Annotated in this window: 47 protein-coding genes (2 of these 47 only partly in view); 19 read left to right on the forward strand and 28 right to left on the reverse strand. The window is 30.4% G+C overall.

Translation table 11 applies throughout. The features are described from left to right. Both L2Z92_RS03140 and L2Z92_RS03145 read right to left on the reverse strand, forming a co-directional pair. Positions 1-89: the 5' portion of a hypothetical protein gene (locus L2Z92_RS03140; RefSeq protein ID WP_236457396.1), read on the reverse strand. It extends 154 nt beyond the left edge of the window; only the first 89 of its 243 coding nucleotides appear in the window; the start codon lies at positions 87-89; its stop codon lies off the left edge, out of view. 19 nt (positions 90-108) lie between these two features. Then, on the reverse strand, positions 109-339 hold the full coding sequence (locus tag L2Z92_RS03145) for a hypothetical protein (RefSeq protein ID WP_236457397.1): 231 nt from the start codon (positions 337-339) through the stop codon (positions 109-111). Between the two features lie 751 nt (positions 340-1,090). Between L2Z92_RS03145 and L2Z92_RS03150 the strand changes: the two genes are divergently transcribed. The 3 genes from L2Z92_RS03150 (at position 1,091) to L2Z92_RS03160 (ending at position 4,823) form a co-directional block, all read left to right on the forward strand. Further along, positions 1,091-2,779 (forward strand): AraC family transcriptional regulator, encoded by a 1,689-nt coding sequence (locus L2Z92_RS03150; protein ID WP_236457398.1) that lies wholly within the window; start codon positions 1,091-1,093, stop codon positions 2,777-2,779. A gap of 135 nt (positions 2,780-2,914) precedes the next feature. Then, positions 2,915-3,145 carry a hypothetical protein gene (locus L2Z92_RS03155; RefSeq protein WP_236457399.1) on the forward strand — a complete coding sequence of 77 codons (231 nt, stop codon included), beginning with the start codon at positions 2,915-2,917 and terminating at the stop codon, positions 3,143-3,145. A gap of 19 nt (positions 3,146-3,164) precedes the next feature. Next, positions 3,165-4,823, forward strand: a complete 1,659-nt coding sequence (locus tag L2Z92_RS03160) for a S8 family serine peptidase (RefSeq protein WP_236457400.1) — start codon at positions 3,165-3,167, stop codon at positions 4,821-4,823. Between the two features lie 433 nt (positions 4,824-5,256). On the opposite strand, the gene L2Z92_RS03165 is transcribed toward L2Z92_RS03160, so the two are convergent. The 6 genes from L2Z92_RS03165 to L2Z92_RS03190 all read right to left on the reverse strand — a co-directional run bounded on the left by L2Z92_RS03165 (position 5,257) and on the right by L2Z92_RS03190 (position 15,877). Next, on the reverse strand, positions 5,257-5,706 hold the full coding sequence (locus L2Z92_RS03165; RefSeq protein WP_236457401.1) for a hypothetical protein: 450 nt from the start codon (positions 5,704-5,706) through the stop codon (positions 5,257-5,259). Between the two features lie 94 nt (positions 5,707-5,800). Beyond that, positions 5,801-8,668, reverse strand: coding sequence for an alpha-amylase family glycosyl hydrolase (locus L2Z92_RS03170; RefSeq protein WP_236457402.1), 2,868 nt, complete (start codon positions 8,666-8,668; stop codon positions 5,801-5,803). A gap of 70 nt (positions 8,669-8,738) precedes the next feature. Continuing rightward, on the reverse strand, positions 8,739-10,205 hold the full coding sequence (locus L2Z92_RS03175; RefSeq protein ID WP_236457403.1) for a SusE domain-containing protein: 1,467 nt from the start codon (positions 10,203-10,205) through the stop codon (positions 8,739-8,741). 20 nt (positions 10,206-10,225) lie between these two features. Further along, positions 10,226-11,311 carry a SusE domain-containing protein gene (locus L2Z92_RS03180; protein WP_236457404.1) on the reverse strand — a complete coding sequence of 362 codons (1,086 nt, stop codon included), beginning with the start codon at positions 11,309-11,311 and terminating at the stop codon, positions 10,226-10,228. A gap of 16 nt (positions 11,312-11,327) precedes the next feature. Then, the gene (locus L2Z92_RS03185) at positions 11,328-12,923 is read right to left on the reverse strand and encodes a RagB/SusD family nutrient uptake outer membrane protein (RefSeq protein ID WP_236457405.1); all 1,596 of its coding nucleotides are present in this window, start codon (positions 12,921-12,923) and stop codon (positions 11,328-11,330) included. An 11-nt stretch (positions 12,924-12,934) separates the two neighbouring features. Beyond that, positions 12,935-15,877 (reverse strand): SusC/RagA family TonB-linked outer membrane protein, encoded by a 2,943-nt coding sequence (locus L2Z92_RS03190; protein WP_236457406.1) that lies wholly within the window; start codon positions 15,875-15,877, stop codon positions 12,935-12,937. 226 nt (positions 15,878-16,103) lie between these two features. Between L2Z92_RS03190 and L2Z92_RS03195 the strand changes: the two genes are divergently transcribed. From L2Z92_RS03195 to L2Z92_RS03245, 11 genes are all read left to right on the forward strand, one after another. Further along, positions 16,104-17,126 (forward strand): LacI family DNA-binding transcriptional regulator, encoded by a 1,023-nt coding sequence (locus tag L2Z92_RS03195; RefSeq protein ID WP_236457407.1) that lies wholly within the window; start codon positions 16,104-16,106, stop codon positions 17,124-17,126. Between the two features lie 205 nt (positions 17,127-17,331). Next, positions 17,332-18,699, forward strand: coding sequence for an MFS transporter (locus tag L2Z92_RS03200; RefSeq protein ID WP_236457408.1), 1,368 nt, complete (start codon positions 17,332-17,334; stop codon positions 18,697-18,699). 2 nt (positions 18,700-18,701) lie between these two features. Next, on the forward strand, positions 18,702-19,358 hold the full coding sequence (gene pgmB, locus L2Z92_RS03205; protein WP_236457409.1) for a beta-phosphoglucomutase: 657 nt from the start codon (positions 18,702-18,704) through the stop codon (positions 19,356-19,358). 3 nt (positions 19,359-19,361) lie between these two features. Further along, positions 19,362-21,671, forward strand: a complete 2,310-nt coding sequence (locus tag L2Z92_RS03210; RefSeq protein WP_236457410.1) for a glycoside hydrolase family 65 protein — start codon at positions 19,362-19,364, stop codon at positions 21,669-21,671. A 283-nt stretch (positions 21,672-21,954) separates the two neighbouring features. Then, complete coding sequence (locus tag L2Z92_RS03215) at positions 21,955-22,887, forward strand: alpha/beta hydrolase (protein ID WP_236457411.1); 933 nt, start codon at positions 21,955-21,957, stop codon at positions 22,885-22,887. A gap of 1 nt (position 22,888) precedes the next feature. After that, on the forward strand, positions 22,889-25,264 hold the full coding sequence (locus L2Z92_RS03220) for a TIM-barrel domain-containing protein (protein WP_236457412.1): 2,376 nt from the start codon (positions 22,889-22,891) through the stop codon (positions 25,262-25,264). 2 nt (positions 25,265-25,266) lie between these two features. After that, on the forward strand, positions 25,267-26,928 hold the full coding sequence (locus tag L2Z92_RS03225) for an alpha-amylase family glycosyl hydrolase (protein WP_236457413.1): 1,662 nt from the start codon (positions 25,267-25,269) through the stop codon (positions 26,926-26,928). 7 nt (positions 26,929-26,935) lie between these two features. Then, positions 26,936-28,363 (forward strand): alpha-amylase family glycosyl hydrolase, encoded by a 1,428-nt coding sequence (locus tag L2Z92_RS03230; RefSeq protein WP_236457414.1) that lies wholly within the window; start codon positions 26,936-26,938, stop codon positions 28,361-28,363. A gap of 177 nt (positions 28,364-28,540) precedes the next feature. Further along, complete coding sequence (locus tag L2Z92_RS03235; RefSeq protein WP_236457415.1) at positions 28,541-30,949, forward strand: TonB-dependent receptor domain-containing protein; 2,409 nt, start codon at positions 28,541-28,543, stop codon at positions 30,947-30,949. 32 nt (positions 30,950-30,981) lie between these two features. After that, the gene (locus L2Z92_RS03240; RefSeq protein ID WP_236457416.1) at positions 30,982-31,659 is read left to right on the forward strand and encodes a glycerophosphodiester phosphodiesterase; all 678 of its coding nucleotides are present in this window, start codon (positions 30,982-30,984) and stop codon (positions 31,657-31,659) included. Between the two features lie 59 nt (positions 31,660-31,718). After that, on the forward strand, positions 31,719-32,930 hold the full coding sequence (locus L2Z92_RS03245; RefSeq protein ID WP_236457417.1) for a BaiN/RdsA family NAD(P)/FAD-dependent oxidoreductase: 1,212 nt from the start codon (positions 31,719-31,721) through the stop codon (positions 32,928-32,930). A 31-nt stretch (positions 32,931-32,961) separates the two neighbouring features. On the opposite strand, the gene L2Z92_RS03250 is transcribed toward L2Z92_RS03245, so the two are convergent. From L2Z92_RS03250 to L2Z92_RS03260, 3 genes are all read right to left on the reverse strand, one after another. Further along, positions 32,962-33,516 (reverse strand): hypothetical protein, encoded by a 555-nt coding sequence (locus L2Z92_RS03250; protein WP_236457418.1) that lies wholly within the window; start codon positions 33,514-33,516, stop codon positions 32,962-32,964. A gap of 30 nt (positions 33,517-33,546) precedes the next feature. Further along, on the reverse strand, positions 33,547-34,482 hold the full coding sequence (locus L2Z92_RS03255) for an OmpA family protein (RefSeq protein WP_236457419.1): 936 nt from the start codon (positions 34,480-34,482) through the stop codon (positions 33,547-33,549). A gap of 93 nt (positions 34,483-34,575) precedes the next feature. After that, positions 34,576-35,052 (reverse strand): TspO/MBR family protein, encoded by a 477-nt coding sequence (locus L2Z92_RS03260; RefSeq protein ID WP_236457420.1) that lies wholly within the window; start codon positions 35,050-35,052, stop codon positions 34,576-34,578. 81 nt (positions 35,053-35,133) lie between these two features. Between L2Z92_RS03260 and mvaD the strand changes: the two genes are divergently transcribed. The 5 genes from mvaD to L2Z92_RS03285 are packed head-to-tail and all read left to right on the forward strand — an operon-like array spanning position 35,134 to position 39,497. After that, on the forward strand, positions 35,134-36,210 hold the full coding sequence (mvaD, locus tag L2Z92_RS03265) for a diphosphomevalonate decarboxylase (RefSeq protein WP_236458899.1): 1,077 nt from the start codon (positions 35,134-35,136) through the stop codon (positions 36,208-36,210). 36 nt (positions 36,211-36,246) lie between these two features. Continuing rightward, complete coding sequence (locus L2Z92_RS03270; RefSeq protein ID WP_236457421.1) at positions 36,247-37,185, forward strand: mevalonate kinase family protein; 939 nt, start codon at positions 36,247-36,249, stop codon at positions 37,183-37,185. Positions 37,186-37,230: 45 nt separating this feature from the next. Further along, entirely contained in the window at positions 37,231-38,151 is a 921-nt protein-coding gene (locus L2Z92_RS03275) for a geranylgeranylglycerol-phosphate geranylgeranyltransferase (RefSeq protein WP_236457422.1), read from the forward strand. 28 nt (positions 38,152-38,179) lie between these two features. Next, entirely contained in the window at positions 38,180-39,079 is a 900-nt protein-coding gene (locus tag L2Z92_RS03280; protein ID WP_236457423.1) for a pseudouridine synthase, read from the forward strand. 58 nt (positions 39,080-39,137) lie between these two features. Next, on the forward strand, positions 39,138-39,497 hold the full coding sequence (locus tag L2Z92_RS03285; RefSeq protein ID WP_236457424.1) for a nuclear transport factor 2 family protein: 360 nt from the start codon (positions 39,138-39,140) through the stop codon (positions 39,495-39,497). A 58-nt stretch (positions 39,498-39,555) separates the two neighbouring features. On the opposite strand, the gene dusB is transcribed toward L2Z92_RS03285, so the two are convergent. The 17 genes from dusB to L2Z92_RS03370 all read right to left on the reverse strand — a co-directional run. Next, the gene (dusB, locus tag L2Z92_RS03290; RefSeq protein ID WP_236457425.1) at positions 39,556-40,554 is read right to left on the reverse strand and encodes a tRNA dihydrouridine synthase DusB; all 999 of its coding nucleotides are present in this window, start codon (positions 40,552-40,554) and stop codon (positions 39,556-39,558) included. Positions 40,555-40,665: 111 nt separating this feature from the next. After that, the gene (locus tag L2Z92_RS03295; RefSeq protein WP_236457426.1) at positions 40,666-41,964 is read right to left on the reverse strand and encodes an AMP-binding protein; all 1,299 of its coding nucleotides are present in this window, start codon (positions 41,962-41,964) and stop codon (positions 40,666-40,668) included. Beyond that, positions 41,961-43,646 (reverse strand): C45 family autoproteolytic acyltransferase/hydolase, encoded by a 1,686-nt coding sequence (locus L2Z92_RS03300; RefSeq protein WP_236458900.1) that lies wholly within the window; start codon positions 43,644-43,646, stop codon positions 41,961-41,963. Before L2Z92_RS03300 ends, L2Z92_RS03295 begins: the two co-directional genes overlap by 4 nt. Continuing rightward, positions 43,642-45,162, reverse strand: a complete 1,521-nt coding sequence (locus tag L2Z92_RS03305) for a phytoene desaturase family protein (RefSeq protein ID WP_236457427.1) — start codon at positions 45,160-45,162, stop codon at positions 43,642-43,644. The genes L2Z92_RS03300 and L2Z92_RS03305 overlap by 5 nt, the downstream gene beginning before the upstream one ends. A 1-nt stretch (position 45,163) precedes the next feature. After that, positions 45,164-48,865, reverse strand: a complete 3,702-nt coding sequence (locus L2Z92_RS03310; protein ID WP_236457428.1) for a 1-acyl-sn-glycerol-3-phosphate acyltransferase — start codon at positions 48,863-48,865, stop codon at positions 45,164-45,166. 2 nt (positions 48,866-48,867) lie between these two features. Beyond that, on the reverse strand, positions 48,868-50,046 hold the full coding sequence (locus L2Z92_RS03315; RefSeq protein WP_236457429.1) for a DUF2062 domain-containing protein: 1,179 nt from the start codon (positions 50,044-50,046) through the stop codon (positions 48,868-48,870). Between the two features lie 2 nt (positions 50,047-50,048). Beyond that, positions 50,049-50,534, reverse strand: a complete 486-nt coding sequence (locus tag L2Z92_RS03320; RefSeq protein ID WP_236457430.1) for a hypothetical protein — start codon at positions 50,532-50,534, stop codon at positions 50,049-50,051. 2 nt (positions 50,535-50,536) lie between these two features. After that, positions 50,537-50,908: a hotdog family protein gene (locus tag L2Z92_RS03325; protein WP_236457431.1), complete on the reverse strand. Its 372-nt coding sequence runs from the start codon at positions 50,906-50,908 to the stop codon at positions 50,537-50,539. A 5-nt stretch (positions 50,909-50,913) separates the two neighbouring features. Further along, positions 50,914-51,531, reverse strand: coding sequence for an outer membrane beta-barrel protein (locus tag L2Z92_RS03330; RefSeq protein ID WP_236457432.1), 618 nt, complete (start codon positions 51,529-51,531; stop codon positions 50,914-50,916). Between the two features lie 14 nt (positions 51,532-51,545). Further along, on the reverse strand, positions 51,546-52,181 hold the full coding sequence (locus L2Z92_RS03335) for a hypothetical protein (protein WP_236457433.1): 636 nt from the start codon (positions 52,179-52,181) through the stop codon (positions 51,546-51,548). Then, on the reverse strand, positions 52,147-52,779 hold the full coding sequence (locus tag L2Z92_RS03340) for a LolA family protein (protein WP_236457434.1): 633 nt from the start codon (positions 52,777-52,779) through the stop codon (positions 52,147-52,149). The genes L2Z92_RS03335 and L2Z92_RS03340 overlap by 35 nt, the downstream gene beginning before the upstream one ends. After that, positions 52,769-53,392: a polysaccharide deacetylase family protein gene (locus L2Z92_RS03345; RefSeq protein ID WP_236457435.1), complete on the reverse strand. Its 624-nt coding sequence runs from the start codon at positions 53,390-53,392 to the stop codon at positions 52,769-52,771. The genes L2Z92_RS03340 and L2Z92_RS03345 overlap by 11 nt, the downstream gene beginning before the upstream one ends. Positions 53,393-53,538: 146 nt before the next feature. Then, positions 53,539-54,603 carry a beta-ketoacyl synthase N-terminal-like domain-containing protein gene (locus L2Z92_RS03350; protein WP_236457436.1) on the reverse strand — a complete coding sequence of 355 codons (1,065 nt, stop codon included), beginning with the start codon at positions 54,601-54,603 and terminating at the stop codon, positions 53,539-53,541. Next, positions 54,603-55,799, reverse strand: a complete 1,197-nt coding sequence (locus L2Z92_RS03355; RefSeq protein ID WP_236457437.1) for a beta-ketoacyl-[acyl-carrier-protein] synthase family protein — start codon at positions 55,797-55,799, stop codon at positions 54,603-54,605. The genes L2Z92_RS03350 and L2Z92_RS03355 overlap by 1 nt, the downstream gene beginning before the upstream one ends. Before the next feature lie 263 nt (positions 55,800-56,062). After that, a complete protein-coding gene (locus tag L2Z92_RS03360) occupies positions 56,063-56,320 on the reverse strand; it encodes a phosphopantetheine-binding protein (protein ID WP_236457438.1) in 258 nt (85 codons plus the stop codon). Between the two features lie 2 nt (positions 56,321-56,322). Next, positions 56,323-56,940: a 3-oxoacyl-ACP synthase gene (locus tag L2Z92_RS03365; RefSeq protein WP_236458901.1), complete on the reverse strand. Its 618-nt coding sequence runs from the start codon at positions 56,938-56,940 to the stop codon at positions 56,323-56,325. After that, positions 56,940-57,671 carry the 3' portion of a beta-ketoacyl synthase N-terminal-like domain-containing protein gene (locus L2Z92_RS03370; protein WP_236457439.1) on the reverse strand. Its footprint extends 402 nt past the window's final position, so 732 of the gene's 1,134 nt are visible here — the last part of the coding sequence; the start codon falls outside the window, past its right edge; its stop codon occupies positions 56,940-56,942. Before L2Z92_RS03370 ends, L2Z92_RS03365 begins: the two co-directional genes overlap by 1 nt.

Here is a 57,671-nt window from a genome sequence, read left to right on the forward strand (position 1 = left end):
CTCCCAGTAACTGTAGAAGCTTTTTCTTCTTCATTAGAAAAGCAAATTATAGAAGAAGAAACGAAAATAATTAAAAAAAGATTTCTCATTTTGTTATAAATTTAGTTGTTAAAAAGAAGGATTTGATTCTGAGTTTTGTCGTAACCAACAATTTGCATAAGCCCAATTTCCCATGTTACTTACTGTTTGGTCATCAAAGCCTTCTTCCATAGCCCAATCCATTACGTTAAACATCTCGTCATCACAACTTGGGTCGATACTTTTTATTTCTACACTTTTTGCAATTGAAATAAATGAAAAAGCGACTACAGCAATAATGCTAAACCCTAATTTTTTCATAATATTGTACTTTTAAATTAATTACAGTCATACTTTGTGTTCGTCAAAACATTTATTAAGGTAGGACTGTTTTTTTAAAGGTTGATTTTTTCAAGCAAACAAAAGCAAAGTCAACCGTTTCTTTGTTTTTGTTGGTAGTGTTGTTTTAGAAAGCTACCCAATTCCTAGTAATGCTCGTTTTTTTGTGCGGGTTACAAACAGCTGAAACAATCCCGAATAGTGGCCGACTATATGTTTAGAAAAATAAATAGCAGTAGTATTTTTCTTTTCTCATTCTTTATTATGTTTGTCTATCAAATGTAAAACTTTTCTAAATAGTTTCACTAAAAAATAGAGAATCACTAGTAATGTTATTATTAAGACAATTTGTAATACTTGTGTTGTAATCATTTTTTTCTTAATTATTTAAAACCATATAGAAACATAGTCTACTTTTTATTTTATCTTTTTTCAAAGCAATTCCATTTTTTTTCGTCTATGTTTCTATTATGGAAAAACCAAACCAATGAACCCAATCTATATTTTTAGAAATTGTATAAAGAAATTGCTTGTTATTGTTTCGTTTGCCGTTAAATAGGAATCGAAAGCTTTCTTATTTCTGAAATCAAAACTACAGGGGTTTTTAGTTTTGTGCAAACAAAGTATGTCGGAATTCATGAATTCCGACAAGTTTTTCATGAATTCCGAGGAGTAAATTGCTAGAATAACAGCTGAATATCCTATTTTTGAAACAAACAATATACAAACAAACATGAATCGTCTTTTTATCTTTCTATTTGTCTTTTTATCTTTTTTAACCACTGCACAAACAAGTAAAAATGAATTAAATAGTAAAACATACAAAGAATTACTTACGGCTTTTGCAGAAGCTGAAAATAATTTTGATTTACAAAAAAAATATGCTGATGCCTATTTATTAAAGGCAAGAAAAGAAAAAAAAGACTTAAGAATAGCAAAAGGATATTATATGATGTCAAATATCCATAATTTTTATGATGCTATTAAATATTTAGATAGCGTTACTATTTATGCTGAAAAAGAAAGCAATGATAAATTTCCAATGGTTGCTTATTATGAAAGAGCAAGAAAATTAGATGCACTAAGAGATTTTAAGCTGGCTATAGAGAATTATATTAAGGCAGAAAATTGGGCAAAAAAGAATAATGATCTAGATTATATTTTTAGAGCTAGATTAGCAATTGCAATTATTAAGTCTGAAGATATAGGAGAAATTGAAGAAGCATTAGAGTTATATAAGCAATGTTATAGTTTTTATAAAAAAAATAAGGAGAAAGAAGTTAGGTATTTTAATAGTTATGTGAGTACAATTTTTGCAATTGCAGATGCACATAGAGCGTTACATCAGTTGGATTCGGCATCTTACTATAATAGATTAGGATATAGAGCATCAATTGAATTTAAAAATGAAAGATTAAAAGGTTTTTTTGTTTTAAATGAAGGAGCAACCCAATGTTTAAAGAGTAATTACAAAACGGCAATAGACAGCCTTGATAAAGCGCTTCCTGTAATGATAGAGTATGATGAAAAGATGAATCAAATTGCGTCTTACTATTACTATGCAAAATCGTATACAGGTTTAAAGAAGATAGACAAAGTTGTTAAATATTATGAAAAAGTGGATAGCGTTTATAAAGAATTAGAATATATAACCCCTGAGTTTGTTCATGGGTATCATTATTTGATTAAATATTATAGGGAGAATGGTAATAAAGAAAAGCAATTATATTATCTCAACACCTTAATGAGTATAGATAGTATTTTTCAGATTAATTATAAAGAATTAACTAAGAAATTTAAAAAAGAGTATGATATTCCAAATTTAATGCGAGAAAAGGAGGAAATTATTGAAGGATTACATGAAGATAAAAAAAGTAATTATGGTATAATGACTGTTTTAGGAGTAATTGTCATAATTAGTTTGTTTTTGGTTATACAACAAATCCAGCAAAAAAAAGTCTATAAAAAACGCTTTGAGTCTTTAATGCAAACAAAAGAAGAAGGTGATAATATTGGTAACGAGATTGAAGTAATAAGTAAAATAAAAGACAATAATTTAAATATTGTTGAAGAAACAGCTAACAGCATATTAAAACAACTTGCAGCTTTTGAAAAGAAGAAACAGTTTTTGAAACCTAATATTTCCCTAAACAATATAGCTCAAGATTTTGGGACAAATCCAAAATATTTATCCACAATAATTAATACTAAAAAGGAAAAAAGCTTTGTGCATTATATTAATGATTTACGAATTGACTATATTGTTTCGGAATTAAAAAACAATGTGCAAATACGAAAATATACTATTAAAGCCATTGCAGAAGAAGTGGGTTTCAACAATGCAGAAGCTTTTTCAAACGCTTTTTTTAAGAGAACGGGAATTAAACCTTCCTATTTTGTTAAAAAATTACAAGAAGGTTAATTAGTTTGTTTTTAGTTGTTTATGCTGGTTTTGAAACACGGAATTCATGAATTCCGTGTGCTACTTTACATTTTATGATATGTTTTTTATAATTCAAAACTATATTTGTTAAACAACAATTCAAAATATAATATTATGAAAAAAGAAACAAAAAAAAAGTTTAATTTAGAAAAATTTGAAATCGCTAAACTTAGAAATCAGAGAGTAATAATTGGAGGAACTGGAGCTGGAGATGGTACTCAAACTGATTCAACAAGACCAAAAATCCCAAAAAAACCAAACGATCCAAATAATCCAAATAACCCAAACGATCCAAACAATCCAAATGATCCAGATTCTAGTATACCTTGTCAGACAGATTTTTAGCATAATAAATAGTAAAGTAATGAAAGTATCTCTTTTTTTGTTTTTCTTAGTCTTAACTGTATCCTGTAAGTCTTATTTTAATAATTCTTCTGATACTTATAAAAAGACAGATACTTTGGTAAATCTCTGGCATCATAAGGATTCTTTTTTAGATAGTATCTACGGCATTTCTTTAGAAAAATGGTACAATGAAAAACCTAAAAAAATAAATCGAGAAATAATTGTAGCAACATTAGATGGACAAATTGATTTGAATCATGAAGATTTACAAGGACAATTATGGATTAATGAAGACGAAATTCCGAATAATGGTATTGATGACGATAACAATGGTTATGTTGATGATATTAATGGTTGGAATTTTATAGGGATAGGGGATGGCGATACTCAGGCTTTTTCAAATTTTGAATATGTTCGCTTCATTAATAAATATAGAGAAGAATTTGAAAATAGTGATAGTATTAAAAATCAAAATAATTCTTTGTATCAAGAATATCAAAAAGCCTTAAAAGTATATGAAAGAACAAATAAATATTACAGGAATTACTTAAAAATTGAGGGGATGTTGATTTCTGCATATTATCCAGCTAAAGATACGCTGAAACACTACTTTCCTAAAGAAGATTATACAGCAAAACAATTAGATAGCTTGTATCAATTGCATAAAATAGATGATAAAACATTTAGAGATAGAATAAAAGAAAATGACACTTGCAGGTCATTCCCAGATTTGATTTTTTATATGAAAACGATTAAAGAGTTTCGATATACAATTGAGTTAATGGAAAATTCGAGTAGGCATAAAGATTCTATTGTTAACAAATTATTAAACTTCGAATATAATGATAGAGCAAGAATTAAGAATGGTAGCCTTGAAAAGGGATATGGCAACAATAAACTAGACTCTAATCTTCGATTAAAAAAGCATAATACTGAAGTTTCAAGTATTATTGCAGCGAATAGAGATAATAATAAAGGAGTAAAAGGGTTTCATAATAACATTAAATTGATGACTTTAAATATCTCTCCATTCGGTGATGAATTTGATAAAGATATTGCAAATGCTATTTATTATGCTGTAGATAATGGAGCTAAAGTGATTAATATGTCCTCTGGGAAAGAGTTTTCATTAGAACATGAAAGAGTTGCAAGAGCCTTAATATACGCTAATAAAAAAAATGTTTTAATAGTTCATAGTGCAGGGAATAGTTCAACTGATATTGATAAAGAACTTTATTACCCAATAGATTGCTCAAAGACAAAAAATGTTGAAATAGTTGATAATTTTATTAATGTTGGATCTATATCAAAAAGGATTGATAGCACTATAATTTCTGACTATTCAAATTATGGCAGAAAAAATGTAGATCTTTTTGCTCCAGGAGAGGAAATATATTTAGCTATCCCTGATAATCAGTATGAATTTGATTCAGGAACTTCCTTTGCAACTCCTATGGTTTCGGGAACGGCTGCCTTAATTTGGTTGTATTATCCGAACTTAACGGTACAAGAAGTGAAAAATATTATTTTAGAATCGGGTGTTACTATTGACAAGATGGTTGTTAAACCGGGAACAAAAAATGAAATGGTACACTTTTCTGAGCTGTGCAAAACTGGAAAAGTGCTCAATACTTATAATGCTATGAAAATGGCAGCGGAAATGAGTAAGAAGAAATAGTGAAAAGAGTTTAATAGTTTTTAATTGTATTCTATCCGTTCGAGTAGGGTTTGTAGAATGCGAATAGCAATTTTACAAACCATGTATCGAGAATCGTTTTAATGAATTTTTTCTTGTATATAGTTTTCTATCGAAAATCACTCAGGTTAATGTAAATTTTATTACATCGACTTCATCTTATTTATTGTTTCTTCTTAGCAAATTGATTAGACCTGTAGGATGACATAATAGGAGCATATATTAAGAATAAATGAGTAATAATGAATTTGGCATTTTTTTTGCTCTACTATACTATCGTTCTACTACAAATAGTGGTGACAAAAATATATTTGTTTTTCAGTTTGTCACAGAAAGTGTGACATTTTTCGTTTGAATTTGATAATGTCACAAAATCTGTGACATTTTTTTTTGTCAATAAAAAATGTCACAGGTTTTAAAAATGGAATGCACTCTTAAGTGTATTGCTATATGTAATCTTATACCTAACACTATTTTCTTCATGAATCTTCATAACATAAATAAATTTGTGTTTTTTGGAATTTCTAGAAGTCACTACCAACTCTTTCTTTGAGAAATTATCTAGAATAATTAAATCGTTTTGGTTATTCACGCTAAAATAGTCTGCAATACGATTATTTAAGTTTGTAATTGGATAGGAAGAATAGACATTCTTACCATTCTGCTTAACTTCTATCTTCTCTCCTTTAAAACCTTGCGTTAACAACAGAATACTTTTTTCTTTTGAAGTTGCATTATTTTTTTTCAAAAATACAGCCACCTCTTTCTCGTTCATTCCTCTAAAGTCGTCTCTAAAATCGGTTTTTACTATTGATTTGCAACCAACAATACTCATTCCTAATACAATTAAAAGATATTTTTTCATAGAACTATAACACCAAAATTTAAAATATAGTATAAAAAAAGCACTAATTTTTAGTTAAAATTAGTGCTCTTAAAAACAACCAAAACTCAAATATTTATTGTTTTACCATTTTTTGCACAACAAAATTTACATCATTATAAAACAATTTCGCAAGATATATTCCTCTCTCTAAATCTTGAACATTCAATTCATTATTAGCAGATACGTTTGAAAAAGTTTTAACTTTTTGCCCAGTAACAGCAAATAATTCTATTTTTTCAACTTCTGTCGAAACAGAAAACACATTCTTAACTGGATTTGGATAGACTATAATTTGTTTAGAACTATCAAAGACTTCAGAAGAAAGGACACTTGCCTCGTTTCCATACACTTTAAATTCACCCGCAGCAATTGATATAGGAGCAGCAGTATTTGTAACAACAAAAGAAGTATCATCCATTAAATCATGCCAATTTCCTGTATATGGAAAATCGGGAACAATCGTTAGATCTGATGTGGAAAAATTAGCCAGTACAACTACATTTTTTAATGCAGTTGAAGGCAATGAATTATCATAAATATAAATTCTTTGCTTTAAATTATTTCCAGACTCAGGACTTATCGTATACTCTCCATTAAAAACTACTTCTTGATTTTTTAAATGAATCAATTTTGCATAATCTTGATAAATCGCTCCTCTAACAGGATCATTTAACCAATTTTCAGTCCATTGCGGTTGTGGCTTCGTATCTAACTTACAATCGCCTGCAATTCCATCAGACTCTGTATTTACAGTTCCGTTAGAACATGTGTAAATAGAATCGTCCATTCCTAATTCTTGAAAATGCCAAATCATTTTTGGACCAGGAATTAAAATACTTGTTGCCCCAATAGCTCCTGCTCTATTTAATGCATTTGGTAAATTTCCTCCAACAGGACTTGTTCCTCCAGTAGCTCCATAAGTCACCGCTTCATACATTAACCTGTCCTTATCATGACTTTCTGGATAACCCATCAAGCGCTTTCCTGTAAAACCTCTACTAACATGCCCCATTCTTGAAATATTTCCATTAGAAGCGTATCCTAAAGCCAACTGTTTGTAAGATGAAAACAATTCTCCCCACATCATTATTCCTTTTCCTTCTCCTATTCTATAATTTGCCCATTCTTGTTCTTCTGTATCAGATCCTAAATGCTCAAAAATTACATAGTGATCTGGATCCAAACTCCATGAATAATCGGCATACTCTTTAAGCACATCTACTCTATCTTGCTGGAATTGATTTGTCAAAGCATCACTCCCTGTTGCATTTTGAGTAAATCCTTTCGTTAAATCCCATCTAAAACCATCTATCTTAAATTCGTTAATCCAATATTTCAACGTTTGCTTCACATAGTTTTTTGTATAATCAGATGTATGGTTAAAATCTTCCCCAACACTATAGCTGTGCGTTGCAACTGTATTAAAATATGGATTTTCTATACTTGGACTTCCCCAACCGTCTCCATCTGGGTCATCCATCCACATTCTTACCATTGGATTTCTTCCAAAAGCATGATTAAAAGCCAAGTCCAACACAACCGCTATATCATTTTGATGACACAAATCTATCAATTCTTTCAATTTATCCTTTGTGCCGTAAAACTTATCCAACGCCATGTGAAAAGAAGTATTATATCCCCAACTTTCATTGCCTTCAAATTCCATTATTGGCATCAACTCTATTGCATTTATTCCTAAATTTTTCAAATAATCTATTTTATCAATAACATCTTGAAAATTTCTATCAGCATCAAAATCTCTAATCAAAATTTCATAAACCACCAAATTATCTTTATTAGGCTTGTTAAAGTTTGTCACTTGCCAATTATAAGGCGTTTGACCTGTTTGAAGCACAGTAACTTCTCGTTCTTGTTCAACAGGATAAGTTGGTAAATTTGGATAGGTTGCCGACGGAATCCAAGAATCATCAAACGGAGACAAAACTAGCGTTGAGCAAGGATCTGCAACTTTTACCAATATAGGAGAATTTGCAATTGGTGTTTCATCTACAACCCAATATTGATAACTTTCAATTTGTTCAGCTGTTAACCCGGTTAGTTCCAACCAAAATTTATTTGTAGCTGGATCTTTCTTCATTGCATAAGAAGATGTTGGTTCCCAGTTATTAAAACTCCCTGCAACATATACAAAATCTTTACCTGGTGCTTCCAATACTAAAACTGCTTTCGTATTATCAACCAAATAATTAATCCCATTTTCTAATCCGCTTGTCATTGCTTCTGACACAGTAGAAGGGTTAACAATTACCATAAACGATTTTGTTTGCGTGATTGCACCTTGTGTTATCTCTAAAACATAATTTTGATTTGAAACGATATTCGTATGATTATATGAATATGTATTTACTCCTGAAACTGTATTTATAGAAACTCCATTTGCTTTTAAATTATAATCTGCAATTCCATTATTATTGTTTGCTTCGACCAACAAACTTCCTCCTGAATTTATAATAGTTGTTGAGCTTACAACTGGTGATGTTAATGTAGATTGAAACAAACCTACTTCTACTAAAACATCTTGTGATTTTTTATCTCCAGTACCATCTTTTGCCTTAACCAAAAAACCAATTCTCCCCATGTTAGTTCTTGCATAGAAACTTGAAGGTACGAATGACATTGTATAAGTATCGTTTCCTGAATTATAAGTCAATCGATTTGCTTCATTAGAGTTAGTCCAAGAACCATTCGTTGGACAATCTAAAATATTTACATCATTACTATCAAATGACCAAGTCCACAAATACAATGCATTCCCTGCAACACCCCAAGTAGCTTCATTTACTGAACTACCATTTATGGTTATTGTAATATTTTGATTCTCATCAAAAGAAGCGGGAGTAACAGAATATGTAATTGTTTGCTGTTGCGAAAAAACAAACACAGAAATTAAAAAAGTTAATATTACAGTAATTTTTTTCATATTTATATTTTATTTATTATCACTTAAATCTATAAAAAAAGGTTGCCTAAATTTTTAGACAACCTTTTTTTTATTGAGGAATAATTATATATTTTCCATCTAAATCATTAAACCAAACATCGTAATTACCAGAAGCTTCAGTGAAAGGAAAATTACTTCCTGTTCCTGCTAAAATTGCTGTTCCATATTGATTCTGAGAACCATTATACCTCCATACATTTGCCCAAGCATCATCTGCTCTAATTAAAAACTCATTTCCAGAAGTAAAAACCACTCCTAAAGCATACCATAGATGAGGGTTATTAGCATCCTGAGTAAAATTAACTTCATCAGAATCACCCCAACCACCAATAGCTGCACCAATAATCCCCATATTTGTATAGACAGGTGCTGCTGAAGCATCATATGGCGCAACAGTAAAAGTTCCAGATTGACCAACAGTTGTAAAGTTATAAGTATAATATCCAGCCGTAGAAACATTAAATGTACCTGGATCTGAACCACCTCCTGGATTAACTGCAAGCGTACTTCCATCATTAGTTCCCCATTGCGGAGTCCATTGTCCTTTTACTTCTAGCATTTTGAATGCTCCTGCTCCAAAATAGCCAGTATAAACATAATTATTAGGTACATTTTGGTTTCTAAAAACAGGTGTATTATTGTTATTATTATTCCAGTCTGAAGAAGTTGCATTACCTACAAAGTATAAATTTGGAAATACAACACTAAAGGGAGTTACAGATATAGTAAGCGGATTAGAAATTCTTTCCAAAACACTTCCATTTTCATTCGTTGTTCTTGCTACAATTCTTAAGTCCATATCTCCGGCAACTCCGGCAACCAAACCTATTCCTAAAGCCACAGAATTAAAATCGCCATGAGTTGAAGTTAAAGTCGTTAAATTTTCGACATTACCAACTGCAACAGGAGAAGTAAAACCAGATCCAGACAATGCTGCTTCTATTGTATAGCTTACATCTATACCTAAATTAGATCCCAAAACAGCATCTGTCCAAGTTGTTGTAATTGCAACACTTGATGTTGAGCCAATAGACAACACAAAGCTATCGTTTGCTGCTGGACTTGTAAATACTGCTGGATCTGTTGGATATGTGGTCACTAGAAAAAGAACTGAATTACTTAAAATACTTCCTGAATTAACTCTTAAATAGATTGCTATATCTCTAAATGTAGTTGCGCCCGCATCATGAATTGCTGTATTTAAATCTTCAACTGATATAGAAAACGTGTTAGAATTTGAGTTTCCTAAATTTACAACATTCGTAAATTCTGCATTTAAAGACATTTCAACTCCATAACTAGACGCTCCTGTTAAGTTATCATTCCATGTAACTGTAAATGCTGAATTTTGTGGAAGTCCAAAATTTAAAAAAACATTATTAATTCCTGGTTCTTGCAAAACAAATGCTGCATCTGGCGTTTTTATTTCTAGACTTTCTTCATCATCACAAGCTGTAAAAATAAAAACTAATGATAATAGCAAAAGGCTAGTTATTTTTTTTATATATAAACTCATATTTTTATTTTTTTAAAGGATTATAGATTCAACGGAATTAATATATAATGCCCCGTTAAATCATTATACCAAACATCATAATCATCTTCAACAACTACTGGAACATTCTCACCATTTAAAGTAGCTGTTCCCGAAAAAGAAGTTGAACCACCCCAAACAGAACCTGCACTCGTTAAAAACTGCAAATCTCCAGGCGTTAAATGCAAGCCATTCACATACCAAATATGATTATCAAAACTAGATTGATTCATTGCTGTTGTTGTAATTGCTGTCCCTTGCAAAGACATTGTTGTATAACTTGGTAAAGCGGCAATATCGAAAGGAGTAAAAGAATATGTATTCGTAGCATAATTAATTGTAAACGAATAATATCCTGCAGTTGCAATTGGATTGTTATTACTTGGAAAAGAACCAGGATCTGATCCTGATCCTGTATTTACATCAATACTAGAACCATCATTAGTACCCCATTGTGGTTGCCAAAGCCCTTTTGTTTCTAACACCTTAAATTCACCTGCTCCAAAAAAACCTGTATAATGATAGATTTTTGAATTAGATGCATCTCTAAACAAAGGGTTATTATTATTGTTATTGTTCCAATCTGAAGCAGTTGCATTTCCTACCAAATAATAATCCATAAACGGATAATTAAAATAAGGATACACATTAAATGAAATACTATTTGATGCTACTGGTAAACTAGTCTGTGTTCCTACAGACGAGACAATCCTAGCATAAACTGCGTTCCACGCAAATGGAGGCAAACCTACATTACCAACTGCAGTATTCAATTCTGCTACAGAAAGCGTTATTGTATTATTCCCATTTACTGTACCTGTTGCTACAGGGTTTGTAAAAGCAGCATCTGAGGAAAGTTCTAAACTATAGTTTACAGCTGTTTGTTGTCCGTAATTAGCCATTGTCCAATTAAAAGTAACCGCTGGGTTATTGTTATTTACAGGATCTAATTCAATATTAGAGATTGCTAATTCTGACAGAACTACTGGATTAGTCTCTGCAACCTTTAAATCATCCATTGTATCTTCACATGAACTCAGAAAAAAAATTGCACATGCAGTTTGTATAAAAATTGATATTTTTTTCATTTTCTTTTACATTTAATTAATACCCAATGTTTTGAGATAAATTAGGGTTTGAGGCTAAAGAAGCCGTTGGTATTGGAAAAACTTTTAAATTATTTGAAATAGCAATTCCATTAGACCCATTTCCTTTCCATGCCCAATTATAGCTTCCTCCAGTATATTTTCCAAATCGAATTAAATCTTGTCTTCTGTGAGACTCCATATACAACTCTCTAGATCTTTCATCTATAAGAAAACCAAGCGTTAAGTCAGATGCAATAATGTTTGCTGTCGTTGCCCCATTATTAGCTCTTTCTCTCAGCATATTAACATACAAAACAGCATTAGCCATTGTTGCATTTGAAGCACCTCTGACAGCACATTCTGCATACATTAAATACACATCTGCCAATCTAAACAAAGGAAAATCTGTATCTACAAACGTTGAATTTGAACCAACAACTCCTGTTGATGAAATATTTGAATATTTACCAAACACATAACCTTGGTCCTTATCTGCTATAGACGTAATTTCGATATCTCTTCCCGCTGAAATAATTGTATTTCTCGTATCATTTGTAAAAATAGGATCGCTAAAAACTTGAGAAAATTGCTTTCTCAAACGAATAGCTCCACCCCATCCACCAACTCCAAAGGCACTTCCATTTGCCTCAATAGAACCTACTTGCCCATTACACAAAACAGTTGTTGGCCCATAATTTTGAGTTGTTACAGCATCTGATTGAAGTGTAAATATTATTTCCGAAGAAGTATGATTATCTTTTTTGAAATTGTTTAAATAATTTGCATTTAAAGAATAACCACCAGCAATTATTTCATTACATTTTGTTACACACTCAACATATTTGTTTTGCCCAATAAAAACCTCAGCATTCAAATACATCTTAGCTAAAATCATATTTGCAACTGCTTGATCCAGTCTTCCATACTCATTAGCCATTGGTGCTTTTAAACTTGGTAAAACAGTATTAATTTCAGACTCGATGAAAGTAAAGAGTTGCTGTCTATTGTATTCTGGACCTTGAAAATTGACTGGATTATCTTCTGTTATAAAAGGTGCTTTTCCAAACAAATCCATCAAGTTATAATATGCTAATGCTCTTAGCACTCTAGCTTCACTTCTATATTGATTAATATTTGCAATTTCACTTGAGTTTGTAATGCCTCTAGAACTTAATTTTTCAGGAGTTGATTGTCTTAAAAACTCATTTGCAATTGCAACTTCAACCATTGTTCTACTAAACATCCCTAAAACAATAGGATTATCTGCAGACCATATATTTCGTTGTAATTCTCTCGTTCCTGGGTCATTTTCATAACTCCATATTATTTGATCTGCTGTTAAATCTTGCATATACCACAAGCATCTACCATATTGACTCGTTCCTGCATCAACGCCTTCTAAGAAAGAAGAACCTGCGTCTCCAGTACCTGTTAACGATAAATTACCATAAACCCCAGCAAGTGCTTGTTTGTATGCACCTGGTTGAGAATAAAACTCTTCAGCTGTTAACACATCGTCATCATCTGGCGTAACATTTAAATCGTCTGTACAAGAAGAAAACAACAGTAGAAGACCTACTAACGTTAACAAATTAAACTTAAAATTTTTCATAGTTATATTTTTTAAAATTTAATATTTGCTCCAAACAATACAGATCTTTGTCTTGGATAAATTGTTTTATCAATACCATTGTTCGTTATTTCTGGATCTAAACCTGAATATTTAGTTATAACAAAAGCATTTTGAATACCAGTATAAAGCCTTAAAGACGCCTTACCCTCTAGCCACTTAGGAAAAGTATAACCTAAAGTTACATTGTCTAATCTTAAAAATGAAGCATTTTCAATATATAAATCAGACAAAATAACGTCTGAGGTAGTTGTAAAACCTGTTTCTGTAACAGAAGTTGGTACGTTTCCTAATGCCGAAGATTGTTGATTTAGTAAATTATATTGAGCATTACCCGCATTTACTCCGTTATAAATTCTATTTCCTATACTCGCTCTCATATTGAAAGAGAAATCTAGATTTTTATAATTAATATAATTCGCAAAACCGAAAGTAGCATCTGGATCAGCATTCTTATACACATATCTGTCCTCGCCATTAACAATTCCATCACCATTCAAATCTGCATAAGCTCCTTCAATTGGACTTCCACTAGCATCGTAAAGCTGCTTATAAACATAGAACGAAAAAGGAGTAAAACCTTCTCTATGAATTTGAACAGTTCCACCCGTACCTGTACCTATATCACCTAATAAAATATCAGAATCTAATGCTAGCTTATCAATTCTTCTTTCAAATTTTGTAGCATTAAAATTTACATTCCATTTAAACTTATTATTTTCAACTATTGTTGCATCTACAGAAAGTTCAATTCCTTTAATGGTCATATCTCCAACATTCTGAACTCCTCTATTTGAAAAGTTTCCTCCATCAGGCAAAGCTGTTCTAACCAATAAATCTTCTGATTTTTTATAAAATGCATCAAGTGTTCCTGTAATTTTATTATCGAACAATCCGTAATCAAAACCAACATTATATGTCGTAGTTTCTTCCCATTTTAATTTAGAATTAAAAGCAGTAGAAACTGCGATCGGAGTTGCTAGAGTTCCAAAAATATATTGCGATGAATTCCCTCCCGTAACATATTGTTGTAAATAAGACAAACGATCATTAATATCTTGTTGTCCTGTAACTCCGTAACCAATTCTTAACTTCAAATCGGAAACTAATTTAGAATCTTTTAAAAACTCCTCTTTCAACTTCCATGCGAAAGCTGCTGCTGGAAAATTCCCCCATCTATTTTCTTCAGAAAAACGAGAAGAACCATCTCTTCTATAGGATAATGTTAGAACGTACTTATCGTTATAAGTAAAGTTTGTTCTTCCAAAGAAACCTATCAAAACTAAATCTGGATAACTATCTACATCTGCTATATTACTAGTGTAATTAGGCTGAAGAATATTACCTGTAGTAAACTTACGCCCTTCAAATTTTTGATAAGAATAACCCGCTGTAGCATCTACCTCTAAAGAATTAAACGTTTTTTTATAGTTAAAATAAGTATCTAATGATCTATTTATTCTAATCTCATCTGTAAATTCATCAGCACCATATGTTTTGTTATCATTATTCGGTGAAGATCCTGTGAATGGTGAAACCGATTTACTTCTTTCTCCTTTAGACTGATCGAAACCTAAATTAACTACTGCTCTAAGATCTGGTAGAAAATGTAATTTATAATCTATTCCAAAATTACCGAACAATCTATTATTAATACCTCTATCATTTGTTTGAATTAATTGAGATACAGGATTTCTAACCACACTCGGTGTTAATTCTGCATTGGCTGGATTTGTTGCTTGATTCCAATATTCGAAATAACCACCATAATGCGAATTCACATCATAAATTGGCTGTGTTGGATCAAAACGTATTGCTGAACCTTCAACATTTTCTGCAAACCTATTTTTTTCATTTGCATAATTTGCAGCTATATTAATTTTTAAATGATTATCTAAAAATGTTGGATTTAACGCTAATCCTATAGTATTTCTGTTTAGCTCGTTTGTTAACCTCAACCCTTCTTGATACGTATTACCTAAAGACAGTCTTGCTGGTATTTTTTTAAATAAGCTCCCTCTAATTGAAACATTATTATCAATTAAATCTGTTCTTCTATAAATTGCATCTTGCCAATCTGTATTCGCATTCCCTAAAAGTCCAACACCTGCTGGATATTGTGTTGCAACAATATCTCTAAACTCATCCGCAGAAAAAACAGCTACTTTCTTAACTAATTTTCCTGCCGCATATTGAAAGTTGTAATCTACATTTAATTCTTTCCCTCCTTTTTTTGTTGTTATAATAATAACACCATTTGAGGCTCTAGAACCATAAATAGCGGTTGCAGAAGCATCTTTCAAAACTGTAAAGGAATCAATATCACTAGGATTTAATGCTGCTAAAATTGAAGTTGAACCCGTATTGGAAGAATTCTCTATGGGAAGACCGTCAATAACAATTAAAGGATCATTAGAAGCCGTTAAAGAAGCACCACCTCTAATTCTTATTTCAGAACCAGAACCAGGAGCTCCACTCGTATTAATTGTTAAACCGGCAACTCTACCGTTTAATAAATTTTCAGCTGTTACAACTGCACCTCTATTAAATTCTTTTGAAGAAATAGTTGTTACCGCTCCAGTTGCGTCCTTTTTCTTAACAGTACCATAACCAATCACAACAATTCCTTCTAATTGGTTAGTGTCTTCTACTAAAAAGACTGTTATTTCTTTTTGTCCATTATATTCTATAGTCTGTTTTACAAAACCAAGGTAAGTAAAAACAATTTTATCTCCTTTTTTCAAGTTAGACAGCGAGAAAATACCGTCGAAATCGGTAGCAGCTCCTGCACTACTTCCTTCTACTGCTACATTAACACTAGGCAAAGGCTGTTGTGTCGTACTCTCTAATACAGTACCTTTCAAAATGTTTTGTGCAAACATCCCTAAAGGCAACATGAGCATGAAAAGAAATAATTTTTTTTGTAATGTTTTCATACATTTTATTTAGGTTAAACGCTTATATTATTATGCTTATAAATCACTTCTAATGTTAAATTTATGTAAAAAAGCGAGATAAAAAAACTAAGATTTGTTTATACAGCACCGAAAACGTTTTCGTGTTGAAAACTTTATTAAAACTGACAGATTTTAGAGTAAAAATTGTGATACTAAGAAAATAAAAGTACTTTTATTAAAAATATTGAATTTTATTAAAAATTTCATGAGACGTAAAGTAACACTCAAACAAATAGCAAAAGAATTAGATGTATCCATTTCTACTGTATCGAAATCTCTAAAAAATAGTTCCGAAATTAGCGAAGATACCCGCTTAAAAGTACAAGCTTTTGCAAAGTTATATAATTACAAGCCCAACAACATTGCATTAAGTTTAAAAAATAAAAAAACTAAAACTATAGGTATAATTATTCCTGAGATTGTTCATCATTTCTTTGCAACAGTAATTAGCGGAATAGAACAAGTTGCTAATGAAAAAGGATATAATGTAATTGTATGTCTTTCAGACGAATCGTTCGATAAAGAAGTTATTAACCTAGAGATGCTTGCAAATGGAAGTACAGATGGTTTTATTATGTCTTTATCTAAAGAAACGCAACAAAAAAAAGATTTTCATCATTTACAAGAGGTAATTAATCAAGGAATGCCTATTGTTATGTTTGATAGAGTTGCCAATGAAATTTTATCTGATAAAGTTATTATTGATGATCAGCTTGCCGCCTATCAAGCAGTGAGTTTTTTAGTTGAAGAAGGACGCAAAAAAATAGCTTTAATTACTACAGTGGACTATGTAAGCGTTGGAAAACTAAGAACAGATGGCTATTTAAAAGCTCTTACAGATCATTCAATTGACATAAACGATGATTTAATCATTAAAATAGAAGATATAGATAATTGTTCTGAAGCAATAGAAAAATTAATATCAAATCAAGATATAGATGCTGTTTTTGCCGTTAATGAACTATTTGCCGTAGTAGCCATAAAAGCAGTAACGAAGAAAGAAATAAAAATTCCTGAAGAAATATCTGTTATTGGTTTTACTGATGGAATTATATCAAAATTCTCCTCTCCAAGCATAACAACAGTGAGTCAGAATGGAGTTAAAATGGGCAGAAAAGCAGCAGAAATGCTAATTGAAAGACTTGAAGATGAGGATGAAGAAAACGAAAGATATCGTACAGAAGTAATAGAAACAAATCTAATTCAAAGAGAATCTACGAAAACGTGATAGTAACACTCAATGATCTAAAAAACAATACTTTACATTTTAAAAAACAAAAAACAGGAAGAAAAAAACTTACTAAAAAATAGTTATTAGATTAAATTTAAATCTATATTTGTACTCTATCAAAGCTTGTATTTCACTTCTAAAGAATAAAAGTTTTGATAAGCCATAAACGCTTATCGTAAATAATTTAATAGATTACGATATTATGGAAAAGCGTAAGTTAAGTTTTTGGGAAATCTGGAACATGAGTTTCGGTTTCTTAGGGATACAGTTTGGTTTTGCCCTACAGGGAGGATTCATGTCAAGAATTTTTCAAACTCTAGGTGCTGAAAAGGACGCAATACCACTTTTATGGATTGCAGCTCCACTAACCGGTTTAATTATTCAGCCCATTATTGGTTACTTAAGTGACAATACTTGGCATTCTAGATTAGGAAGAAGAAAGCCCTATTTTTTATTAGGAGCTATATTATCTTCCATTACTTTATTTTTTGTTCCCTATTCCCCTGCACTTTGGATAGCAGCAGGTTTCCTATGGATTCTCGACGCTTCAATTAACATTAGCATGGAACCTTTTAGAGCTTTGGTTGCTGACAAACTTCCAGATTCTCAAAGATCCTATGGCTTTGTTATGCAAACATTAATCATAGGTATTGGAACATGGGTAGCTAGTAATTTACCTTGGTTAATTACAAAACTTGGCGTTAGTAACGAAGCTGCTCCTGGAATTATTCCAATGTCGGTAAAGATTGCATTTGCAATTGGTGCATTTGTATTCTTAATAAGTATTCTATATACCATTTTTACAACTAAAGAATATCCGCCCGAAAACTTAGAAAAATTTGAAAAAGAAAAGAAAGAGTCTCGTTTCATTAAAGATCTTTTCTCTTCATTAAAAGAGATGCCATCAACAATGAAAAAACTAGGTGTAATTCAATTTTTCAGCTGGTTTGCTTTCTTTACCATGTGGAGTCTTGCAACTCCTTCTTTAACAGAACATGTTTTTAAAGCACCCGCACCAATTGAAAAAAATTATAATCTAGAAGATGCAACTCAATTAGCACAATTTAATGAAGCTGGAGCTAAATATCAATCTGCTGCTGACTCTGTAGGTTCTGCAATGGGAATTTATGGACTTTCATCAATGGGATTTGCATTACTATTGACTTTCTATACATCAAAATTTAGAATAAATAGAAAATACATACACATGTTCTCGCTAATTCTTGGAGGAATTGGTTTTTTAATGATGAAATATATAGAAAATCCATTTTATCTAAACATCTCATTTATTCTAATTGGTATTTCATGGGGAAGTATTCTTTCAATGCCCTATGCAATGTTATCTAGTTCTGTAAATGAAAAAAAGATGGGAATGATGATGGGTCTTTTCAATATGTTTATTGTATTACCACAAATCATTGCAGCATTAGGAGGCATTAACTATATATCAAAACTATTTGGAAATACTGCAATTGCATCAATGACGTTAGCTGGTGCATCATTAATAATTGCAGGATTATGTAACTTTTTAATAACCGAAAAAAAAGCAATTAGCTTTCAAATCGATTAAACATGAATACTAAAACATTCATATTCGACCTTGATGGAGTAATCGTTGACACTGCAAAATATCACTTTTTAGCATGGCAAAGATTAGCATCTCAATTAGGTATCGAATTTACACCCGAACACAACGAAGAACTAAAAGGAGTAAGCAGAGTAAAATCATTAGAATTAATTCTCGCTATTGGAAATATTGAAGCATCGCAAGAAGACAAAAACAAATGGCTCATACAAAAAAATACAGAATACTTGTCCTATATAGACGATATAGATCAAAGTGAAATTCTACCTGGAGTATTATTTGTTTTAGATTATCTTAAAAAAAACAAACACAATATCGTGTTAGGTAGTGCCAGTAAGAATGCACGTCCTATACTAGAGAAGACAAACATTATGCACTATTTCGACGCAATTGTTGATGGTAATGATGTAACCAATGCAAAACCCGATCCTGAAGTTTTCCTTCAAGGAGCAAAGAAAATGAATGACAATCCAAAGAACTGTATTGTATTTGAAGATTCTGTTGCTGGAATTCAAGCAGCAAACATTGCAAATATGATAAGCATAGGAATTGGAGACAAAGAAGTATTACAGGAAGCCAATTTTGTATTTCCTGATTTTACTCATATCGACATAAATTTTATAGATAACTTAGTGAATAGATAAAAAATGAATCAAGATTATATTGTACCAAACAACTGGTCGATTATTGAAGAAGGATTTGAAGCTGAAAGAGTAAAATCTTCTGAAAGTTTATTTAGCATCGGGAATGGTGCTATGGGACAACGTGCTAATTTTGAAGAAAAATATTCTGGGGACACTTTCCAAGGAAGCTATATTGCAGGAGTTTATTATCCTGACAAAACAAAAGTAGGTTGGTGGAAAAACGGTTATCCTCAATATTTTGCAAAAGTCTTAAATGCTCCAAATTGGATAGGTATCAACGTAGAGATCAATGGAGAAAACATTGATTTAGCAAGTTGCGAAATTAAAAAATTTCGACGTGAATTAAATATGAAAGAAGGTTGGTACAATCGCACTTTCAATGCTATTCTTAAAAACGGAATAGAAATAAAAGTAAACACTACACGCTTTCTTTCTTTAGACATAGATGAATTAGGAGCCATAAAATACGAAGTAACACCTATTAATAGTGATGCTAAAGTTGCTTTCAAACCCTACTTAGATACAGGAATTGAAAACGAAGACACTAATTGGGAGGAAAAATTTTGGGAAACATTAGAAGTAAAACACGATGAAAACAGTGCTTTTATAATGGCTCGCACTTTAAAAACTAAGTTCTCCGTTGCTACATATATGCAAAATAGCATACTGGTGAATACTATTTCTGCAAATGTTAAACCTGTTGAGGTACAAAAAGAGGCCACCACGATATCTTTTACTTATGAAATTGCAGCCTCAAAAGGTCAAACAGTAGCTATTGAAAAACTTGGTGGCTATACTGTTTCTACAAATCACAAAGAAGAAGAATTAATTCGCGCAGCCAAAAACGTATTAGATCAAGGAAACAAATTAGGATTCGATACATTATTAAAACAACAGAAAGAAGCTTGGGCTAAAATCTGGGAAATGAGCGATATTACTATTGAAGGGGATGTTAAGGCGCAACAAGGTATTCGTTTTAATATTTTCCAATTAAACCAAACTTATCTTGGTAAAGATTCTCGTTTAAACATTGGTCCGAAAGGATTTACAGGTGAAAAATATGGTGGTTCTACCTATTGGGATACAGAAGCTTATTGCATTCCTTTCTACATGGCAACAAAAGATCAAAATGTTGCAAGAAGCCTTTTAGAATATCGTTATAACCAACTAGACAAAGCAATAGAAAATGCCGAAAACAATCTAGGTTTCAAAAACGGAGCTGCATTATATCCAATGGTTACCATGAATGGTGAAGAGTGCCATAATGAATGGGAAATTACATTTGAAGAAATTCATAGAAATGGAGCTATTGCCTTTGCTATTTTCAATTACTATCGTTTCACAGGTGATTATTCATACATTCCAAAAAAGGGACTTGAAGTATTAATTGGAATCGCTCGTTTTTGGCATCAAAGAGCTACTTTTTCATCAGACAAAGACAAATATGTAATTCTTGGTGTTACAGGTCCGAATGAATATGAGAACAACGTGAATAATAACTGGTACACCAATTACATTGCAAAATGGTGTATTGATTATGCCTACGAACAAATTGAAAAAGTAAAATCTGAATATAGCAATGATTACTCACGTATTATGAGCAAAGTAAATCTTGATGAACCTGAATTAAATGAATGGAAAAAAGTGGCAGACAACATGTACTTCCCATATTCAGAAAAACATGATGTATTCCTTCAACAAGATAACTTCTTAGACAAAGAGCTTATAAAAGTAGCTGATTTAGACAAATCGCAACGACCAATTAATCAAAAATGGTCTTGGGACAGAATTCTACGTTCTCCATATATAAAACAAGCAGATACATTACAAGGATTCTATTTCTTTGAAGATCATTTTACGAAAGAACAACTAGAAAGGCATTTTGATTTTTATGAACCCTTCACTGTTCATGAAAGTTCCCTTTCTCCTTGTGTACATTCTATTCAAGCAGCTGTTTTAGGAAGAATGGAACAAGCGTATACTTTTTACCTAAGAACATCTCGTTTAGATTTAGATGACTACAATAAAGAAGTTCACGAAGGTCTTCATATTACATCAATGGCAGGAACATGGATGAGTATTGTGGAAGGCTTTGGAGGAATGAGAGTTAAAAATGATATATTACATTTTGAGCCAAGAATTCCAAACCAATGGGAAGGATATTCTTTTAAAATTAATTTCAGAAATCAAATTTTAAAAGTTGAAGTATCTCAAAAAGAAACTAAATTTTCTCAAGAAGGTACTACTGCAATTAAAGTCTCTGTTTTTGGTAAAGAAATTTTAGTGGAGCCAAACCATTTAGTTACCGTATAATTTTTTCATATAAGTCATAAGAGCATTCTTTTATGGCTTATATTTTTTTAGATAAACATATTCTTCCATTAGAGAATAAAAAAGAAAGAAATTATGATTAAAAAAGACAAATAGATAACTTTGGGAATAAACCGTAAAACAAGGATAAGCTTTTACGGAAAATAAAAAAACAAAAAAAATTTAATCTATGAAATCGCCATTAACAACATGTTTGGTGTAAACAAACACCAATGATTAAAAAGCGACACCATATATGACCGCTAACAAATTAAATTTTACATATATGAAAAAAGTATTTTTATTATTTCTTATTGGAACAATAACATTTGCACAACAAAAAACAAATATCCTTCCAGAATCAGACAAAGTAGAAGGTACAATTACAAGAATTGATAATTTTCCAACAAAAAATATCACTCCTAGAAATGTAGACATTTGGCTTCCAAAAGAATACTCAAAGTCAAAAAAATATAGTGTTATCTATATGCATGATGGACAAAATTTATTTGATGGTAATTCAACATGGAACAAGCAAGAATGGATGACAGATGAAATAGCTTCAAAATTAATGAATGAAAAAAAGGTTGTTGATTTTATCATTGTTGGAATTCACAATATACCTAACATTCGTTTTCTCGATTTATACCCTACTAAAACATTAAACTATATTCCAAAAAAAGTAAAAGATTCCGTTTTTGCAGAAGCACAAAAAAGAGGAATGAAAATTACAGAAGAAGATTTTAATGGAGATAACTATTTAAAATTCATTGTTGAAGAATTAAAACCTTATGTTGATGCTAATTTTTCAACCCTAAAAGAGGCTAACAACACATTTATTGGTGGTTCAAGCATGGGTGGCTTAATGTCTATGTATGGAATTTGTGAATATCCAGAGGTATTTAGTGGTGCAATTTGTATTTCAACACATTGGCCAGGAATGATACCACAAAACAACAACCCTATTCCTGCATCATTCTTTGCTTATTTAAAAGAAAAAATTCCTTCTCCAGAAAATCATAAATTCTATTTTGATTTTGGAACAGAAACCCTAGACCAATTTTATCCACAATATGAAGACACAGTAAACAAACTGTTTTACGACAAAGGTTATTCTATTCAGAATTTCAAGAACTTACGTTTTGAAGGAGAAAACCACACCGAATTATCTTGGCAAAAACGTCTTGATATACCATTCTTATTTATGTTAAAAAAATAAAATGAAAAAACTAGTACTACTATTTCTTATCACAACGCTCTCATTTTCTCAAAATGCGAGTAGACAATTTTCTAAATTTGAATTAAAAGACAAAACAATTTCAATTCAAACAAATGACGGTGAGTATTTATTCAATTATTTAAATAATAAAATAATTGAAACATCATTCGTTCCAAAAAATGAAAAATTCAATTCCAGTTCACATTCTAAAGTAATGGAAAATGGATTCTTCAAAAATGAAATTTTAGAAAACGAGAATGAGATTAAAATAGTAACTGATAATATCAAAATAGTAATTACTAAAAAACCATTTCAAATTTCTTACCTAGATAAAGAGAACAAACTCATCCTTTCCGAAAAAAACGGTTACATTAAAAAAGACAGTACAGAAACACTCGATTTCAATTTAACTTCAGATGAAGTTTTATATGGTGGTGGTGCACGTGTTTTAGGCATGAACAGAAGAGGAAATAAACTACAACTATACAACAAAGCACATTACGGCTACGAAAACAAGTCGGAATTAATGAACTATACTTTACCAATAGTCATTTCTTCAAAAAAGTATATGCTTCATTTTGACAATGCTCCAATTGGTTATTTAGATTTAGATAGCAAAAAAAATAACACTTTAACCTATGAAACCATTTCAGGAAGAAAAACTTATCAAATTATCGTAGGCGACACTTGGGAAGATTTAGTTTCAAACTACACCTTACTAACAGGAAGACAACCCTTGCCTCCAAGATGGGCTTTAGGTAATTTTTCCTCACGTTTTGGTTATCATTCAGAAGCAGAGGCTAGAAAAACCATTCAGAAATTCAAAGATGAAAAAATTCCTGTAGATGCAATCATTCTAGATTTATATTGGTTTGGAAAAGAGATGAAAGGGACAATGGGAAATCTTGAAGTCTTTAGAGATAGTTTTCCTAATTTCGAGAAAATGGTAGCTGATTTCAAAGAACAAGGTGTAAAAACGGTTACCATAACAGAACCTTTCATTTTGACTAATTCTAAAAAGTGGAAAGAAGCAAAAGCAAAAAAGGTCTTAGCCACAAATAACGATAGTTCACCTGCAACTTGGGATTTTTATTTCGGAAATACGGGTTTAGTAGATGTTTTTAAACCCGAAGGAAAGGAATGGTTTTGGACAATTTATAAAGATCTACACAACAAAGGTGTTTCAGGAATTTGGGGCGATTTAGGTGAGCCAGAAGTTTTTCCTTCATCTGCTAACACTTTTGCTGGAAAAGCAGATGAAGTTCATAATATTTACGGTCACGAATGGGCTAAACTTATTTATGACGGTTATCGAAAAGATTTCCCCACAGAAAGGCCTTTCATTTTAATGCGTGCTGGAGCAGCAGGTTCGCAACGCTACGGAATGATTCCTTGGAGTGGTGATGTAAACCGAACTTGGGGTGGACTTTCAGGACAAACAGAGATTTCATTACAAATGGGAATGCAGGGTTTAGGTTATATGCATTCTGATTTAGGTGGTTTTGCAGGAGATAATTTAGACGATGAATTATACATTCGTTGGCTACAATATGGAGTTTTCAATCCAATTTTCCGTCCACATGCACAAGAAGATGTTCCTTCTGAACCAGTTTTTAGAAGTGACAAAGCAAAAGCACTCGCTAAGGAAGCTATAGAATTGCGTTATCAATTATTACCATACAATTACAACATTGCTTTTGAAAATTCACAAACTGGAAAACCTTTAATGCGCCCCTTGTTCTTCGAAGAAGAGAATAACAAAGCGTTACTTACAAAATCTGATGGTTATTTATGGGGAAATGATTTTCTAGTTTATCCTGTTACAGTATCTAATCAGAAAACAAAAGAGGTTTATTTCCCAAATACAGCCAATTGGTATGATTTCTACACAGGAAAAAAATACCAAGGTGGCACAACACAAATAGTTGAACTAAACGAAGATAATATTCCAACATTTGTTCGTGGTGGTAGTTTTATTCCAATGGCAAAATTGGTTCAAACCACAGATAATTATAATTTAAAACAATTTGATTTGCATTTCTATTTTGATGATTCAAGGAAAATTTCATCAGGAAAGTTATTTAATGATGATGGCTATTCTACAAATACTTTTAAGGATAATAAATTTGAAAAAGTAACATTCAGAAGTAAATTCAAAGAGGAAAAACTAGAAATTAGAGTAGCATCTGATCATGAATTAATTTCAAATACAGACAAAGAAGTCACTTTAAAAATTCATAATATTTCTAAAAAACCAGAAATAATAACAGTGAATTCTAAAAAAACAAAATATAAATTAGATTCCTCCACAAACACTTTAGACCTAAAAATTGTTTTAGAAAACGATAAAAAAGCTCAAATAGAAATACAATTTTAAAAATGAAAAACACAATTCTATTCTTCCTTACATCTATACTTTTAATTAGTTGTAATCAAAAAAAAGAAGCAATTGGTAATAACACAGAAAAAACACCAACTCCTTTTGTTTGGAAAGCAGCCAATGTCTATTTCCTTTTAACCGATCGTTTCAACAATGGTGATACTTTAAATGATAATCTTCTAGAGAGAAACAAATTAGCAGCTAAATTACGTGGCTTTAAAGGTGGAGACATTCGTGGAATTATTCAAAAAATAGAGGAAGGCTATTTTACAGATTTAGGAATAAATGCTATTTGGATGACTCCAATTGTGGAACAAATTCATGGTTCAGTAGATGAAGGAACAGGAAATTCTTATGGTTTCCATGGCTATTGGGCAAAAGATTGGACGAACTTAGATCCGAATTTTGGAACGCGAAAAGATTTGGCAGAATTAGTTAAAAAAGCACATGCAAAAGGAATCAGAATTATTTTAGATGCAGTAATTAACCATACTGGTCCAGTAACTGAAAAAGATGAAGTTTATCCTGACGAATGGGTAAGAACCTCACCTAAATGTACCTATGACAGCTATGGAAATAACATCAATTGCACTTTAGTTGAGAACCTTCCAGATATAAAAACGGAAAATAATGATGCTGTTGAATTACCTCCAATGCTTGTCGAAAAATGGAAAAAAGAAGGACATTATGAGGAAGAAATAGCAGAATTAGATACTTTCTTCAAGGAAACAGGCTATCCAAGAGCTCCAAAATATTACATCATGAAATGGCTTTCTGATTATATTGTAGATTTTGGGATAGACGGCTATCGTGTTGATACAGTCAAACACACTTATGAAGATGTTTGGAGCGAATTTGCTAAAGTTTGTCAAACAAAATTTGATACTTTCAAAAAGAACAACCCAACAAAAGTTTTAGACAACAACGACTTCTTTTTAGTGGGTGAAGTATATGGTTATGGTATTTCAGGTAAAAAACTTTATGATTTTGGAGATAAAAAAGTAGATTATTTTGCTCATGGTTTTAATAGTTTAATCAATTTTGATTTTAAAAGTGATGCTAATAAATCTTATGAAGAACTATTTGCTCCGTATTCAAACACATTACAAAATGGCCTAAAAGGATTCAGTGTCATGAACTATATAAGTTCTCATGATGATGGTTCTCCTTTCGACAAAAAACGAGAAAAAGCAATTGAAGCGGGAACAAAATTACTATTAACTCCTGGAATTTCACAAATATATTATGGAGATGAAACCGCTCGTTCTCTAGACATTTCAGGAACTGAAGGAGATGCTACTTTACGTTCTTTGATGAACTGGGAAGACATCAAAACGAATCCGAAAACAAAAGAAGTGTTAAATCATTTTCAAAAACTAGGACAGTTTAGAAAAAACCATCCTTCTGTTGGAGCTGGAAAACACACATTAATCGCTTCTTTACCTTACACATTTAGTAGAGTCTATTCAGCATCTGACTATGAAGACAAAGTAATCATTGCCTTAAATATACCGAAAGGAGAAAAAGAAATAGCAGTTGGAAGTATCTTCAAGAATGAAGACATTGTTATCGATACCTATTCGAATACTAAAGCAACTGTCCAAAATGGAAAAGCTACTTTCAATACACCATTTACCATTCTATTAATTGAAAAACAATAAATAACAAATGAAAAAAACAATTCTAACACTAACACTTCTAGCCACTTTATTTAGTTGTAAAGAAGAAAAAAAGGAAATAGTAGCACAACCTGTTATTGAAGAGACAAAAGAAATAGCACAATTTTCACCAGAAATGGCTGAAAATGCTGTTATTTATGAAGCAAACATTCGTCAATATTCTCCAGAAGGGACATTCAATGAATTCACTAAAGATATTCCGCAACTGAAAGAATTAGGTGTTAAAATTATTTGGGTAATGCCAATTTTTCCTATTTCGGAAACAAAAAGAAAAGCAACTGGAGGAAAAGACAGCAAATTTGCTTCAGAAATGCCAGAATCAGAACAATCAAAATATTTAGGAAGTTATTATGCAGTTTCTGATTTTAAAGCAATAAATCCTGAATTCGGAACAATAGAAGACTTTAGAAAATTAGTAAAAATGGCTCACGACAATGGCATTTATGTAATATTAGATTGGGTTCCTAATCATACTGGTTGGGATCATGTATGGTTGAAAGAACATCCCGAGTTTTATACAAAAAACGATAAAGGAGAAATTACACATCCAAAAGATACCGATTGGACAGATGTAGCCGACTTAGATTATTCAAATGAAGGTTTACGAAAAGCCATGGTTAACGACATGAAATATTGGTTAAACAATGAAGGTATAGATGGATTTCGTTGCGATGTAGCAGGTTCTGTTCCTACCGAATTTTGGCAAGAAGCAGTTCCTCAATTGCGTAAAGAAAAAAACATATTCATGCTGGCAGAAGCTTGGGAACCAGAATTATTCAAAGATGGATTGTTTGACATGGGTTATGCGTGGGATGGCCATCATGCAATGAATAAAATAGCTCAAGGAAAAGAAGATGTATCTGCTTGGGATAGCTATATGGAAAAAAGAACGAAAGAGTATGAAGCAAACGACATCTTAATGAATTTTGTAGACAATCATGATGAAAATTCCTGGAATGGAACTATTTCTGAAAGAATGGAAGAGGCTTCAGAAATCATGATGGCTTTGTCCTATTTAACTCCAGGAATTCCACTAATTTATAGTGGTGACGAATATGGACTAGATCACCGTTTAAAATTCTTCGAAAAAGATACTATTCCAAAAACAAAAGGTAAAAACTGGGAGATTTTCAAAAAATTAGGAAAACTTAAAACAGAGAAAACTGCACTAAATGGAGGAAAAGACAAAGCTTCTTACAAAAGAATAAATACAACGTCCAACGATAAAGTTCTCGCTTTCGAAAGAGAGAAAAACGGAAAAAAAATCATTTTTATTGGTAACATGTCTAAAGAGAATCAAGAATTTACAATTCAAACTATGGGTAAGTTTAAAAACATTTATACTAACTCAGATTTCTTCATTGAAAAGAATCAAAAACTTAAAATGAAACCTTGGGAATTTGTAATCTTAGAATAATTAGTTTATTTATTTTTCACAAAGCACGAATCGATTAAGTTGATTCGTGCTTTTTTATATAATAGTTTACAAAAAAACGTTTTAGTAAACCATAGATTTGATACAGATTGTCTAATTAATTTTGATTGTTTAACAAAGAGAACAGCCTTATTATTAATTATAAAAAAACATTTTAAAGTGGGTATCAAATTAAAAAAAATCTTTTTTTTCTTTATTTTTTTCACATTAGTCAGTTTTGCTCAAAACAAGGTAACAGTTTCTGGGAAAATAATTGACAAGACAACTTTGGAAGCACTTCCATTTGTAAATATAATTCTAAAATCAGAAAAAGATAATGTTATGATTACTGGAGTAGCTTCAAATGAAGAAGGAAAGTTTACATTAACTGATATTCTGAGCGGAAGTTATATTTTAGAACTATCCTATATTGGATACAAACCTAAAACACTACCTTTATATGTGGGTAATGCAAGCGCTTATCTGGATATTAAAAACATAGAAATCGAAGAAAACATTGCAACGTTAAACACTGTTATTGTTACAGGAACACAAAGTGAAGTGAGCAAAAAGCTCGATAAAAAAACATATACTCTAGCAGATAACGTGAGTCAAAGTGGTGGTTCAGTATTACAAGCCATGCAAAATCTACCAAGTGTAACCGTTCAAGATGGCAAAATACAATTGCGAGGAAACGATAAAGTAATGGTTTTAATTGATGGAAAACAAACTGCATTAACTGGATTTGGAAATCAATCGGGTTTAGATAATTTACCCGCTTCTGCTATCGAAAAAATTGAAATTATAAACAATCCTTCTGCTAAATTTGATGCTAATGGAAATGCAGGAATCATCAATATCATTTATAAAAAAAACAAGAATAAAGGTTTAAATGGAAAAGTAAGTTTAACAACTGGTTTAGGAAGTCTTTGGGAAAGAAAACAAAATTTGCCGACAATTCGACCACAGTATACTTTTACTCCAAAAATAAATCCTTCCATTGCTTTAAATTATAAAAAAAACAAAACCAATTTATTTCTACAATCGGATTATTTATATACTCAAAATTTGAATAAAAACGAATTTGTAACTAGAACTTATAATGACGGAACAATCATAAACCAACAAACAAAACGTAATAGAGATACTCATTTCACAACTACAAAAGTGGGTTTAGATTATTATATTAATGAGGCTAATACATTAACTGTTTCAGGTTTATTTGGTACAGAAAAAATCACAGATAACGGTGACGAACCCTTTTTCAACGCTGATTTTAGTAACCGAATACGATTATGGCAATTCTTAGAAGACGAACTAAAAACAACAGCTATGGCAACAGCTTTGTTTACGCACCAATTTAAACAACCAGGTCATCAATACACTACTGGATTAAATTATACTTTTCATAGAGAAGATGAAAAGTATTTTTTCACTAATACATTATCAACCTATACAGGCTATGACTCTTTCAAATTACTTTCAGATGAAAAAGTATTTGACTTTAATTTTGATTATACAAAACCCTTACAATTTGGAAAAATAGAAACAGGAATTAAGTATCGGAAAAGAAATATCCCTGTAAACATGCAATTTTTTCCTGGATTAAATTCGCCTTTAGATGTAAATGCTGGTGGTTGGGCAAATTATAACGAAAACATTCCTGCTATTTATGGAACTTACTCTTTTGAAAACAAAAATTATGAAGCCGAAATAGGTTTAAGAATAGAATATGTGAATTTACAATATGATGTAAATCCAGATCACAATACCTATAAAAGTAGTGGTTACAATTACACACAACCTTTTCCTAATCTACGATTTGGTTACAAATTAAATGACAATAGTAAATTATCTATTTTCTATAACAGAAGAGTAGATCGTCCAAACGAAGTAGATATTAGAATTTTTCCAAAATATGATGATGCAGAAATTATTAAAGTAGGAAATCCATCATTACGACCTCAATTTACGAATACTATAGAGTTAGGTCATAAATACAATTGGGAAAGTGGTAGCATTTATAACGCTTTGTATCACAAGTTTGCTAATCAAACCATTACTAGAATTGCTTCAACAGTAAATAGCAACCCAACAATTTATGCAATTTTTCAAAATGCAGGTAAAAGTTCCAATACTGGTTTAGAAACCGTCATTTCTCAAAAAATCACTAATTCTTATAAGTTGAATATTAATTTTAATGTGTACCAAAACCAAATTAATGCTTTTAGTGTGATTAATTTATATCCAACAATAAATACTTTTTCAGCAGAAACGCAAAAAATTGTATCCGGAAATTTTAAAGTGAATAATAATTTCAGTTTTAAAAACAACCTAAGCGCACAATTTACAGCAATTTATTATGCACCTGATATTATTCCGCAAGGAAAAATAAAACAACGTTTTACGGTAGATTTGGGACTCAAAAAAGGCATACAAAAAGGGAAAGGAGAATTTTTCATAAATGCTTCCGACTTGTTTAATACCTTAGTCATCAAAAAAGAAATTCAAGGTAGCAATTTCAATTACACAAGTAGTGATTATCATGAAACACAAGTAATAAAGATTGGGTATAGTTATAAATTCTAATTTGATTCGTACATTTTTTATACATTTGAATTATGCAAAAAATTGGACATAGAGGTGCGAAAGGATATGTTGTAGAAAACACATTAGAATCCTTCCATAAAGCAATCGAATTGAATGTTGACGCTATAGAATTAGATGTTCACATCTGTAAATCTGGTGAAATCATCGTTTTTCATGACTTTACTTTAGAAAGATTAACTAATGGTTTTGGTGAAATTTCAAAAATGACACTTGAAGAACTCAACCAATTAAAAATAAGAGAAAAACATAAAATCCCAACACTTGAAGAAGTTCTCGACTTAGTTGATAAAAAATGCAATATAAACATTGAATTAAAAGGACATAATACTGCAAAACCCGTTTCCGTTTTAGTAGAATACTATGTAAACCATAAAAAATGGGACTATTCGAACTTCATTATTTCCAGTTTCCAACAAGAAGAACTATCTAATTTCTGCAAATTCAATCCAAAAATTCCGCTTGCAGTTTTAACCCAGGCAAGTGTAGAACAAGCAATCGAATGGGCAATCGAATTCAATGCAGATTATATTCATCCTCATTTTTCGCTATTAACCACAGATAATTGTAGTTTTGCAAAACAAAAAGGTTTAAAAATTAATACTTGGACAGTCAATGAGGCGTTAGATATTGAATATATTAAAAAATTCAATATTGATGGCATCATTTCCGATTTTCCAGATCGAATTTAAACCCCTTATTATTATCTCTATAAAAGTTAGAAACTTTGAAAGAGATTCAAATCTAAACTATGAATTCAAAATATAACATTATAATTGTTGGTGGTGGTGCAGCAGGATTTTTTACAGCTATAAACATTGCAGAAAAAAATCCAAAACTTAAAATCGCAATTTTAGAACGTGGAAAAGAAGTACTTTCTAAAGTACGTATTTCTGGTGGAGGACGTTGTAATGTTACTCACGCTTGTTTTATTCCAAATGAACTAGTAAAATTCTATCCAAGAGGAGAACGAGAATTAAAAGGTCCATTCCATCAATTTTGTTCTGGAGACACTATTGAATGGTTTGAAAAACATGGAGTCACTTTAAAAATTGAAGAAGACGGAAGAATGTTTCCCGAATCGGACTCTTCTCAGACAATTATTGATTGCTTTCTTAAAGCTACAGAAAAAAATAAAATTGATATCTTAACACTACAAAGTGTTCAATCTATTTTCAAAAAAGACGATAGTTGGAAAATTGACACTAATACCGAAACTTTTCTTTGTCAGAAATTAATAATGACTACTGGAAGCAATCCTAAGGTTTGGGAAATGCTAAACGAGTTAGGTCACACAATTGTTCCTCCAGTTCCTTCCCTATTCACTTTTAATATTAAAGACAACAGAATAAAAGATTTAATGGGACTTTCCGCTACTGCAACAGTTAAAGTTAAAGGAACCAATTTAAAATCTTCTGGACCACTATTAATTACCCATTGGGGAATGAGTGGACCAGGAATACTTCGTCTTTCTGCTTGGGGAGCTAGAATACTTTTTGAAAAAAACTATCATTTTATACTTCAAGTTAATTGGCTAAACGAAACTACTTTTGAAGAATGTTTAGAGGAGTTAAAAGAACTAAAAGACGTAAATAGCAAAAAATTAATATCAAAATTCTGCCCATTTGATTTCCCTAAACGCTTATGGGAAAGCTTAACACTCGCTGCTGGGATTACAAATGAATTAAAATGGGCTGATTTGTCTAAAAAACACATGATTGCTTTAGCAGAACAACTTACAAATGGACAATTTCAAGTAAATGGAAAAAGCACATTTAAAGAAGAGTTTGTAACTGCTGGAGGAATTGATTTAAAAGAAGTCAATTTCAAAACGATGGAAAGTAAAGTATTACCTTCTCTTTATTTTGCAGGAGAAATTGTTAATATTGATGCAATTACTGGCGGATTTAATTTTCAAAATGCTTGGACAAGCGGATTCATTCTTAGTAACGCTATATCATAGATAAACCAGCATTAGCTGGTTTATCTATCTTTTATCTTTCCTTTCCTCCATCTAGAATATCTTGCCAATCTTTTAATTCTTGCCACTTACCTTCATAACAAAGTTTAGCTTGTCTTGGCCATGTTCCCGGATCATGTATTTGGAAGCGTTCCCCTTCTTTATCCAAAATTTCTTGACACTTTTCAACTGGCATTTCAGATAATACTTTCCATGTTAATACTCCAGAGTTTTTAAATAATTCTTCAATTTTAGGCCCTATTCCTTCAATAATTTTCAAATCGTTTTCATTAATTTTCTTTCCAAATAATGTTTTAACAGCTGTCCCATCAAAAGGAACAACACTCTTCTTCTCTGGAATAGTTTCAGTAAAAGAAGCCCGTTTTGTAGCTGCATCTGTAACTTGAAATCGCAATCGTTCCATATCCAATCGTAATTGAGAATTCCTTCTGTTACAACTATCCAAATCATCTTTCAAAGAATTATATTCCTCATCAGGAGCAACTGAAGCTCGCTTACCTAATAAATAGCCTAATATTCCGCAAATAACACCCACCAAAGCAGGTATTAAAAAACAAGTTAAGTTCATAGTTTAGTATTTGTTAGTTAATGTATTTCCTTATTTAATTGTCACTTCTACTCTTCTGTTTTTCGCCCTACCTTCTTCTGTCTCATTCTCTGCAATAGGATTAGCAGCTCCTTTCCCAAAAACTTCAATTTTTTGAGCAGGAATTCCATTCGAAATAAAATAGTTCTGTGCAAACTCAGCACGTTTTTTTGAATAATATTCGTTTGTATTTCTCTCTCCAACAACATTATCAGTATGACCTTCAATAGCAATCTTAGCATCTGAAACATGATTGAGATAATCTACAATGACTCCAAGTTTTTTTCTGTCACTTTCGGTAAGATTAATGATCGACTGACCCGTTTCAAAATAGAGCACTAATGGAGTTGCCTTAATCTCATTCCTAACAACATTCCAATCTTTCTTTTCTGTACTATTTATATCCTTAGATAACCATCCAAAAGAAGTAGATTGATGAACAATATTATCATCTATGATTAACTTTTTATCATTTAGTTCACTAAATAATTCCAACTTATGTTCAGGAATACCTTTATCTACTAAATAATTTTTTATTGCATTAGCTCTTGCTAAACCTAAATCTGGAAAAATAGAATTATTTTCTTCCTTAGAAGAGTAAAAACCTTTTATTGCAAATTTTAAATCGGAAGAATCTAAAACTGTTTTTAATTTAGAAATTCCTAAATCTATCGAATCTGATATAGGCAAGACTACTTTTCCATCAGAAAAATTAAAAGTAAAATTATCGGCACACGAATAATGCAAATTAGAGGTTGTGAACCCAAAACCATTTTTACTAAACGCTGTTTTGGACTCATTTTGCGCATTATTTAATGCTTTCGATTTAGAGTTTAGATCCTCTTTAACCTTTAAACAACAATTGTTGCAACAAAATAAAGCATACAACCAAGTTCCCAAAAGGATTGTGAGAACTATTCCTAGAAGGTAAATTGCTTTTCTTGACATAATACCTGTTTTTGAATTCACTCAAAAATAGGGAAAATTAACAAAAAAACAATTATAAAAACCTAAAAATTAAACCTTTAAGAAAAAACGGACTTAAAAATTAAGAAAATAAATAGATGCGGTTAATAGAGTTGCAAAAGAAACCCATACTAAATAAGGGATTAATAATCTTCCTGCTAATTTATCAACTTTCTTAAAAACAGTATACGTTTCGAAAATAATCAACAATAAGAGAACAATTTCAATAGTAGCAAGTAATAAATTCTTTAAACTAAAAAATATATAAGACCAAAAAATATTCAACAACAATTGTATTGTAAAAAGAAACAATCCTTTTTTAACCAATTCTCTATTCTCTTTTAATTTATCCCAAACTAAACCCGCTGCAATTCCCATCATGATAAACAAAAGCGTCCAAACAGGAGCAAAAACCCAATTAGGCGGATTAAATATTGGTTTTTTAATCGTTGGATACCAAGTTTCTATATTAGCTTGCGTTACCAAACTAGACAAATAACCCGCTGCTAAACAAACAGCCACAACATATAGTATTTTTAAATATTTACTCATCCTTATAATTTTGCAACAAATTAACGAATAAAGAGAGAAACAAATAAATCAAAAATGGTATTTTTACCAAAAATTTCATCTATGTTTTCTGAAAAAGATTTTATTGCTTCTAATTATTCACAAGTTGACACCGCTAACTTCCATTGGAGCGCTCCAAGTAATATTGCTTTAGTTAAATATTGGGGTAAAAAGGAGAATCAAATTCCTGCCAATCCATCAATCAGTTTCACTTTAGAAAATTGCAAAACCATTACAAAGCTAAGTGCAACTAAAAAAGAAGGCTATGAAAACTTTTCATTCGATTTATTATTTGAAGGAAAACCAAAAGAAGATTTCAAACCTAAAATTCAAAAATTCTTAGAAAGAATTGTTCTTTATTGTCCTTTTCTAAAAGAATATCACCTAAGCATTGATACAGAAAACACATTTCCTCACAGTTCTGGAATCGCATCTTCTGCATCAGGAATGGCAGCATTAGCGATGAACATTATGAGTTTAGAAAAAACAATTAACCCTTCTATTTCAGATGATTATTTTTATTCAAAAGCTTCTTTTTTAGCTCGTTTAGGTAGCGGAAGTGCTTGCCGAAGTATAAAAGGAAAAGTTGTAGTTTGGGGAGAAAATAAAGAAAATTCGAAAAACTCTAATCTATTTGGTGTTGAATTTTCAAACATACATAGTAATTTTAAAAACTACCAGGATACAATTCTGTTAGTCGACAAAGGAGAAAAACAAGTTTCAAGTACTGTTGGACATGAATTGATGCACAATCATCCTTTTGCTGAAAAGCGTTTTGAACAAGCGCATGAAAATCTATCCAAAATTAAAACAATTTTAAAAGAAGGACTTATTTCTGAATTTATTAAAATCGTAGAAAGCGAAGCCTTAACTCTTCATGCTATGATGATGACTTCAATGCCTTATTTTATTTTAATGAAACCTAACACTTTAGAAATCATTAATCGTATTTGGAAATATAGAACAGAAACGCAAACTCCTGTTTGTTTCACTTTAGACGCAGGTGCAAATGTTCATGTTTTATATCCGGAAAAAGACAAGGAGAAAGTTTTAGATTTTATTAAGAATGAATTAGTTGGCTATTGCCAAAATGAGCAGTATATTTGCGACCAAATTGGAGATGGTGCAAAATCATATTAATTTTGTATCTTTACTTAAACCTGAAATTTATCATTTATGAAAGGACCATTATTTTACTCAAAAATATTACTCTTTGGAGAATATGGAATTATTCAAGATTCTAAAGGTCTTTCTATTCCCTATAATTTTTATAAAGGAGCTTTAAAAACAGACGAAAATCCATCTTCTGAAGCTATTGCGTCTAATAGAAGTTTAGATAATTTTACTGGTTATTTAACAACGCTACAAAACAATCAACCAGAATTAGTTACATTCAATTTAACTGCTTTGAAAAGCGATATTGCTAATGGAATGTATTTTGATTCTAGTATCCCACAAGGATATGGTGTTGGAAGTAGTGGTGCTTTGGTTGCTGCTATTTATGACAAATATGCTACAACTAAAATTACAGTTTTAGAAAACTTAACTCGCGATAAATTACTTCAACTTAAAGCTATTTTTTCTCAAATGGAATCTTTTTTCCATGGAAAGAGTTCTGGGTTAGACCCTTTAAATAGTTATTTAAGTTTACCTATATTAATCAATTCAAAAGATAATATTGAGCCAACTGGAATTCCTAGCCAAAGTACACAAGGAAAAGGTGCAGTTTTCTTAATCGATTCTGGAATTGTTGGAGAAACTGCTCCAATGGTTAGTATTTTCATGGAAAATCTAAAAGATAATGGATTTAGAAAAATGTTGAAATCACAATTCATAAAACATACTGATGCTTGTGTTGACAATTTCCTACATGGCGACATAAAATCGTTGTTTGCCAATACAAAAAAACTATCGAAAGTTGTTTTAAATCATTTTAAACCAATGATTCCAGAACAATTTCATCAAATTTGGCAAAACGGAATTGAAACAAATGATTATTATTTAAAACTTTGTGGTTCTGGTGGTGGTGGATATATTCTTGGTTTCACAGAAGACTTAGAAAAAGCAAAAACATCATTAAAAGATTATAAGTTAGAAGTAGTATATAATTTTTAATTAGACGACAGGAAAGCTATTACCACACACAACCTAAAAATCTAAATGCTAAATAGAAAATCTAAGTTTTTTTTAAAAAAAATATTAAGTTTTTTTTCTGTAATAAGAGGTTATAATATTTGGGTAATTGCTCTAGCACAATACTTGTCTGCTATTTTCATCTTAGCTCCAGAAGAAAGAGCCTTAGACATTCTATTAGACTGGAAAATGTTTCTAATCGTTTTAGCCTCGTTCTTAACCATTGCATCAGGATACATTATTAATAATTTTTACGATGCTAAAAAAGATTTAATTAATAGACCTAAAAAAGCAATGATCGACCGATTGGTTAGTCAATCTACCAAGTTAAAAGTCTATTTCACAATCAACTTTTTAGTAGTTACTTTGGTAAGCTTCATTTCTTGGAAAGCAGTCTTGTTTTTTTCAAGTTATATTTTTCTAATTTGGTATTATTCGCATCGAATTAAAAAAATCCTTCTAATTGGAAATTTAACTGCTGCAATATTAGCAATCCTCCCATTTTTTGGAATTTTAATGTATTATAAAAACTTCTATAATGTAATTTTTGCTCATGCAACATTCTTATTTTTCCTTATTTTTATTCGTGAATTAATTAAAGATTTAGAAAACATTGAAGGCGATTTAGTAAACGAATACAAAACAATTCCTGTACTATTTGGCGAAAAAATTGCAAAAATAATTATTTCAATCATTACCGTTTCTACAATTATTCCTGTCTATTTCCTAATTGATGTTTACGATGTAGGTTATATGGATATTTATTTCTACATAAGTTTGATAATGTTAATATTCTTTCTACTTAAATTATGGAAATCAAAACAAAAAACAGATTATCTTAAATTACATTTTTTATTAAAATTTATAATTGTTAGTGGTGTTTTTTGTATTATTTTAATAGATCCTATCGTTTTGATACATGGAAAGAAACTAATATCAAGTTATTAGTCATATCTTTGCATAAAATATTTAGAGAATGACACGTCACCAAGGAAATGATAAAAGCAAGCCAGGCTCTGGAAGACAAGGCGGTTTTAAGAAAGCTAGTAATTCTAAAGGAAATGCTCCTATTAGAAAAACACCATCAAAGTTTTCTGTAAAACCATCAGAATCAAAAGCACCCAGAACACCAAAAGCACCGTCTAATCCAAAAGCGCCATCTAATCCAGATGAAATGCGTCTAAACAAATACATTTCTAACTCAGGAATGTGTAGTCGTAGAGATGCAGACATTTATATTCAGAGTGGTAATGTAAAAGTAAACGGAGTTCCCGTTACTGAAATGGGCTACAAAGTTAAATTAACAGATATAGTTCAATTTGATGGAAGTACAATTACTCCAGAAAAGAAAGAATACCTTTTATTAAACAAACCTAAAAACTTTTCTACTGCTGGAGATGATGCTAAAGGAGATGGAAATGTATTAGATTTGATTAGAGGAGCAAGTAAAGGAAACCTTCAACCTATTGGAAGAATGGACAAAACCACTACTGGTTTATTACTTTTTACTAACGATACCGATATGGCTCGTAAATTTACAACTCCAAATCAACGTTCTTCAAAACTATATCAAGTTACTTTAGACAAGAACTTAAAATATGAAGATTTAGAACGAATTACAAACGGAATAACGATAGATGAGCATAAAGTTTATGTTGAAGAAGTAACTTATATCGAAGATCAACCAAAAAGTGAAATAGGAATCAAGATGAAAACTGCCAATGTAAAAATTGTCCGTAAGATTTTTGAACACCTTAAATATGATGTAATCAAATTAGACAGAGTTACATTTGCTGGATTAACAAAGAAAAACCTTCCAAGAGGAAATTGGAGATTCTTAACAGAGCAAGAAATCATAAACTTAAAGAATAGCTAAAACTTTCTTACACCACAGATTACAACACTTTTGTAATCTGTGGAAACACTCTTAAAAAATGCCAGAAAAATCACAATCTATTGCCTTTCGTTGGCTTGAAGCTTTCAATGAAAAAAATCTTGAAAAACTTTTAGCATTATATGATGATGAGGCAAAACATTTTAGTCCAAAACTAAAGATACGTCAACCAGAAACAAATGGGTTAATTGAAGGCAAAAGCGCTATGCATTTTTGGTGGAAGGACGCTTTTGAAAGATTACCAAATCTACATTACAAAGTAACATCACTTACAGCAAACACTGACCGCGTTTTCATGGAATATATCCGACAAGTAGAGAACGAAGAAGATATGTCTATTGCTGAAGTATTAGAAATTAGAGAAGGAAAAATTATATTCTCTAGAGTATATCATGGATAATAAAAAAAGACTATCTAAAACATTTTAAATAGTCTTTTTTTATTATTTATTTTAAAAATTATTGTTCAGTGAACTGATAATCTCCAAAAACATCTTCAATTTCTGTAAAAACATCTAATAACTGATGTAAATCATCTGTAGTCACTAACTTTTGTTTGTATTCTTTAAAACTATGAATACCTTTAAAGTAATTTGTATAATGCCTACGCATTTCTACAACTCCAACACGTTCGTTTTTCCATTCTACAGACCAGATTAAATGATTTCTTGCAGCTTCTATTCGATCTTTCATTGTCGGCAAATCCAAATGTTCGCCAGTATTGAAAAAATGCTTAATTTCATTAAAAATCCAAGGATAACCAATCGCTGCACGACCAATCATCATTCCATCTAATCCAAACTTGTTTTTATATTCTAACGCTTTTTCTGGTGAATCTATATCTCCATTACCGAAAATTGGCATTGTTATTCTTGGGTTGTTTTTAACTCTTGCAATATGAGTCCAATCTGAATGCCCTTTATACATTTGAGATCTTGTTCTTGCATGAACTGTTAAGGCCTGCACTCCAATATCTTGAAGTCTTTCTGCAACTTCATCAATATTAATTGAACTATCGTCCCAACCTAAACGCGTTTTAACGGTTACAGGTAGATGTGTGCTTTTAATAACAGCTTTCGTTAAACGAACCATTAAATCAATGTCTTTTAACACACCTGCTCCTGCACCTTTAGAAACTACTTTCTTTACAGGACATCCAAAATTAATATCTACTAAATCTGGTTCTACGGCTTCAACAATTTTAGCACTTAATGCCATTGCTTCTTCATCTCCTCCAAAAATCTGAATACCAACTGGTCGCTCGTAATCAAAAATATCAAGTTTTTGTTTGCTTTTCATTGCATCTCGAATTAATCCTTCAGAAGAAATAAATTCAGAATACATTAAATCTGCACCGTGTAATTTACACAAACGTCTGAACGGAGGATCGCTAACATCTTCCATTGGCGCTAATAAAAGCGGAAAATCTGGTAATTCTATATTGCCAATTTTGGGCATTGTCTTTATTTTTTTTGCAAAATTACACATTTTTTGGCGTAATCAATCATAAAGCTACAATCTATAAATATTTAACTATGAAATGATTACAAACACCAATACACAAACTCTTTAAAAATCGTTTTTTCTTTTGTCAAAGAAGTTAATCGGTTTTCTACTCATTGGATTGAAAATTAACTTATTCAAACTTTCTTTTGTAGCGAATTCAATTTTAGGAGTCACCCTCAATTTTGCTCTAAAATGATCTTTAATTTCTTGTAAAAAAACAGGATTTTCATCCTTTACTGCTATTTTTATCACAATTTCATCTGTACCAATTTCATTCGTCAACACCTCAATAATATGACACTCGATAGCATCAAAATCATTAAGAACATCAATCATTGCAGGCGGATATAAAGTTGTGCCCTTATATTTTATCATTTGTTTTTTACGTCCAATTACTGGACCAACTCTTGTTGTGTTTCTTCCACATGTACAAGGTTCTTCATGAAGCTGAACAATATCTCCTGTTTTAAAACGGACTAAAGGCATAGCTTCAACTCCTAAAGTTGTAAAAGTCAACTCACCTGGCTCTCCATTTTTTACTGGTTTATTTTCTTCATCCAAAACTTCAATGATAATTAATTCTGGGTGATGATGACCTCCAATTGAATGTTCACATTCTGTAAACGCAGTGCTCATTTCTGTTGATGCATAGGTAGAAAAAAGATCAATATTCCACTTATCAGTTATTTTCTTTGATAAAATATTCATAGAAAAATCCTGATTTCTAAGCGGTTCACCAATACAAATAGCACCTTTAATTCCGGATGCATTAAAATCTATATTATGATTTTCTGCATACTCTATCATCTTCAATAAAAATGACGGCACTGTAATTAAATAACTTGGTTTGTATTTCAAAATTGAATCCCATTGTAACTCAGGAATTCCTGCTCCTACTCTCACTACACCAACTTTCATTTTACGCAGTCCAAGAAAATAAGCCAATCCGGCCATAAACCTTCTATCCATTGTTGTCATTAACTGCACAACATCTCCTTCTTTTATGCCAGCACAATCAAATGAGATTGCTTCATTATATGCTAATCGATCTAAATCACTATCTGTAAGTCCGAAAGTAACAGGATCACCTAATGTTCCAGATGTAGTAGCAAAATCTATAACTTTAGATATTGGCACACACATGAAATCATCATTATACCGTTGTAGATCTTCCTTATTAGTTACAGGTAATAATTGTAAATCTTCTATGGTTTTTATATTTCTTATTTCTATATTATTCTCTTTGAAGAGTTTTTTATAATAAGGAGAATTTTCATTAACATATTTCAACAAATCCATCAATTTTTCTTCTTGAAAGAACTTTATTTCTTGCTCGGTTTTAGTTTCAATCTCTGGAATCATTGTATTTTTTTATTAATTTTCAACAAATATTTCTCAATTTCTTTTCTTGATGGTAATGTTGTTATTTCCTTTTTCAAAGCTTCTTCAAAATGTACCTTTGCTTCTTTATATTGTTTCTTTCTATAAAAATGCAAACCTACTTTATAATGTACAACCCAATAATCGGGATTTAAAGATTGATAATTCGCTACAAATTCAACAGAAAAATCTTGATTATTTTCTAAAAAAGCATCCATTTTTCTATCTTCAATTCTGAATTTTTCGTAATTCTTATATGCTTCAGTATCTAAGAAGACATCTCTAGCAATATTCATCTGTTCTGTTTCTAAAGATGATACTCTATTTTCCAATTTCTCATCGTTAAAAATAGTATTCAAATCATAACAAACAAACTCTCCTAATTGATAAGGATTTGCAGAAACCCATACTTTTTTTTCATTTGGTTTGAATATAACTCCATGATGTGCTAATAATTGATTTAATGCTTTTTCATTTCCATATCCCAATGGCAAGTCATTTAGTCCGTCTTTATTTCGAAGAATATTTGCTGCAATTTGAGGATTAATCTTTTCATTGTACTTTATCAACTCTTCCATTCTATCAAAACGATATTTTGAATGACTATTTATTTTTTGCAATTGATTTCTCTTATCTTCTTCAAAACTTTCACTTTGAAAGTGATTGGAACAGATAAGCTGATTAGTGTTTGGAACATCATAAACTCCAAAACCGTTCGGTGCTACTTCAATTAGTATCGCCTTATTATCATGTGCGCTTCCAATCATAATAGATTCAGAAACAAAAACTTTCCTTTTTTTTGCTATAACTATGGCTTCGTCTATATTTTTAGCATATTGAAGAATTTCCCTTGTTAAAATTGATATTGGTGTTTTTGCAATTAAAGGAATCTTAGATTTTCCTGCATTTATTGTTACCGTTAACCCTTCATTATTCATACCAGAACACACACCAACCATTCCTGCCCAAGTAACCATCATGAAAGGATATCCTTCATCTGGTTTAACAAAAGCAACAACTTTATCTTTTGCAAATTCATCTCCAGCATAGAAATCGAAATTTCTTCCTATTATTAAATTACCATCTTCTGTTTTATCATCCCAAGCTGCAAAAGAAGAACAACCTACCAGTGCTAAATCTTGAAGCGCGTGTCCAATATCATGAGCTCCATGAAGGTATAAGCTTCTTAAATATTGAGGAGCGATATAATCAAAATCATGTGAAGTAAATTTTGAAACTCCATAAATCTCTGTTTTATATTCTTCTGGAACATTCAAATATAATTTTCTATTATACCATTTCAAAAATGACCGAAGCAATTTTAGTTTAAATTTTGAAGGTACAATTTCTTCAATTTTAGAAAAGAAAATCGATTCTTGTTTTTTAAGCAAAGAATCTGTCAATGATCCCATTAACAAACCTCTTTCTAACGGATCTCCTTCAACATACAGTTCCCAAAGGTTTTGTTTGTTTTTTAGAAAAAAGTTATGTCCAGAAGTATATTGTGTATCTGATATTTTTTTAATTATTGGTAACTGATCATTATAACCTTCTGTGATTGGTTTATGGGCTAATGATTTTGATGTACCGCAAGAGGATAGTAACAAAACAAAGAAGCTACTAATTAAAACACTAGTTTTTAGAATTATTTTATAGCTATCAATCAATTGAAAAATCTTTAATTTTATTCACTAAATATTCTTTCCCAACAATATCTGAACAAGTAACTACTGCTCCAATTGTTACACCAAGAACACCATGCATATTTACACTTTGCCCAGTTAAAAGCAAATTATCTAATTTTGTTTTAGTAGGAATAAAAGTTTTCATTGGCTCATTTGAATCTTTAACATAACCGTACATATTTCCTTTGTGACCACCAATATAATCTCTATATGAAAGCGGAGTTGAAGTATGCACTGATTTTATACAGTCTCTAATTCCTGGGAATTTTATTTCTATCTCTTTTAAAAAAACTTCTGCTTTTCTATTTTTAAATTCCTCATAAGTTTCTCCCCTATTATTTTTTTCTGCAACAGTATTAAATGTGCTTTCCCATGCATTTAATTCATCAAAATGCATATATGTAATAAATGTCATTCCATCTGCCCATTGCTCATCTTCACCAGAAGAATTCATTGATGCCATATAAGCTTTTGGCCAAGATTCTTCATTATATTCATGTGCTGTCCAAACACCTTTACTATCCTTAAAATGATAAAAGTTATTATTAAAATATTTAAAAGTTTCAGGTTTAAAAACAATATATAAACTAAATGAAGAGATCACACCTTCAAGACTTTGGATTCTTTTGTAAAATGATTTTCTAAAATGCTCTTCCCCGACCATTTTTAAAGTCGTTTTCAATTCTATATTTGAAATAAAATAATTTGCAGATACGCTCGAACCATCTTTCATTTCTACAGAAGTCACTTTATTATTTTCAACATTAAAGTTAGTCACTTCTTTATACTTATAGACTTCTCCTCCGTATTTTTTTAACTGCTTAATTAACTGTTTTGTAATTTGACTCCCTCCGTTTATACATCTATAAGCACTTTGAATATAAGAGTTTACAGATAAAGCATGAACGTAGAAAGGTGATTTCTCTTGAATTCCTGCATATAAAAAATTCGTTCCTGCCAAAACAGCTTTTAATTTTTCATTATCTGTTATTGTATCAATATATTCTTTTGCGTTTACAGAAAGTATTTCACTTTCATACTGTCCTTCCCATTCTAAATTGTATAACGGAAATGAATCACATACATTTCTTACCTTTTCACAATATTGATTAATTACCGCTTCTTCTTTAGGAAAACATTTAACTAATTGGTTAATGAAATTATCATAGCCTTGGGCATGAGGAAACTCTTCATTTGTATCTTCAAACGATACTATATCAAAACCATCCTCATCCAGTTTTTTGAGCCTTAAGTCGTCCATTATACCTAAATATTTAAAATATTTATATAAATTTTGACCTTCACTTAATCCTCCTATGTAATGAATTCCTGTGTCGAAAATAGTCTTATCTCTAACAAAGGTTTGCAAATTACCTCCAAACTGATTATTTTTTTCAAGCACACAAACGCTATAGCCTTCTTTGGCTAGGATAAGTGCAGAAACTAATCCGCCTAATCCACTTCCCACAATGACTATATCATACTGTTCTTTCATTCTATCTTCTCTTTAAAACAATTATTTTATCTTCTTCACTTTCTAACACAAAATCCTTTAAAAGTACATCTTCTTTATACTTTTCAGCATCTAATAGAATAATACAATCTGAAATTGATAGTATATCTTTCATCTCAACATTTGAGTTTTTATCGGAGAACAAAACTACATTATATTTATTTTGCAATATAGTTTCAAAAATATCTATATAGTTTAATTTCCTTTTTTTAATTAGGTAATTGGTTTTAGCAACACCTCTCTTTTCTTCATCCGCTATAAAAGAGGTAATCTCTCTTTGGGATTGTTGCAATAACAACAAAATATCACATTGACCATAATCATTAGCAATATGTAAAATTTTAGCCTTTTCTGAAATAAACTCATTTAGTTTATGATACAGTAATGCCTTCTCTTTAAAATCATCTTTTACTTGATTAACAACAATTGACTCTTTATAGTCAAAACTATTGAAAAGCTTTTTCTTGAAATAGTCAGGTTGCTCTAACTCAATCCTTTTCTTTTTGTATTGTTCTTTAAAAAATAAACTTAATTTTTTTGTTCGCTCACTATAATCTTTTCCAAAAAACTCATCATCGAAAGAAATTCTTGGTAATATTTCTACGTTTGTTGCACCACCATTAATAACAAAATCACCTTTTGGAAGTACTTCAGAATAACCATGAATAATTACAGGCACAATATCTAATTCAAATTGCTCTGCAAGATAAAAAGCTCCTTTATGAAAACGTTTTACAGTATTATCTTCTGAACGCGTTCCTTCTGGAAAAACCATCAATGAAAAACCTTGTTCAACTTTAGAACGTAAATGCTCAACACCATTATCGATACCACTAGAAACAGGATAAAAACCTGCTAAACGCACTCCTTTACCAAAAATTGGAGAATTATATACCCAATCACTTACTAGGAAAATAATTTTCGGACTTAAGCTTCCGATAGCTAGAATATCCAAAAAAGAAGTATGATTTGCAATTATCACTGCTGGTTTTTCAAATTTTTCTTCTGTTTTATTTATTACTGTTTTTTTATTTGAAGGATACGTTTTTAAAACGGACAACATAAACTTCGACAATACAGAATGAAATATTTTTAATTTTTTACCTTTTAACATTGGTGAAATCTTCATCAATAAAACACTTACAATTGACAAAAGAAAACCACCCAAACCATAATAAATAAAAGATAAAATAGAATGGATTAATCGTTTAATCTCAAAAGGAGGCAATCCTTTCTTCACTCTACTTGTAACAAAAAAAGCAAAAACTAAAGGTTGCACAATAAACGTAATCAATAATGCAGAAAATATTCCAATAATTGCTATTATTGAAATAGACTTTAATGCTGGATGCTTTGCAAAAATTAAAACTCCAATACCTAATATTGTTGTAGCAACAGAAAGCATTATCGATGTTCTATAAGTAGGCAATTCACTTCTTCCATACGTATGCTCTTTCTGTAATGCTGAAGTCATAAAAATACTATAATCTACTCCAATTCCAAAAATTAATGTACAGACTATAATATTAATAACATTAAATTGTAAACCAAAAAGCCCCATTAAACCAGTTGTAAAAACCCAACTTATCATAATAGGAATAATACTCACAATCACTAATTCTATTCTTCTAAATGAAAATAGGAGAATGAAAAACATTGCAATAAATGAATAGTTTATTAATGTTCCGAAATTATCTTTTAATGTACCTAGAAAAGTTTCGTTTGTTTGCTGACGATCAATTACAACAAGGTTGGGTTGTTTTTTAATCTCTTCTACAAAAGCATCTCTTTTCTCTTTAGAAACCTTAACTATTGTTGAAATAGTATGAAAACCGTTTTTTTGAGCAACAAATTCTTCTATGAAAAATGATTTTATTTTTTTATAATCAGCAATAGAAACAGGAATAAATTGCATTTCTAAATGATCGTAGAAATTCTCAAATGAACTTTCTTTAAATCCGTATTTATTTCCTTCGCTAATTAATCGTTCTTTCAATTCATTTTTCTTTGAATTACTCCAAAAATAATTCCATAATGCAATTTTATCATTTTGAACTTTTTCAGAAAACACCAATCCTCCAATGGAGCTAAAATTAACTATTTTCGAATCTTCTTTATTAGCATTTAAAATTTTAAAAAGTGTATTATTATCTTTTAAAATGGCATCAAAGCTATCGCCATAATTGGCTAAATAAATCGATTTTGAATTTCCATCAGTAATTTTTTCTAATTCCTTTTCGGTTTGTTTTAATTCAGCAGACATGAAGTTAAGTGACGCTAAATCATTATTAAAAGTTACCTTAGAATAAAACAATGAACTTACTATTAAGAGAACAAGCATAGCTATGACAAAAAATTTATTCTTATGATAAGAATAAGCCGCTAACTTGTCCAAAATATTTTTTTCTCCACCAAAAACTTTTATACCAATAATTGATTTTTCCTTTTTAAATTTATACAATAAAGGAATTAAAATCAACGAAAAAACAGAAGTAGCAGTAACACAAAGAGCTGCAAAAACTCCTAAATCTTTCAATGCTTCCGATTTTATAAAAAACAAACACAGAAAGCTTATTGAAGTTGTAATTCCGCATAACAATAAAGGTTTTGAAATATCATTGTAGAGCAATTTAACATCTTTATTATTTCTCAAATGCGTTAATACATAGATTGAATAATCTGTCGTTTCTCCTAATAATATTGAACTAATCCCAAGAGAAATAGCAGAAACACTACTTTTTGTAAAATACAAAATAGCAAGAGCAAAAACAGCTCCTAACAATGAAGGTATAAAAATAATTATTGGAGTTGTTATACTTCTATAGAAAAAAGCAAGAATTAATATTAATGCAATTCCAGCAAAAATTGATGTTAATTGTACGTCTTTTTTTATTTGAGTTGCATTACCTACTGCAACAGGTGTAGCACCAAAAAAACTTAATGATGCTTTGTCCTTAAATTGCGTATTTAGACTATCTTTAATTGCGTTTAATTTATCAACAAAAACAGTATTCTTATCCGTTTCATTTGTAGGTAATACTGGTGTTACAAAAAGCAGAATATTTTTCTTATTTTTTGTAATAATATAACCATCTTGTAGTTGAAAATCATCTCCAATACTAAGCTGTTGCATTTTTTTCAACGCTATAAAAGAAATACCTAATGGATCTCTTAGAATGAAATCTCTTGATACAATTCCGGTTGGAGATATTAATGATTTATAGCTTGATTCAACAATTTTTGAAATACTATCCTCTTGAATTTTATTTTCTATAGATTGGTAATCTTTTTCATCTAAAAATAGAGGTAAATTATTATATACAAAATCAAATACTTCTTCAAGATTCTCATCGTCTAATTTCCCTTGTACTTCTTCAATATAACCTTTGCATTCTTGATCTAAATCATCTATAAAAAGGTTTGCCATTTCTGATAAAACTTCAGCCTCATTTTCTCCTTCTAAAGAAATCTTTACCGTAATTTTATCTGAAAAATTTAATTGATTTAAAACTTTTGTTGTTGTACTAGTTTTATCGTTCGTTGGGATTAATCTAGTTATATCTTCACTAAATTGAATTTTAAAAGCAAAATGCCCTACAATTAAAAAGAATACAAAAAAAAGTAAAACAGAAAATAATTTTCTCCTATTTACATAAGAATTAATTGCAATAAAAAAATTTTGCATGATTATTTTTTATTTTTAAATGTACTAAAAATTATTAAGAATAAATAACTAACAAAACCAAAGACAATTGCTGCCAATGAAGCCAAAACAAAACTTCCAACAAGATATTGTAGAATATTGTTTTGAACATCGTCAAAGGTAATTGATTTATTTAATTGAATTGGATTGTTATTCTCAATAAAAAAACTTCCAATTTTTAATGAACCATAAATAACAAAAGGTATTAATGGAGGAATACTTATGTTTGAAGCTGCAAAAGAGATTGCTTTATTTAGTTTAAAAAAAACAGATAGACCAATAACTAGTAGGGTTTGAAATCCCCAAAAAGGACAAATACCTATAAAAACTCCTAACGCAACAGATAATGATTTTTTTAAAGGACTATCTTGACTATGAAGTATGTTTTCTAGAATGAATTTCTTAATTCCTTTTTTTTTTAAGCTAAAAAGTAAATTTCTAGGTTTTATATAAAATATAGCTATAATAACTAATATTGTATTCAATATACTTATTCTTGTGAAGTCTTTGAAAGGTCTAAAATGAGAAACTCTTTCTAAAGGATCATACAAAACTTGAATAGGAATATTTTTAACCGTTATTCCTTTCCATGCTGATCGAACAATTATTTCAATTTCAAATTCAAATTTATTGGTAAAATATTTCTTCGGAATCATTTTTAAAGGATACAATCTATAGCCAGACTGTGTGTCTTCTAATTTAATTCCTGTTTCAAACCAAAACCAAAAATTAGAAAATTTATTTCCAAAACTACTCTTCTTCGGAACTCCATCTTGAGCCATATTTCTACTTCCAATAAGCAAAACAGTATCATTTAGAGTTATTTCATTTATAAACTTTGGAATATCCGAAGAAAAATGTTGCCCATCTGAGTCTATAGTAATTGCATATTCATAGCCCAAATCTATTGCTTTTTTAAAACCATTTCTCAATGCAGTTCCTTTTCCTGAATTCTTAGGATGATGAACCTGAATTAAGTTTGAATAAACATTTAAAATAGTTGATGTTTCATCTGTAGAACCATCATTCACTATAATTACTTGATCAGTATATTCTAATATAGAATCTAAAACACGCTTTAAAGTTTTGTCGTTATTATATGTGGGCACAATAACACAAACTTTAAATTTATCGATACTATCTTTTACGGTCTTAAACTCCATTTTTAATTAACAGATTTTTTTTCTTCTTTTGAAAAACTTTTAGATTGAAGTATAAAATTTTTCAAATACTCTCTCAATGTTGCTGATTGAGTAGTATAATTTTCTAAAACAAAACTCTTATCTTCAGTTATGTTTTTGTGGTATTTAACAATTTTGGGCACACTTTCCTGAACACTCAATCGAATCATTCTCAATTCAATATTTTCAGGTTGAGAAGCAATACTAGATTCAATTAATTTGGCACCTTCTTTAAAAGCCTTGATTTTTTGACCTGCTTTTTTTTCATACTTTGAAACCATAGCCATTGAAGCTCCTTTATATGCTACTAAAACTAAATCGTTATCTGAAGATATACTTTCTAGTTTCTTAGCAAACTCTTTACTATTCACTTCTGAATCATACGCTTTTACATATAGTTTTCTAATCTCTTCAATATTTGTATTAACAGAAAACAATAATAAAAAGAAAAATGAGGCTATAATTTTCATTGCTATACCGTTTTATAAACACTCAACAACTTTAAAGCTGTGGTTTCTCCAAAGAAAGTAGTGTTTTTTACTTTTATTAAATCATCTTCTGTCACAGTGATATCCAATTCTAATTTCAATTCTGGTGTAACAAAAGGATTAATTAATGCCATGAATTTCACATTGGAAAGGCTTTGCATAAAAAGTGAACGTTCTGTTATTTGCTCTGTTAGCTCTTTAATAATTTGCATCATACAAACACCTGGCATAATTGGATTACCTGGAAAATGTCCTTCAAAAACATTATGGTTTTCATTTACCAAAATGATGACCACGTACTTGTGATCATCATTTTTAGTTAATGAAATTATTTTATAAAAATCTTTTAAAATCATATATATTATTTTACATCAAAAGTATAAGTGGCTCCAATGCTAAAAACTACGTTAGTATGGTTTCCATCTGAATAATAATTATTATCATAGTCATAATCATCCGATAAAACAGGAATAATTCCTTTTTTTACTCTTGCTTCAATACCAAAATTATCTGTAAACTGATATCCTGCTCCTAAAACAAAAGTTAAATCTACACTATTATACGCTGGAAAGTTCTCCTCAACTTGAAAATCTAATCCAGGACCAATATGAATATTAAATTTATCTGCAAAAGTAAATTTATTCATTATTTGAACTCCTAAATATGAAATATTAAAAGTACCTTCTTGAGAACTATTATTGAATTTAAGCTTAGAACCTTGTCTTGAATAATCAATTTCTGGTTGTAATGTGTAATGATTTGTCAATTTTAAAGCCCCATAAAAACCTAAATAAAAATCAGTCTTAGAGTTAAACTCTCTTCTATTTGATACACCACCATTACTATTATAAAAATCATCTCCTTTAGTAAAGTGAGAAAAATTCAAACCTGCTCTAACTCCTGGTTTGAAAGACACTTGAGCCTCAATTTGAGACATTCCAAAAATCGCAAAAATTGCAATAAAAATTTGTTTTTTCATAATTCAATCTAAATTTATTTAAAATAACTCAACACAATTTTTAAATCTAAATTGTAATGTTGTATTACAATTTGCTCCGCAAAAGTATTGTTTTTTGCACTAAAACTGATATTTATTTTTTGCTTTCTTTTTGATGCATGAATAATATTAGTCAATTTATTATCTGTACTAGAAAGTATAACAAAATTATACTTGTTCTTATCTAATGATTTTAGAATTAATTCCGTTTTCCCTTTATAACTTTCACTTATTTTAAACTGACTTTTTAATAATAATTTAAAATCGGTTTTTAAAGTATTAATTAATATCTTTCTATCTAATTCTGGAACTATAGAATTCACTTTGAATTCGTTCTCAGATATTTCAAAATCTAAAAGTTTATTCCCAAATTCGGTTGTAAAAACTACACGATGTGTTGAATCGCTAATCTTTTTCGCAATGAAAATCCCAGACAACTCATTTCCATAAACCGAAATATTTGCTTTATATACATAATCAATCTCTGAATTAGAAAAATAACTCGGATAAAAACTATTGCTTTCTGTTTCAATTACTTTTTGATTTGTAACGACACTATTCGTAGCACAGGACAAGCAAAGAACAACTAAAAAAAAATTAATTATTAAAAACTGAATCCTCGATTTTCCCATTAAGCTTTTTATTATTTAAAACAATTCTTGTGTAATCGTCTGAAGATTCTATTAATTTCACCTGAATAACTGTAGCATCATCACTATCAAAAGTTAATTCAATTTGTTTGATGTATTTTTTCAATGAAGCATCTTTTGGTAACAACCTTGTAATGTTATTTGTTTTTGTTTTAAAAAAACTAATAGTAAACTCTTTCTCATCGAACATGTTTCCGCTTACACTTCCTACAATTAGTGTGTTTATTTTTCCAAATATTTTACTATTTCCAATATCTACTGTATTTTTCTTACCTTCATCATCAATGAAAATTTTATTATTTTTAAACAAGATAGAATAATTATAAGGATTCTTATATTGCCATTTTAATAGATTTGGAGCAGAGAAATACATCTTTCCTGAAGTTTCAATATCTTTAGAAAGAAAGTCCATGTGTTTATACTGTGTAAAATCTGAGGAAAGTGTTTGGATTTTTTTCGCAACTGCATTTACTTTTTGTTTAAAAGCTACAATTTCAGAATTCGTCATTTTTTGCTCTTGAGCAAAACCAATCCAACTAATTAAACTAAGAAATACTATTATTACTTTATTACTCTTCATACGCATTTAAATTTAATAGTTTATCTACAGAAACTACCTTATAATTATTATTCTGCAAAAATAGCAATAACTGTTCCAAAACACTAACAGTTACCAATGAAGTATCATGTAAAAGAATAATACTTCCAGGTGAAACTCTCTTGAAAATCCGATTTAATATCATTTTTTCATTCTTCACAATCCCATCCATTGATCTTATGTTCCAACCAATTACATTATGATTAGTGATTTTCAAAGCGCGTCCAATAGAAGGGTTTGTAACACCGTATGGAGGTCTAAAAAAAAGAGGTTTTTTACCTATATTTTTTTTTATAATTTCATCAGTAGCATGCAATTCTCTTATTACTCTTTTTTTTCTGTAAAAATCAAAAAAATGAGAATGAGAAAATGAATGATTACCAATTAAATGCCCACGCTCGTTAATTTGCTTAAGAATTTCAGGATATGTTTCAATATTTTTACCAATACAAAAAAAAGTAGCTTTTACATTATACTTTTCTAATATTGCTAAAATTTGTGGTGTAACTAAATGTGGTCCATCATCAAAAGTTAATGCTATTCTTTTTTCTTTTTCTAATGGGTTTTCACAAAATGCATCGACATGAATACTCAAATGAATAAATGAAGAGCCAATTAATAAAAGTATAAATCTAAAAATAAAAAGCAGAAAATAACACCACCATTCTACTGTTATAAAAAAACTAGAAACAAACAACAGTAAGAAAAGAGTGAGAAAAAAAATATTTATTTTTTTATAGCTTAACATTTAGAGATTAAAGTAAAGCTATGATCTAACCCTTTGTATTGGTTATATAATAATATTCTTTTATACTCGGGTTTCTCAATTGCATTTATTTTTAAAATATCTGGAATCCCTTGTGTTTTGATAATTTTACTTGCTACCCATAATCCAAAAGCTGAAGCTGTATTATATTCACCACTCAAATGCTTATAATAAATTTGAGTGGTGTTTTTCAAAACACTTTCAGCCACACTCTTATAATAAATATCATATTCAACATCTCCATTATAACCGAGAACAACAGCATCAATATCTTTAATATCTAGATTATTCAGTTTCAAGAATTCTATCATTTTATTTTGAACTTCTTCAACTGTTAAAGTATTAACCATATCGACATCGATAATCTCAGCATAAGTTGAAGCTGTCTTTTTATTTTCCAAAGTAAAAAAAGTAGCTCCTTCACTATACACAGCTCCTTTTGTTTTAGAATCTAAAACTTGATAAGGTGCATCATCATCCGCTTTTATAAAGCCGGATAATTTGAATAACCTTGAAGTATATTCGCTCATTTCATCTATACCTCCAACAAGAATTGCAGACGATTCATCAGTATCAAATTGCATTTTAGCATCTAAAAGGGCAGATTCAAATGAAACAGCAGCATTGACATAGGTAAAATTATAAGCCTTACATTGAATTCCCAAAGCAATTTGTGAGCCAACAGTATTATGTGTTGATTGAATAAAAGAGGTAGGAGTTAAAAACTCTTCATTATTATCAATTAAAGCTTTCAGAAACTTATCTGAATCCTCAATACACCCCATTCCAGTTCCAGTAATTATTGCATCTAGGTTTTCAACACCTGCTTCTTTCATCGCTAAATTCGCAGCAACGATACCATTCTTTACTCCTTTTGCCATACGTCGAATAGCTACAGGTGGAATATAATCTTTATAAACTGGTGTTTTTACAGGGAGAACATTCTCATTTATATTACAATCAAACTCTTCCAAAAAAACACCTTCAAATGTTTTTTGAGCAGAAATACATCCAAGTCCATTTATATATGTCTTTCCCATTAGTTTTTTGAAAAAATTACAGTAGAACAATTTCCTCCGAATCCAAAAGAATTAGACAAAACATGATCTATATTTTTATTTTTTAATGTCGTTTGAGGCACCATATTAAATTCGCTCATTGGTGTTTTAAAATTCAAATTTGGAAAAACCACATTGTTTTGAATTGCTAAAACACTATAAACTGCTTCAATTGCTGCAGCAGCTGCCAAAGTATGCCCTGTAAAAGGCTTTGTAGAACTAAAATCAGGAACCAAACCTTCTCCAAAAGTCCTAGTAACAGCTCTTCCTTCAGATAAATCATTATTTGGAGTTGCTGTTCCGTGTACGTTTATGTAATCTATTTGAGATGGTTTTAATCCAGAAACTTGAAACGCCTTTTCCATAGCCAAAAAAGCTCCTTCACCATTTTCAGAAGATGCTGTTTGATGAAAAGCATCATTAGCATTCCCATAGCCAGAAACTCTTGCTAACACCTTTTTATTCTCTCTTGCGACCACTTCATCAGATTCTAAAACAAGAAAAGCAGCAGCTTCTCCTAAATTTAGCCCTTTTCTATCATTATCAAACGGAGTATTGTAGGTATCAGACAAAATCATTAATGTTTTGAATCCATTAATAGTAAACTTTGCTAAAGCATCTGTTCCACCAACAATTACACGATCTAATTTTCCAGATTTGATTAATCTAGCTCCCATCATTATAGAATTTGCTGCAGAAGAACAAGCTGTACTTATAGTAGTTACTAATCCTTTCAACCCTAATTGTTCTGCTATTTTTTGCGCAACGTCTCCACCATCATGAGCACTAATATATTTTACTACTTCAGGGTTCTCAAAATATTCATAATAATACCTCTCTGTCATATCCATTCCACCAACACTTGAAGCAGAAATCAATCCAGTTTTATATTCATTGATTGCAGTTATCCCTGCATTTTCAACTGCTTGCTTTGCCGCAAGCACTCCAATCATTGCAGTTCTAGAATAATTATTATCTTTCGAAAGATTTAATTCATTAGCAAGCTCTTCATTGGTTTTTTTAATTTCACCAACTTTTATTACATCCTTATGAATTGTAACAATATTATCAACAGTTGTAATACCGATACGATTATTAAGTAATGACTCTAAATTTTCTTCTACCGAACTTCCGATAGCTGAAATAATCCCCATTCCTGTTATTGCTACTCCCTTCATTTCTATTCTATAATTTAACTTTTCACAATTTCATGCATTTAATAAGACTGTGAGAACACATTGCTTTTTGATCTAAATACGCTTCTAAATCTACCTATTAGATGTAACTTTCCTTCATTATATTGTGCTACAGAATTTTACTAATTATCGACATATTTTCAAATGTAAAACAAGTCCAAATTAGAAAAAAACGACTACACCTAATGAGTTAAATCTATATTAATGACAATAAATCCTATTGATTGGATTTATTGAGGAATAAGTTATTTAGTTCTATGCTCAGTAATATAAGCTGCCATAGTTTCAATAGATTCGAAAATCGTTTTACCTAATTTCGGATCTAATAATTTTATTCCATATTCTTTGTCTAACAAAACAATAAGTTCTAAAGCATCTATAGAATCAAGTCCTAATCCATCTCCGAATAAAGGATCGTTATCATTAATATCAGCTACATTAATATCTTCTAAGTTTAAGACTTCAATGATTTTTTCTTTCAATTCTTGTTTTAATGCTTCCATAATTATTTATTAAATTCTATTTCTATATTATTTTTTGTATGTTCAATTTCTCCTTCATCTGAAACCAAATAAAAGAAACCTTTATATTCTTCATTAAAATATTCTACCCAACCACAAAGTACTTTATCTGCTTTCTTAATATTCAAAAGTACGTTTGCATAATTCTCCATAAATGAAGAATTAAAGGTGTCAAATATAAAAAAAGAATTTTCACTTTTCAATTGATGCTTAATACTAATTTCTCCTAAACAAATATTAGGTAATGTATACACAAAAACTGCTGGACTTGGAAAGTAACTTTCTGATTCAGAAATAGATTCTTGGTATTTAACATCAGTATCTAAACTTGACGATTTATTAGCGAATAAAAGACCTATATTATTTTCTTTTAAAGGATCGATAATTGGCTTTAAAAGTAATTCTGCTCCAATAAATGCTAATTTACTTAAACTATCCATTTTAAAAAATTTAGGATAAGCTATTTCAAATTCTTGATAAAACTTCTTTGCGAAGTCATTAAATCCTTCTATTTCATTAGAAAAAATACTTTCTCCATTCAGAACAATTTTATTTTTCTGAATAACACAGGTAGAATGTATATATGTTTTATTTTCCAATATTATTTTATTTTTTCAAATATAACCGCTGTATTGCAACCTCCAAAACCTGAGGCTGTTTTTAAGAAACAATTTAATTCTTTATTTTCCGTTTTTTCTATAATATTAATTGGCTTACTAACACCCATTTCATCAAAACCTAATGAAGCAAACAATTTATTATGTAATAAAGATTGTATACCTATTACTACCTCTAGTAGTCCCGATGCTCCTAAAGTATGTCCGTAATACCCTTTCAAGCTATTTACAGGTGTGTTTTCTAATCCTATTCTGCTAAATGCAATAGCTTCCATCTCATCGTTAAATGGTGTTGCTGTACCATGTGCAGAAATGTAATTAATAGAATTGGAATCAATATTTGCTTCTTTCATTGCACTTTCAATACTTCTAACGAGTCCTTCTCCTGTTCTTGATGGACCCGAAATATGATTTGCGTCATTTATTGAACCATCACCCAAGATTACAACTTTTGCATTCTCTCGATTAGATGTCACCAATACTGCCGCTGTTGCTTCCCCAAGACTTACTCCAGTTCTGTTTTTAGAATATGGCCTACAAGGTTCATTACTCATTGCTTGGAAAGAATTAAATCCAGAAAGAACAAATTCAGATACTATATCACCTGCAACTACAAATGCATCATTATACATTTCACTCTGAATTAATCTTTTCGCAACCGAAATTGCCAAAACGCCAGAAACGCATGCATTAGAAACAACTATAGGTTTAGTTTT

The organism is Flavobacterium jumunjinense, assembly GCF_021650975.2.
Classification (GTDB): domain Bacteria; phylum Bacteroidota; class Bacteroidia; order Flavobacteriales; family Flavobacteriaceae; genus Flavobacterium; species Flavobacterium jumunjinense.

Coding starts and splice junctions, on each gene's coding strand:
- L2Z92_RS03145 (WP_236457397.1), bottom strand. CDS start 339: ATGAAAAAATTAGGGTTTAGCATTATTGCTGTAGTCGCTTTTTCATTT.
- L2Z92_RS03150 (WP_236457398.1), top strand. CDS start 1,091: ATGAATCGTCTTTTTATCTTTCTATTTGTCTTTTTATCTTTTTTAACC.
- L2Z92_RS03155 (WP_236457399.1), top strand. CDS start 2,915: ATGAAAAAAGAAACAAAAAAAAAGTTTAATTTAGAAAAATTTGAAATC.
- L2Z92_RS03160 (WP_236457400.1), top strand. CDS start 3,165: ATGAAAGTATCTCTTTTTTTGTTTTTCTTAGTCTTAACTGTATCCTGT.
- L2Z92_RS03165 (WP_236457401.1), bottom strand. CDS start 5,706: ATGAAAAAATATCTTTTAATTGTATTAGGAATGAGTATTGTTGGTTGC.
- L2Z92_RS03170 (WP_236457402.1), bottom strand. CDS start 8,668: ATGAAAAAAATTACTGTAATATTAACTTTTTTAATTTCTGTGTTTGTT.
- L2Z92_RS03175 (WP_236457403.1), bottom strand. CDS start 10,205: ATGAGTTTATATATAAAAAAAATAACTAGCCTTTTGCTATTATCATTA.
- L2Z92_RS03180 (WP_236457404.1), bottom strand. CDS start 11,311: ATGAAAAAAATATCAATTTTTATACAAACTGCATGTGCAATTTTTTTT.
- L2Z92_RS03185 (WP_236457405.1), bottom strand. CDS start 12,923: ATGAAAAATTTTAAGTTTAATTTGTTAACGTTAGTAGGTCTTCTACTG.
- L2Z92_RS03190 (WP_236457406.1), bottom strand. CDS start 15,877: ATGAAAACATTACAAAAAAAATTATTTCTTTTCATGCTCATGTTGCCT.
- L2Z92_RS03195 (WP_236457407.1), top strand. CDS start 16,104: ATGAGACGTAAAGTAACACTCAAACAAATAGCAAAAGAATTAGATGTA.
- L2Z92_RS03200 (WP_236457408.1), top strand. CDS start 17,332: ATGGAAAAGCGTAAGTTAAGTTTTTGGGAAATCTGGAACATGAGTTTC.
- pgmB (WP_236457409.1), top strand. CDS start 18,702: ATGAATACTAAAACATTCATATTCGACCTTGATGGAGTAATCGTTGAC.
- L2Z92_RS03210 (WP_236457410.1), top strand. CDS start 19,362: ATGAATCAAGATTATATTGTACCAAACAACTGGTCGATTATTGAAGAA.
- L2Z92_RS03215 (WP_236457411.1), top strand. CDS start 21,955: ATGAAAAAAGTATTTTTATTATTTCTTATTGGAACAATAACATTTGCA.
- L2Z92_RS03220 (WP_236457412.1), top strand. CDS start 22,889: ATGAAAAAACTAGTACTACTATTTCTTATCACAACGCTCTCATTTTCT.
- L2Z92_RS03225 (WP_236457413.1), top strand. CDS start 25,267: ATGAAAAACACAATTCTATTCTTCCTTACATCTATACTTTTAATTAGT.
- L2Z92_RS03230 (WP_236457414.1), top strand. CDS start 26,936: ATGAAAAAAACAATTCTAACACTAACACTTCTAGCCACTTTATTTAGT.
- L2Z92_RS03240 (WP_236457416.1), top strand. CDS start 30,982: ATGCAAAAAATTGGACATAGAGGTGCGAAAGGATATGTTGTAGAAAAC.
- L2Z92_RS03245 (WP_236457417.1), top strand. CDS start 31,719: ATGAATTCAAAATATAACATTATAATTGTTGGTGGTGGTGCAGCAGGA.
- L2Z92_RS03250 (WP_236457418.1), bottom strand. CDS start 33,516: ATGAACTTAACTTGTTTTTTAATACCTGCTTTGGTGGGTGTTATTTGC.
- L2Z92_RS03255 (WP_236457419.1), bottom strand. CDS start 34,482: ATGTCAAGAAAAGCAATTTACCTTCTAGGAATAGTTCTCACAATCCTT.
- L2Z92_RS03260 (WP_236457420.1), bottom strand. CDS start 35,052: ATGAGTAAATATTTAAAAATACTATATGTTGTGGCTGTTTGTTTAGCA.
- mvaD (WP_236458899.1), top strand. CDS start 35,134: ATGTTTTCTGAAAAAGATTTTATTGCTTCTAATTATTCACAAGTTGAC.
- L2Z92_RS03270 (WP_236457421.1), top strand. CDS start 36,247: ATGAAAGGACCATTATTTTACTCAAAAATATTACTCTTTGGAGAATAT.
- L2Z92_RS03275 (WP_236457422.1), top strand. CDS start 37,231: ATGCTAAATAGAAAATCTAAGTTTTTTTTAAAAAAAATATTAAGTTTT.
- L2Z92_RS03280 (WP_236457423.1), top strand. CDS start 38,180: ATGACACGTCACCAAGGAAATGATAAAAGCAAGCCAGGCTCTGGAAGA.
- L2Z92_RS03285 (WP_236457424.1), top strand. CDS start 39,138: ATGCCAGAAAAATCACAATCTATTGCCTTTCGTTGGCTTGAAGCTTTC.
- dusB (WP_236457425.1), bottom strand. CDS start 40,554: ATGCCCAAAATTGGCAATATAGAATTACCAGATTTTCCGCTTTTATTA.
- L2Z92_RS03295 (WP_236457426.1), bottom strand. CDS start 41,964: ATGATTCCAGAGATTGAAACTAAAACCGAGCAAGAAATAAAGTTCTTT.
- L2Z92_RS03305 (WP_236457427.1), bottom strand. CDS start 45,162: ATGAAAGAACAGTATGATATAGTCATTGTGGGAAGTGGATTAGGCGGA.
- L2Z92_RS03310 (WP_236457428.1), bottom strand. CDS start 48,865: ATGCAAAATTTTTTTATTGCAATTAATTCTTATGTAAATAGGAGAAAA.
- L2Z92_RS03315 (WP_236457429.1), bottom strand. CDS start 50,046: ATGGAGTTTAAGACCGTAAAAGATAGTATCGATAAATTTAAAGTTTGT.
- L2Z92_RS03320 (WP_236457430.1), bottom strand. CDS start 50,534: ATGAAAATTATAGCCTCATTTTTCTTTTTATTATTGTTTTCTGTTAAT.
- L2Z92_RS03325 (WP_236457431.1), bottom strand. CDS start 50,908: ATGATTTTAAAAGATTTTTATAAAATAATTTCATTAACTAAAAATGAT.
- L2Z92_RS03330 (WP_236457432.1), bottom strand. CDS start 51,531: ATGAAAAAACAAATTTTTATTGCAATTTTTGCGATTTTTGGAATGTCT.
- L2Z92_RS03335 (WP_236457433.1), bottom strand. CDS start 52,181: ATGGGAAAATCGAGGATTCAGTTTTTAATAATTAATTTTTTTTTAGTT.
- L2Z92_RS03340 (WP_236457434.1), bottom strand. CDS start 52,779: ATGAAGAGTAATAAAGTAATAATAGTATTTCTTAGTTTAATTAGTTGG.
- L2Z92_RS03350 (WP_236457436.1), bottom strand. CDS start 54,603: ATGGGAAAGACATATATAAATGGACTTGGATGTATTTCTGCTCAAAAA.
- L2Z92_RS03355 (WP_236457437.1), bottom strand. CDS start 55,799: ATGAAGGGAGTAGCAATAACAGGAATGGGGATTATTTCAGCTATCGGA.
- L2Z92_RS03360 (WP_236457438.1), bottom strand. CDS start 56,320: ATGGAAGCATTAAAACAAGAATTGAAAGAAAAAATCATTGAAGTCTTA.